A 57,671-nucleotide genomic window follows, 5' to 3' on the forward strand; every position below is an offset into this window, starting at 1 on the left:
GGAGAAGGGCGTGCTGACCGATCTCAGTCATCTGATCAAAGAGATCGCCAAGTCGGAAAAACTGAATGAGACGGTGCTGAACACCTATAAAAATAAGGACGGTATCTTTGCGGTCCCAAGCAGATTCCGCATGCCGGCTCTGTTTACGGAAGAGAATTTAGCCGGAGATCTCACCGGGCTGGAAGCCCTTGCCGCGCTTGCGGAGAGTCATCCCGACAAACCGCTGATAGGCGACAAATCTCCGGGAAATCTGATGAATATCCTTTTCGCTTCCTGTGCGCCGGCCTGGATCTCCGATGGACAGATCGACGAAGACGGGCTGAGGGAATTTCTGGAGACCGTCAAAAAGATCGCAGACACGCCTGCAAAGTCCTACGGGACAGAAAATGAAGGAAAAACAGGACAGTTCAGCGTGGGGTCGGGCGTCAGGGGAGTTTCTGTGGGAAAACAGAATAACAACGAGGATCTGCTGCACTGGGCTTTCGGCAGAGCGCTGGCCTACAGCAGAGAACTGCGGGGATACGGGTCGCTGTCAGCATCCGTACTGGCACTGCGTCATGTTGAGAACAGCACGGTCATACATATGCCCGGCCAGGCGGAGAACGTATACATTCCCTGCGGGATACTGGGAGTGAACGCGAAGAGCGAAATGAAGGACAGCGCAGAAGATTTCGTGAAACTTTTGCTCTCGGAGCCAATGCAGACTGCGGAAGACGGGGAAGGTTTTCCGGTCAGCATGGCCGCACAGAAGGCCCTGGTGGATTCCGTGGACGAAGACGTCTATATCGGCATGGGAGGAAGCGGGACCGAGACCGAGAATGAGAGTTTGGAAGGGGGCATGCCCGAACCGAAAGAGAAAGAGATATTCATGAAGCTGTGCAATAGTGTAAAAACACCATATACGGCGGATGAGACGTTGGCGGAGATGATTATGAATGAGGCGAAGGGTTATTTTACAGGGGAAAAAGATCTGGAAAAAACTGTGGCTGACATCACGGAAGCTACAAAGCTGTATCTCTCAGAGTAAAGAGGGAAAACAGCGGCTGGAGGCGATGACATTCATCGCTCCCAGCCTGATAGGGGTAGGGATATTCGTTCTGCTGCCGTTTCTGGACGTGGCGAGACGCTCTTTTATGGACTCCTTCGGCAGGCGGTTCACCGGACTGGAAAACTACGCGAAGGTATGGGAAAACGACGCCTTTCGTCTGGCTGCGGGAAACACAGTAAAATTTGCCGTCGTCTGCATCCCGGCGCTGGTGATCAGCGCTCTGCTGCTGGCGGCTGCGGTGCAGGGGCTGCCAAGGGGAAGGGATGGATTCAAGACCTGCTTTCTCCTGCCTCTGGCCGTGCCCGCGGCCTCCGTGGTGCTGATCTGGAAGATACTGTTTCACGAAAACGGGCTGATCGGCAATATTCTGCTGGATCTGGGCTGGGCTCCGGTGGACTTTATGGGGTCCAACGCCGCATTCTGGATTCTGGTGGTCAGCTACTTGTGGAAAAATCTAGGATACGACATGATCCTATGGATGGCAGGATTGTCGGGGATCTCCCGGGACCTGTACGAGGCGGCGTCTCTGGACGGCGCCGGTCCGGTGAAGCGATTTTTTTACATCACGCTGCCGAATCTGGCGGGAATCACCTTTACCATCTGCGTGCTGTCGCTGCTGAACTCCTTCAAGGTATTTCGGGAGGCTTATCTGGTGGCGGGCGAGCACCCTCACACCAGCATGTACATGCTGCAGCACCTGTTCAATAACTGGTTTACGGACATGGATATGGAAAAGCTCTGTGCGGGAGCCGTGCTGATGGCGGCGGTGATCTTCGGGCTGATCCTGCTCCTGCAGAAGGCATGGGGGGAAGAAGAGTGACGCTGGAAAGGCGCGGACTGCGGAATCGGGATGGCGGCGGGCCGGCGGGGGACCGGAATCGCCGCCGTGATATACAGAATGGGAGAAAATGAGGGAAGGAGACGGAGATGAGCGGAGGAAAAGGGCGGATCAGGACCGGAATATTGCTTGTGATCGCCGCCGTGGTGTGCATGCCTCTCGTCATGCTGATCGGCGGCTCTTTTATGGGCGGGGACGAGATCGCGGAGAAGATAGGGCCGGTGCTGGCGGAACGGGAAGGACGGGCGGAATTTTTTCTCTTTCCCCAGTATCCGACCCTGCAGGGATTTGTGGAGCTTTTGCTGGATTCGCCGGAATTTTTCGCTATGTTCTGGAATACATGCCGCATTGTGTTTCCCATCCTTGCGGGACAACTGCTGATAGCCGCGCCGGCGGCATGGGGGTTTGCCAAGTACCGATTCAGGGGCAAAAAGGCGCTGTTCACCCTGTATATCGCGCTGATGCTCATGCCCTTTCAGGTGACGATGGTGTCCAATTATCTGGTGCTTTCCGGCCTGCATCTGCTGGACACCAGACTGTCGGTCATTCTGCCGGCTATCTTTTCCACCTTTCCGGTGTTTATCATCTGCCGTTTTTTTCAGGGCGTGCCCGACGCGCTGCTGGAGGCGGCGTCGCTGGACGGGGCTGGACCCTGGCAGACCTTTTTTTACATCGGACTGCCCATGGGAGCGCCGGGGATCGCATCGGCGCTGCTGCTCTCCTTTCTGGAATACTGGAACGTGCTGGAGCAGCCGCTGACCTTTTTGAAGGACAGATCGCTGTGGCCCCTTTCTCTGTACCTGCCCAACATCGTATCGGAGAAAGCCGCCGTTTCGCTGGCGGCGTCGCTGATCATGCTGATCCCGCCGCTGCTGGTGTTTCTGATGGGACAAAAATACCTGGAGAGCGGGATAAGGGCCGCCGGACTGAAAGAATAGCGGGGAACGAAAAAACGACGATGGGGGAGAGACAGGCGTATGGAAATTAGAGAAAACAGATATTTCAGGCTGCTGACCGGCTTTTTCGCCGTCATGCTGGCGCTTACGGCCATATCCAGAGCCGCGGATTCCGTCACCGTGGCCAGGGTAAACACCGAGGCTGCCAGACAGGCCACGCTGGCCCACCGCACCACGGCTGCGGGAAAGATCCTGGCCTCCGATCAGATGTATATCAGAGGGGAAGAAGGGACCTTTATCGACAAGGTCAACGCAGCGCCGGGGCAGAGGGTGGAAGCGGGGGACGTGCTGTTTACGCTGGATCTGAAAAGCCTGCAGGATCAGCTGCTCACCGCGGAGACAGAACTGTCGGAACTGAAGCTGGGGCTGAAGCGGGCTCAGATGGACAGCGGGGGCACGGCAGCTGAGCGGGAGGCGGTGGAAACGGCCAGAAGGGATCTGGAGCGGGCCAGGGCAGACAGCGAACTCAACACGGAACTCAACGGCGGCGTTCAGCTTCTGGCGGACAAGAGAGCGGTGGAGAACGCGGAGGCGGCGCTGAGGACAGCGGAAAAACAGCTGGCGGAAGCGGGAGAACGAAACGGAGTAGATCTGGATCTGACGGAGCTTAAGATCCGTCAGAAAGAACGGGAAGTAGATGATCTGCGCCGGATCAGCCGCAGCGGCGGACAGGTCAAGGCGGAAATAGCGGGGACGGTGGGAGAAGTGAACGCCCGGGCAGGGGCTGCAGCCACGAAGGAAACGCTGTGCACGCTCATTCCTGACGGAGCGGAATATATCTTTGAAGCGGAGCTGACCGATGAGGACGCTAAATATATGAAAGCCGGCGATCCGGTGTCCGTATTGCCGGAGGGAAAAAACGTTCCGATCAGCGGACTGCAGATCTGGTCCATAGGCAGCAGTGGTGATAAAACGAAAGTTACGGTCAGGATGACGGCAGACGCGCAGGTATCCCACGGTATGGCCGCTTCGCTGAATCATACGGGAATCTCGCAGTCTTATCCCCGAACGATCCCGCTCAGCGCGCTGCGGGGCAGCGAGAGGAATTATTATGTCCTGACGCTGCGTGAGGCCAATACGGTGCTGGGACAGGAGCTGAAGGCAGAGAAAGTGGAGGTCACGCTGATCGATAAGGACGGAAAGCGGGCGGCCGTGGAGGAAATGCTGGACGGAAAAGTGATCAGCGGCAGCAGCAAACCGGTGGAGGCGGGAGACCGGGTCCGGGAGGTTCAGGATGGGGATCAGTAAGACGGGATTCAGCAAGACGGGATTCAGCAAGATAAGATTCAGCAAGATGAGATTCAGCAGGCAGAAGATAGGCAAGCGGAGGGAATTCTGTCTTTCCGCCGCCGCGCTGGCGCTGTTTTTCCTTCTGTATTATGGCGGACTGCTCCAACTTTCAGAGCTGGCCGGCGGCTGCGGCGGCACGATCCGCGTGATGCTGGACAGTTCTCCCATAGAGGCGGCTGCAGCGGAAGCGCTGATCGAAGAGCGGATCCAGCTGGAGAGCGACAACGCCGATGAGACGGCGGGAGCAGGCGGCGGGGCGGCGGACGGGGACGCGGTGACTGCAGGGGGAAGGAAGCCCCGCGCACTTTATATGGCCTGGACGCGGGAGCGGGACGTGCCTGTGAGCAACCCCGATCTGCAGCGCAGTCTCTTCGCGCCGGTCATCTACTTTGCGGGCGATTCGGGATTCATTTTCGATCCCGTATCGGAGAACGGCTGCGCCGTGCCTGAGGAGACGGCCCGGCGGCTCTGGAGAACCGCCAGCCAGGAAGAGATCATGGGCGCCGTCGTCCGCATCGGCGGTACAGATTACACGGTGGAAAAAGTATTGCCGGCCGGAAGTTTCGCCTCCCGGTGGGGAGGGGAGGCGATCATCGCAAGAGCGGACGTCGGGGCAAGGGGCCGGACGGACTCATCGTCCGGAGACGGCGGTTCTCTGGAACCTCTGCGTTTCAGCGTTCTGGATATCATCACCCAGGATCCGAAACACTTCTCCGTGGACGAACTGCTGGCGGCCGGAGGCCTGAAAAGCGATATGGTGATCCGGTACGACGAATTGGCGGAGATGATCGCCGCGCTGCGGCTGCTTCCCCTGTGGGGCGCAGTCCTGTATACGGCGGCGGAGCTGATGCTCAGCGGGAGAAGACAGGGGCGCTGCAGAAAAAAGGAAAGCCTGCGGGAACGGCGGCGCTTATTTTTCGGCAGAGTCAGCATACCTTTGCCGGCCGCCGGAGTCATCGCCCGCATCGCGCCTCCGGCAGCCGCAGCGGGGCTCGTGGTCCTCACTGCATGGCTGGCCGGTCCGCCCTTTGCGGTGCCCGGGAGCTTTCTGCCCACCAGATGGTCGGATTTTTCTTTCTGGAGCAGGACGGCGGAGGCGACGGCCAACGCGATCCGGACCTATCTGTCGCTGGAGGTCAGCGGCCCTGATTTCCGCTTTCGCATGCTGGCCCTGAGGGCAGTACTCTGTTTTCTGGGGCAGACGGCCCTTCTGATTTTTGTACTGCGCCGCGGGACCGCCCGTCCTTTTAGCGCGCCGGCGGCTCCCGCGCAGGCACCTGATGGGAAACGGGCTGAGACGGCCAGTCCCAGCCCGGAGGACAGAGGACGGCCGCAGGGCCGTCCCGGCGGGAAGGAACAGGTAAATATTTGACGCGGCAGAAAGAATTGTTTATAATTATGATTGCCGGAGGCGGCAGGCGCCGGTGTACGGATCAATTGAGGCAAGGCAGAGCGGGTAATGGGATTAAGAGATCTTCTGCCGGAAAGGAAATAATTATGAACACACAGCTGAGAGGCAAAATGCTGCTGAAAGTGGGAGGCATCATCTACATCGTTTTTTCAGGGTTTTCAATTCTGGCGGGGGTGCTGTCTCTGATCGGGGGAGGACTTTTTCTGGCGGGCGGTCTGAGCGCCGGAGAGGGTGTCAGCACGGGCGTGGGCGGCGTGGCGATGATCCTCGGGGTCGTTTTGATCGCGTCCAGCGCGCTGGGACTGATCACAGGGATCCTGGGCGTCAAGTACTGTGAACGCCCGGATAAGGCGCAGACGTGCTTCGTTTTGGGGATCATACTGCTGGTATTCAGCGTATTGAGTCTGCTGGGGAATCTGGTATCCGGAAACAGTATCGTGAGCAACCTGATCGGATTGGCGCTGCCTGCGCTGTACACCTACGGAGCGTATCTGAACAAGCAGGCTGCGGCTGGATACGACAGCGGAATGTATCACAATCATACATATGGAACCTACGGCCAGTCCGGGAACATGGGCGGCCAGCCGGGAAACTGCGGTCAGGGCGGAAGCGTGAACGGCCGGCCCCAAACTGTGGATCAGGGCGCGGATCTGAACGGGATCCCCGGCCAGGGATCCGGATCCGGGATGGATCAGAACAGCGGTCAGGCTCAGAATTCCGGAGTAAGCCTGAGAAAGCCGCAGGAGGGGACCGCGCCGTTCCCCGATCCCACCATGGATTTTCAGCCGTCGGCGGACAATGAAAATAAACGGACCGTGTATCTGGATAAGGACGATAGGCATTAATAGAGGACTCCGGAGATCCGGGTATTCGCTGCGGGCGGTATAGACGGGATCCCGTTGTATCGGAAGAAATAACAGAAAGGCTGCTGTCTCCAGGCAAATTTGCCGGGACAGCAGCCTTTTTCGCTGTCGTACTGCCCTTTATGCGGGCTTTGGATCAGATAAACAGACCCATAATATGGGATACGGCAAAGCATACCACGATGCCTGTGGCCAGTGGGATCAGGAAGGGATTGATCGGATAACACTCAGTTTTTACGGAGGGCTTCGATAAAAACCTCCGAAAAACGAGAAAAAACGGAATAAAACGCACGGCGTCTTTTATTTATAGGGGATTTTTGTCGAAAACAGTAAAAAAATAGGACATGATAGTAGATTGTATCCAAACGGCTGTTGGAATACCATGAGGGTGGAAGAAAACTTCTCAATTACTTAATCTTATCTTATCTTATTCATTTTATTTAAAGGAGGGAGTTAAATCATGGATGCTATTTATGCTGGATGGCTGTCTATTCTGCCGCCAATCGTAGCGATCGGCCTGGCGCTGGTAACAAAAGAAGTTATTTCATCGCTGACGGTAGGTATTCTTATCGGAGCCTTCACGTATTCATTTACGATAGGCACGGGCGTAATGGGGGCCGTTACGGCGACATTCTCCACCATGGGCTCGGTTCTGGGCGGTAACATTAATATCGTCATCTTCCTATCGCTTTTGGGCGCGCTGGTAGTGCTCGTCACCATGTCGGGAGGCGCGCAGGCGTACGGCGTCTGGGCGTCTACAAAAATCAAATCTCCGGTCATGGCGCAGCTGGCGACCGGTCTTCTGGGAATTATCATTTTTATCGACGATTATTTCAACTGTCTGACCGTAGGCGCTGTAATGAAGCCGATCACGGATAAATACCAGATATCGAGAGCAAAGCTGGCTTATTTTATTGATTCTACGGCCGCTCCGGTCTGCATTATCGCACCCATATCCAGCTGGGCTGCGGCGGTTGGCTCCAATCTGGCCACATCTCGCGCGTTCGACAGTGAAATGCTGGCTTTCATTTCAACCATCCCGTTCAACCTGTACGCGCTGCTGACGATTACCATGGTCATCGTAGTGGCGACCTTACATATCGGCTACGGCCCAATGAAAAAATTCGAAGCCATGGCCAGAGAAGGGAATCTGGACGCCGTCGATTCAAAGGCTGCGGTCGATCTGGAAACCTCCAACGAGGGAAAGGTAAGAGATCTGGTCATTCCCATTTTGGGGCTCATCCTGTTCTCCATTTTGGCTATGCTGTTCACAGGCGGCTTCTTTGATGCCGGCGGCGACTTCAGCATGGATTTCGTCGGGGCCATCGGCAACTGCGATTCCTCGCTGTCGCTGGTATTTGGCGGTTTTGGCGCGCTGATCCTTGCGTTTATCATGTTCATTCCGAGAAAGCTCATCAGCTATACCGATTTCTTCGCGGGAATTACGGAAGGCGTAAAGAACATGGTTCCGGCAAACATTATACTGACGCTGGCATGGACCATCAGCTCCGTCTGCCGCGATATGCTTTCCACCGGACAGTTTGTCGGCGATCAGGTTCAGGCAAGCAATTTCCCCATCGCGTTCCTGCCGGTCGTCATTTTCATCGTTGCGGCGTTCCTTTCGTTCTCCACTGGCACGGCCTGGGGCACGTTCGGAATTCTGATCCCCATCGTAATCGTTATTCTGGAGGGCGGGGTAGACGTAGATTCCAGTCTCATGACCGTTACGCTGGCCGCGACGCTGGGCGGTTCCGTATTTGGAGACCACTGCTCGCCAATATCGGATACGACCATACTATCCTCGACGGGTGCGTCCTGTCCGCATATGGACCACGTTACCAGCCAGATTCCGTATGCGCTTACCGTAGCGGTATGCTGTGTCATCGGCTACTTCGTTTCCGCGCTGACCCATCAGAACCTGATCGCGATTCTGATTTCGGCCTTCGGTTCCCTGGCGATTGCTCTGTTTGTTCTGAATAAGTTCTATCCGAACCACGAGAACAAAGCGCACGCACAGAAAATGGCGGCAAAGAGCTGATCGTACAGAAAAGTGGACCAAGTAAAAATTATTATAAAAGATGCGGATGGCTCAGGCTGTCCGTTTCTTTTATATCTGTGAAATACAATAATCGCCGGCTGTGCATTACAGCCGGCGATCTCTTTTTCCGCGTTCGCAGAGAACGTTGAGCGATCCTTTCTTCAGGCACGTTTTTGAGCGTCCTTTTTATCAGACATGATTTCAAGGAAGCCGCCCCTTTGTCAGGCTGCGTTCTCAAGAGATTCGCAAGAAGTTCTCTGGATAGGCGCGGATCAGATAAACAGCCCCATGATATGGGATACGGCAAAGCATACCACGATGCCCGTGACCAGTGGGATCAGGAAGGCCAGCGCCGTCCATTTCCAGCTCTGTGTCTCCTTTTTGATGGTCCAGCACGTCGTGCCGCACGGGAAGTGAAGGAGGGAAAAGAGCATAGTGCAGAGGGCTGTGGTGGCGGTCCATCCGTGATCTACCAGCAATGTGTGGAGCGCGGCGGTACTCTGCAGCTCCAGCATACTGCCTGTGGCCATATACGTCATGATGATAATGGGAATGACGATCTCATTGGCCGGGAAACCCAGGATAAAGGCCATAAGTATGACGCCGTCCAGACCGATCTGCCGGGCAAATGGGTCAAGAAAATCGGTGCAGTGTGCCAGAATGCTCCGGTCCCCTGCGTATACATTGGCCAGAAGCCAGATGATCAGCCCGGCGGGAGCCGCGATCACTACGGCTCTTCCCAGGACGAAAAGCGTGCGGTCCAGTATGGAGCGGATGATGACCTGACCGAACTGGGGACGGCGGTAGGGCGGCAGCTCCAGGGCGAAGGAAGAGGGGATCCCCTTCAGCAATGTCTTCGACAGAAGGCCGGATATCAGCAGCGTCATGAAGACGCCAAGCAGGATCAGTCCCGTCAGCAGGACGGCGGACAGGACTCCGCTCAGGGGACCTGCGGCCGCACCGGCGAAGAACATGCTGATGATGACGATCAGAGTGGGAAACCGTCCGTTGCACGGAACGAAGTTGTTCGTAAGTATGGCGATCAGGCGTTCCCGGGGCGAGTCGATAATACGGCAGCCCGTAACGCCGCAGGCGTTGCAGCCGAAGCCCATGCACATGGTCAGGCTCTGCTTTCCATGAGCGCAGGCCCGCTGGAAACACCGATCCATGTTAAACGCCACCCGGGGCAGATACCCGGCGTCCTCCAGCAGCGTGAACAGCGGGAAGAAGATCGCCATGGGGGGCAGCATGACGGAGACCACCCAGGCCAGCGTTTTGTAAATACCCATGACCAGCACTTGCTGCAGCCATTCCGGCGCGCCGGCGGAAGCAAGACCGCGCAGCATGGGCGCCTGAAGAGAGGTGAAGAAATCCGACAGCATGGCGGAGGGGACGTTTGCGCCGGCGATGGTGATCCAGAAGATGAACGCCAGGAGCAGGATCATGAGAGGATAGCCGAATTTCCGGGAAGTCAGGATGCGGTCCAGCCGGCGGTCCAGACTGTGGGGATCGGTGCTCTCCTCCTGAACGCAGGCGTTGTAGATCCGCCCGCTCTGTTCCACGATCCTGCGCACGGCTTCGTCGGCCTGGGCGTCCGTGTCGCCGGTCTGCGCGCCGATACCGTCGGCCGTTTTCGCCGGTTTATCCGGGCGGTCCGCCGTTTCTGCCAGAGCAGAGGGAACGGCCTTCGGGGGGATGGTGCCCTCATGGGTCCGGGCCATGAGGTCGACGGCCTGCATGAGCTCGCCGAGCCCCTTATTGGAACGCGCTGTGGTCCCAACAACGGGTAAGCCGAGCTCTTCTGACAGTTTTTCCAGATCCACGCGGATCTTTTTCTTTTTTGCTTCATCCAGCAGATTGACGCAGACGATGATACGGTCTGTGATCTCACGGATCTGCAGCACCAGATTGAGATTGCGTTTCAGACAGGTGGCGTCGGTGACGCAGATCACCAGATTCGGTTCGCCGCCGCACAGATAATCCCGGGCGATCTCCTCTTCCACAGAGCTGGCAAACAGGGAATAAGTACCGGGCAGATCGACCAGCGTGACCTCGGCGCCGTTGTATTCGTAGGTGCCGCGGGCGTTGGAAACGGTTTTTCCGGGCCAGTTTCCAGTGTGTTGATGCATGCCGGTCAGAGAGTTGAAGACTGTACTCTTACCCACGTTAGGGTTTCCGGCCAGCGCTACAGTTACTTTTTCCATACGCTTCACCTTTCGCAGTTGCTTTCCAACAAGATTTTTCTCGCATCGTCTCTGCGAAGAGCGATCACTGCGCCCATGACGGAATAAGCCGTGGGGTCGCCGGAGGGACTCTGATGCAGGGCCGCCACTTCCGCGCCCTCCACAAGTCCCAGATCCAGCATTCTGCGGCGCTGTACGCCGTTTGCCGTCAGGGAGCTGACTACGCCGCGTGTGCCCAGCGGCAGACTGTCAAGCGACTGATTTGAATTTGTAAATTGCTGCTTCATAGATTGCCTCCAATAGTTTAAATAGACGGCCGCGGCTGAATCATGACGCCGGAAGAAAGTCCCGGACAGCCGGTGAAATCAGCGGGCCGGAGACGTTTTTCGTCTCTGTGCCAGTGTATGAGTTAAAACCTGTCTGTGTGAAAGAGGCCCCACGCATAATTTTGCGATGGCACTGGTGCGGTACGGGAGGATATGGTATGATAAGGGCGTCCGGAAAATGCCGCGGAGGGCGGCAGAGGGGCGGCTGAGAGACCGGGAACGGTTCTGGAGGGCGCGGATATTTCAATTGAGCTATGGAGAAAATCAATGAAAGTCGGGAAAAAATTAATTATTGCGATGGTGCTGATCTCGATCGTCCCCAGTCTTGCCGTCGCTTTTACAGTCAATATACAGATGAAGAATACGGTGCATGATCTTCAGGAGAAATCTCTTGCCAGTCTGGCTAACGTGGTGTCCGCGCATATTTATGATTTCTGTAACGGGCAGGAAATGGACAGCCGTTTTTTCGGCCAGGTGACTGCGTACAGAGAATGTCTGCAGGCGCATGAGCAGGGCGCCGGACCGGGCGAGACGGAATACTGGGATGCGGAGGTGGAAAGCCTCTTTGAGCGGACGACCACGATCAATGATAATATAGACGGCGGCGCGCTGATCGACGCCACAGGCAAAACCATACTGGCCTACAACAAAAATGAAGAAGGACATTCTGTTGCAAACACGGAAATGTATAAGTCCATCATGGGCGGAACCGAGCTGTATCGAAATACGGTGATCAATGCGGACGGTTCACGAAATATAAACATCGTAGTTCCCGTGAAGGATGAGTCCGGCGCGGTCATCGGACTGCTGAAACGGGTGGTCAATCTGAGCAATCTGAACCTTTATATCGACGAAGTGGAGATCGGTGAAACAGGATACGTCTACGTCATAGACGAGAACGCCACGCTGATCTATCACGGTTCGCAGGAGAAAATGGATCTGGCCGTGGGAGAATTTCAGGACCGGGAAGAACTTGACGAACTGCTGCGCCAGGTCTCCGCGGGCACGCTGGAAAAACCTTCGGGGATCATCCGCTATAATAATCGGGGCGTGGACACTGTTGCGGCCTACAATCAGATGGAGGAACTGGACTGGGTCGTTCTGGTGGCGATGGACAATGAGGAGATACTGGGACCGGCGGTAAAGGCAACGAGAACGCTGGGTATCGTCAGCATTCTGATCGCCGTGGCCACGGTAGCCGCATGTTATTTTATCGTCCAGTCGCTGCTCTTTCCGCTGACCCAGCTCAGACAGCGTCTGAAGCGCATTGCGGAGGGAGACTGCTCCGCGCGGTGCGAATACGCTCAGGGCGATGAACTGGCATCTATTATGGAGAGCGTCAACGACGTGGCCATTCGCCTGGATAAACAGGAACAGGAGCTGGAGCGGGCGAAGACAAGAGACGTTTTGACCGGAATGTATAATCGCATGGGCGTGCTTGAACTCATGGGAAAACGTCTGCATTCGGAGGAAGATCAGGCGATCCTCCTGTTTGACTTCGACGATTTCGGCCTGCTGAACGAAATCCTGGGGCAGGAGACATGCAATGAAATACTGAAAGAGCTTTCGGAGAAATTCTGCGCTCTGCCGGAATCCGTCCGCTGTGCGGGCCGCTACAGCGGAGACAGTTTCGTTTTAATGGCTGAATCCTGGAACGAGGAAGAGAGACCCGAGGCCCTGGCCGAGTGGGTGCGCAAAGCGGTGGAAGAGATCCGCTTCGTCTCAGGAAAGCCGGTGCACGCCACAGTCAGCGGCGGCGTGGCATACATCGACGATTCGGACGGCGATCTGAATACCTATTTAAAACGGGCCGCCACTGCCATGCATAAAGCAAAAAAATCCGGAAAGAATACATTTATGGTCTTTTCCGATGAGCTCTGATCTGCTATAATAGAAAGGCAGTGAAAAAAGGAAGATACAGGAACACATATTTTAAGGGCTGTCGGGAGATCAATAAAAAAGTAAAAATAAGTTGAAAAAAATCCCTTGACAGATAGTCAAAAACTGTGGTAATATCTTTCTTGCAGCGCGTTCCGATGCGCTAATGTGGCGGTGTAGCTTAGTTGGCTAGAGCGTCCGGTTCATACCCGGAAGGTCGGTGGTTCGACTCCACTCGCCGCTACCATTTACGATTGGGGCGCTTAGCTCAGCTGGGAGAGCATCTGCCTTACAAGCAGAGGGTCATAGGTTCGAGCCCTATAGCGCCCACCAATTGCGGCCTGGTAGTTCAGTTGGTTAGAATGCCAGCCTGTCACGCTGGAGGTCGTCGGTTCGAGCCCGATCCAGGTCGCCAATTTTTAATGTTTTCTTTCGGTCAGAGGAAGGAAAGCATGCTCGGAAAGAAGACGTCAGACTCTGCGCCCAGCAGTCCGCTGACACTATGGTGGGTATCGTCAAGTGGTCAAGACCCAGGGTTGTGGCTCCTGTATGCGTGGGTTCGAATCCCACTACCCACCCCATAAAATTTAATACGTTATTTGATGTTGGGGTATCGCCAAGCGGTAAGGCAATGGATTCTGATTCCATCATGCGCAGGTTCGAATCCTGCTACCCTAGCCAACAAAAGAGATTCGGCAGAGCAGGCGTTTGCTTTGCCGAATTTATCGAAACGGGATATGAAAAAATCCTTGTAACCCAGAAGAAAAAACGTTATAATAATAAAGCAGAAAAGAGTAACATACAGCGGTCTGACTGCATATACTGATCTTGCAGCTGAGACCGGCGATATGGCGACATAGCCAAGTGGTAAGGCAGAGGTCTGCAAAACCTTTATTCCCCAGTTCAAATCTGGGTGTCGCCTCCAAAAGAAAACCATGGAATTTTAATAGTTCCATGGTTTTTCTTTGCTTTTTGGAAAGGTTGTTTGATGTTATTACCTATTTCACAGGAAATAATGTGAGATAATCGCTGACTTTCATATCATTATCAGTGATCTTCTATTTTTTTACTGTTTTCGCCTATTCCGCAGACCGTCACCCGCCGGTCCAGAAATCTATTCATCGCCGCCGTATTTCTCAACGACGATGATATGGATCCCCGCGCCTTTTACAGCGGAACTGATATGCAGTTTATCATCCGCGTGTTCGATATTCACCTGTGCCTGAGGCTCCGTGTTCAGCATGTGGATCCAGGCTTCCGGCAGAGGAAAGTCTTCCGGAAAGCCCAGATGGGACATATGCGCGAATATGGAATTGAAATTTGACAATGCGTATTTTGCGATCACATATTGGCCGGGTTCCACTGGAATGCTGAAGTCAACATTGAGTTCATCCTTGAAAGAAGTGATGATGTCGTTGGCTTCGTAGACGGTGGCGTTGCGCATGTACAGGTGTTCGATGTCGTCGTTATAATTGATCGCAACAAGGGTGTACGAATCTTTTTCAGGCATGTCGTTTTTGATCACGCAGTAGTATTTTCCCCAGTAGAGAAGGCTTCCTTTTATATTCCTGAGAAACCGGTAGGCGTAATAGGACGGTTTGGGGACGAGGCAGGAAGTCAGGCAGGAGGGGAGCCCCTTTAAGATCCTGGATGGTTCGCCCTGATCCCGCAGTCTGCAGTGCAGTATATTTTCCTTCGAAATAAAACAGGTCCGGAACATTTGTATGGCTGCGGCGATTGAGTCGTACCCTGCGGAGGAACCGCAGCATAAGCTGTTGTCGCATACTGTGGACACCTCATAACCGATGAAAGTGAGCCTGTTTGTGATCAGCGCTGTGGTCGCCTCGCTGTCGCCCTGCCGGAAAGCCAGAATGACTCTGGAAGCGTTAAGCTCATGGAGCCGGCTGAACAGCCCTTCGCCCATGATGTGATAATCTTCCTGAGTGATAACCACTTCAAGACTGAGCCGGATCTGCGTGACAGGCGTTATCTGAGGATCCACATCAAGGGAGAGATGGAGACGGTCTATGACGGAAGCGCTTTTTTCCTGATCGCTTACGGCGGACATACACCGTCTGATGAGGGTCACCGCCTGATTGGCGGAAAGCCGTTTAAGCCGCGCAGGCCTTGCAGCGCTGAGAATGTGCGGCATGTACAGTTCCCGGTATTCCTGGGGGGCGTGTCCAAACCATTTACTGAAAAATTTCTCGTAATACGATGTGGTTGAGAAACCCACATCTCTAGCGATCGCACTGATCTTTCGGTCCGTTTCCAGCAGGAGGATCTCGGACATCTCCACTCTGGCGAAACACAGAAATTCCTGAAAGTTTATACCCATGTAATCACGGATCAGATGAGACAGATAGAAGGTGCTTAAGTGCTCTCTTTCTGCCAGTTCTTCCAGCGTGATCCGGCTGGAATGGTTCTCGTATACATAGTTTATGATCCGGCTGATCCGCTCCACCGCGATGGAATTATCATTTTGAAAATCTACCACCACTTGATCATCGAAGGCGAACAGGTTGAAATACTGGTTCAGATAGTTTATGACTTCGATCATCTGATCGACGCAGGCGTTTTTATAATTAAAACTCTTCCTGGAATAATCCAGAAGTATGTGAAGAAGCATTTTGCGGAAAGTATCCATCTTAAGATATTTATCATTGTTTACATATGACATGAAACAGGCCTTGCCCAGGGTGGGAAAATACTGCGTGAAAAAACGGTTGCTGACCTGAATGATCGCCACCACATTCTCTTTTCCTGTGGCGGTCAAACCGTGGATTTCATGGCCGCTGTTGGTAAAAATATCTCCTTCTTTCAGAAGATAATGATGACATACGTTTTTCAGACGGATCTCGCCCTTGAGAACATAGATAAATTCAACATCCTGATGATAGTGATAAGGATATTCCGTAACGTTTGCGATAGTTATGTTGATCGGATAGTTATCTGGATATGCTGTTTTTTCAAATAACACGCCGGATACCTCCTTTGAAAATGGAATGCCTGGCTGAAATGCAGATCGCGATCTATGTACACATTATATAGCAGATCAGAAAACGTGGAAAAGATTTTTGCTGATTTTTTTCGCAAGATAATCAGGGTTTACAGCAAAGTAATCATCGGAAACCTGAATCTGTCGATCCGTGATCCATTGGGGAAAACAGTTCCCGATCAGCTTAAAATCGTTTATTACAAGCAGAAGGACCGACAATTAAAATGTTTGGGAAATCAGCGTTATGGCTTTTCTTGATCCGACTGCCCAGCCCGGCAGCCATACCGAATATCTGTAAATATTTTTTGTAATTTTAGATTATATTTCCTATTTGCTTTGAAAGCAACCCGATCAGAAAAGTAGGCAATCCAGTTGTTGTCTTGGACTTTTTCATCTTACATAATATTTGTAAAGGTTGAGAAACGGGAGGAGGATACGATGTTAACACCGAGAGTGAATAGAATGAGGGAAAAGCTTTTCAGCACGATCCCAACGATCACGGCAGAGAGGCTGGTTCTGGCGACGGAGGCATATCAGAAATTTGCCGGAGATGCAGTTCCTGTTTTTCGGGCCAGGGTGGTCAACTACATCATGGAGAACATGACGACGCTCATCATGGATGATGAACTGGTCGTGGGAACAGCGACAAACGCATACAGGGGCGCCAACCTGCATCCGGAATTTCAGTCCAGTTCGTGGTATATCAGCGATATTGACGAGATCACGACAAGAAGCAATGATCCGTACCGCATTTCGCCGGAAGACAGGGAGACGATCCTTGAAACCCTGAAATACTGGGAGGGAAAGTCCATGGAAGATCTGGCTCAGTCCGTACTTCCAGAGCATACCCGCCAGCTTGAAAAGGACGACATTATCTGCGTGGGTCTTGAGAACGGCGTCTCCGGAGAAACTCTGTGCGATCACGAAAAGATCCTGACCGTAGGGATCAGAGGGTACATGGAAGAGTGCCGGAAAAACATAGACAGCATGCTTCCGCAGAGTATGGAGGAACAGGCCAGGGTGGATTTCTGGCAGGCCTGCATCATTCAGTGCGAAGGGCTGATCACATATGCGCACAGAATGGCGGACGAAGCGGAGCGGATGGCTTCGGAATGTACGGACGAGAAGAGAAAGCGGGAACTTTTCGCCATTGCGGAGAACTGCAGAGTCGTTCCGGAAAATCCGCCCCGGACTTTCTGGCAGGCGCTGCAGTCGATCTGGTTCGTACACGTTTACTTCCACATTGAAGTTTGCACCACCGCATGCGGTTTCGGCAGATTTGACCAGTACATGTGGCCGTTTTACAAAAAGGACGTGATCGACGAGAAGAACATCACAAGGGAAGAAGCGCTGGAAATGCTGGAATGTTTCTATCTCAAGGCATGTGAGGTATATGAAGTGCGGGACAACTGGTATGCCACGTCCTTCGCCGGTTATCCCATGTGGCAGATACTGGTCGTGGGAGGGCAGACGCGGGACGGCAGAGATGCCACTAACGACTTGTCCTTTCTCTGTCTGGAAGCGGCGGATGAACTTCAGACCACACAGCCCACAATGGCGGTAAGAGTTTGGGAAGAAACGCCGGAAGAACTGATCAAGTTGGGATGCAGGATGATACAGGAAGGACAGGCGAATCCAGGCTTCTTCAATGACAGCGCGGCGATGAAGATGTGTCTTGGCAAGGCCGGATGCACCATAGAAGAGGCGAGGGACTGGACGATCGTCGGTTGTATTCAGCCGGGCCCAGGCGGCGGCGGAACGGACGGTTCGCCTGATGCGGGATACGTAAACATGGGAAAGATGGTCGAATTCGTTCTGCACAACGGCGTCGACCCCGCCACGGGCAGACTTATGGGACTTCAAACGGGGGATCCGAGAGAGTTCAGGAATATTGAAGACTTTAAAGATGCTCTCAAAAAACAGATCATCCATCATTACGACATCATCAGAGAAAGTTACAACCTGATGCAGAGCATACACATGAATCGTTACCCCGTCATCTTCGCGTCCATGGTGACCAGAGGATGCGTGGAAAGCGGAAAGTCCGTACAGCACGGCGGCGCACAGTACACGACATCGGGGATGTACATTTCAGGGGCGGCTAATCTGGCGGATTCCATCGCCGCGGTGGAGAAATGCGTATTCGAGGATAAGGACGTGACCATGGATGAGCTGATCCGGGCATGCGACGCGAACTTCAAAGGACAGGAACGGCTTCGCCAGCTTTTGCTGAACAAGCCTGAGAAATACGGCAACAACCTGGAGCATGTGGACAGTATCTGCAAAGAGATGATACACTACGTTGCAAATACGGTCCAGGGCTGGAAGGACGCCAGGGGAGGCGGCTACGCCTTTGGCATAGACACGCAGACCCTGAACCTTTCCCACGGTCTGGTTACGGGAGCCCTTCCCGACGGAAGGCTGGCGGGCGAGCCCTTCTGCGACAGCGCGTCGCCGATGATGGGCAGAGATATCAACGGGCCCACGGCTACCGTCAAGTCGGTGGCCGCCATGGGACAGGAGGTACTGCATGAAGGCGCGCTGTTCAACCTTCGGTTCGACCCGAAGGGAGTGCAGGGAGAAGAGGGCCTGAATATTATTGAAGGCGTGATCAAGACATTCTTCCAGGACGGCGGCGAACATATCCAGATCAATGTAGTCGATAATGAGACCCTGCGGAAAGCTCAGGAAAAGCCTGAGAATTACAAGGGGCTCATGGTCCGCGTAGCGGGCTATATGGCATACTTCACAGAGCTGGATAAAAGAGCGCAGGATATCATTATCTACAGAACAGCGCACTTATCACAGAATCGGCATGAATCATGATCGGAGGATGGATCGTTTAATGAGTCACACACAAAATAGTATTCTTGTAGGAAGCATTCAGAAATTTTCTATAGAAGACGGACCGGGAATCAGAACGACTGTGTTTCTTAAGGGGTGTCCTCTCCGCTGTAGATGGTGCCACAATCCTGAACTGATCGACCCGCGGCAGCAGCTGATCCAGCTGCCAAACAGCTGTATCGGCTGCGGCTGCTGCGTGAGGGCATGTCCCCGGGGCGCGGTGTCGATGGATCCGGAAGAAGGGGTGGTGATCGACAGAGACAAATGCGATGTGTGCCTTGTCTGCGCGGATCAGTGCTACGCCCAGTCTCTGAGACCCGTAGCCAAGCCGATGACCATAGAAGAAATACTTCGCATTGCGGAGCAGGATAAGGGCTTTTACGACAACACGAAAGGAGGGATCACAGTCAGCGGGGGAGAACTTCTTCTGCACGCGGAATTTGTAAGCGGACTTATCGATGAAGCGGGGAAACGGGGGATCAGCGTGTGCCTGGATACCTGCGGCTTCGGAGATCCGGAGGCGCTCATGGAACTCTCGCGGAAAGAAAACGTCACGGATATTCTATACGATATGAAGTCCATTGACGACGAGGTACACAGAAAGTACACGGGAGTCAGCAATCGACTGATCATCGACAACCTGAGAATGCTGGCGGCCGATGGGAAAACTGCGGACAAGCTGATCATGAGAATGCCGCTCATCGGGGGAGTGAACGACAGCGACGATATCATAAGGCGCACGGGAGCGCTCTGTGCAGAGATCGGAGTGAAACGGGTGAATCTGCTCCCTTATCACAGTCTGGGGATCAGCAAGAAAAGAAACGTGGGCGGTACACAGGAGGAATTTGAACAGCCGTCGGAAGAACGCATATCAGAAATTGAAATTTATTTGAAACATGAAATAAATTTACAGGTAGGGGTCCTGGGAAGAGCGTAACAATTATTTCTGATCAACTGAAGGTAATTTAAGAGAAAGGAAAATAACTATGGACGGGACTAATTTAGGCATCATCTCTTTAATTCCGGCGCTGACTTTTTTCGTACTGGCGCTGACAACGAAGAAGTGCATCACCAGCGTCATGATATCCGGAACGGTCGGGTACATATTGTACTATAAGGCTGATTTCTTCATGCCCATGATGGATGCGGTCCAATCGGCGGCAAGCAATGCGGACAACAACTATATCGTGATCATCTGCCTGCTGTTCGGATGCTTCGTTCAGCTGCTCAGAGAGGCGAAGGGCGCTCTGGCGGTGGGTGAATTGGCCAGGCGGTATGTGAAATCGGAAAAGCAGGTGCTGTTCCTCACCTGGTTATGCGGAATTATCATCTTTATCGACGATTACCTCAGTATACTGGTAACGGCTAACTGCGTGCTCAGTCTTTCCGATGAGCACAAGACGCCCAGAGAAATGCTCTGCTATATTATCAACACAACGTCGGCTCCGGTCTGTCTCATCATACCGATCTCCGCATGGGTCGTATTCTTCTCTGGAATCTTTGAACAACAGCCGGAGGCCGCCGTGGCAGGCAACAGCGCCATGGACATTTACTACCACATCATGCCGTATTTCTTCTATCCCTTCCTCTGCGTCATCTTTGTTCTTCTGGTCATTTCGGGGATCATTCCCAAGATGGGCGGGATGAAGAAAGCCTATCAGAGAGTCGCGGAAACCGGACAGCTCTGGCCGGAATCAAGCAGCATGCTCAATCAGGGGATCGAGACCGGTGAAGAAAAGAACGCTGCCGGAGATAAAGGAGAAGACGGAAAAGAAGTAAAATCACACCTCTGGGCCTTCATCGTGCCCATGGCGGTGGTGATCATAACGGCTTTATGGCTGGACGATATCCTTTACGGAGTGGTCTTCGGCATCGTATCCTGTTTTGTCCTGTTCGTTCCGACTAGAATACTGAAGTACAGTGAATTCTGCAACGCCTGCTACAAGGGACTTGAAGATATGCTGTTTATCGCAGTAGTACTTGTCACGTCGTTATTTTACAGGCAGGCGATCACCCTTGTGGGCCTGTCCGATTTCCTGATCGAAGCCGCAGGCCCCTATATGAGCGCAGCATGGCTTCCGGCGATCACATTCGTACTCATCGGTCTGGTGTGCTTTGCAACGGGCAGTATCTGGAGCATTCCCGCCATATGCACGCCGATCATTCTGCCGCTGGCCGCATCCACCGGGGCGAATATACCCCTGACGCTGGGCGCGATCATTTCAGCCGCATGCTTCGGCGCACAGGCCTGCTTCTATTCGGATGTCACGCTGCTTTCGTCTTCCGCCTGCAGGATCAATAACGTAGATTACGCGGTGGCGCAGCTGCCCTACATAGGAATCGTTACGGCGATCACATTCGTCGGATATATCATCGCCGGCTTTGTGTTGTAGGAAGCGGCTGAGCGAACAATCAGCGGAATGAACGTTCAGCAAAATGAACGCTTATGGGAGGAACATCATGACATATGAACAGATGAAGGAACGGATCATTGCAGAGGTCGGAAAATACGGTCCGGAATTGGCCGTGGTCAACGACGATATAGCCGATCATCCGGAGGTGTCCGGGCAGGAGTACGAGACCTCGCGAAAATTGGTTGAATTATTAAAGGCCCACGGCTATAGGACGGAATACCCCTACCGGCCTGATTGCGGAAAACCAACGGCATTTCGGGGAATATACGGAGAAAATGATCATAAATATAAGATAGCGCTGCTGGTGGAGTACGATGCGCTTCCGGAGCTTGGACATGCATGCGGACACTGCCTGAGCGGGGCTATGAGTATTCTGGCGGGCCTTGCAACGAGGGATCTGCAGGATGAACTGAACGCGGACATCCATCTGATCGGAACGCCCGACGAAGAAGACGACGGCGCCAAAAGCATCATGGCCGAAAAGGGAGCGTTCGATGAATATGATATGGCTATGATGGTGCATCTGTATAACAGGAACATCGTAATGCCTAAATTCCAGGCGCTGGCAGAATACTTCTATGAGTTCCACGGGAAATCAGCCCATGCATCCGCAGCGCCTTGGGAAGGGAAAAACGCTCTGAACGCTGTACAGCTTATGTGCCATGCGGTGGATATGCTGCGTCAGCATACGAAAGGAGACGCGCAGTTTCACAGTATTATAAAAGAGGGCGGCGTGGCTCCGAATATCGTTCCGGAAAAAGCGGTCCTGCAAATGTTCATAAGGGCTGCAGACAAGAAATATCTTGAAGAACTCATACGGTTAGTGGATGACTGTGCAAAGGGCGCCGCCATCGCCACCCAGACCACGTGGGAAAAATGCCCTCAGGAGCAGCTGTATTATGTGGATCTCAGAGAGAACAAAACGGGAGAAAGATCCATCAGAGAACGGTTCGAAGAACTGGGGATCCCTGAAAACGGTCCCGGAGATCTGCTCTTTGGTTCTTCCGACATAGGTAATGTAAGCTATGCCTGCCCGGCGTTCCACCCCTGTCTGCAGGTGGTGGATGAAGCCGCGACGCATACAAGAGAGTTTGCGCAGGCCATGAAGACAGACAGAGCTCATAAGCTGCTGGAAACAGGCGCGGAGCTGATCGGTCTGCAGATCGCCAATATCTTCAGCGATGAAGAAAAAATTGCGGGGATGAAGGCGGATTTCGAGAACAATAAGTAACACAGTGGAGCAGGCCTGAACAGTTGAAACGGCCGCCTGAGATCCATGGGATCAGGCGGCCGTTTTGGTATCGTGCAGGAAATATCCCGAAGGAATATTGATGAAATAATAGAGAATTCTGCTTTGCCGGTGAGCCCGCGGAGCGGGGGATGATGCGGAATAGAACCTATCTATTCCTCCATAAAAAACTCCATGGCCAGACGGTTGAGGGAGTCCTGATCCCCGGCGGCCATCAGTTCTCTGGCCGAGTGCATGGCCAGGACCGGGACGCCCACGTCGGCGGTGAGCATGGGAAGCCACGCGGAGGAGAGGGAGCCCAGCGTGCTGCCCCCCGGAATGTCGGAGCGGTTCACATATTTCTGGTATGGAATGCGGTGGGCGGCGCACAGCTGCTGGATGACGCCCAGAGCGGCGCTGTCTGTGGCGTAGCGCTGACTTGTGTTGATCTTCAGAGCAAAGCCTCCGCCTGCCTGTGGAAAATTGGTGAGATCGTTTTTGTCCGGACGATTGGGATGGTATCCGTGGGCCACGTCCATGCTGATCATGAGGCCGGCGAGCAGGTTGTCATACATTCTTGCTTCGCTGATCCCCAGGGCGGCGTACAGTTTTTTGAGCAGGATCGTCGTGATCATGGAGTCGGCGCCCTGCTTTGTCTGGCTGCCTACCTCCTCATTGTCATAGAGCGCGATGAGACTGACGCTTTTTCCGTTTACGTCTCCGTTTCCGGCGGCAGTGATCCCCTTGAGGCAGGCCATCACGGAGGTGAGATTATCCAGTCTGGGTGCGGACAGGAATTCGTTTCGCAGTCCCAGCAGACAGCCGTCTTCAGCGTTATAGACATAGAGATCGAAGTCCAGAATATCTTCTGGGGGGACGCCCAGCTCATCAGCCAGAAAGTCGTAGAAGAAGGTATCCTGATTGAGATCGTCTTCCAGAAGGCCGGCGATCGGGAGCATGTCGTTCTGCGGATTCAGCTCCTGTCCGCTGTTGATCTCGCGGTTGACGTGGATGGCCAGATTGGGGATCGTCAGCAGAGGGCGGCTTATTTCCACAAGACGGGTGCGCGGAGCGAAGACAGAATCGCCCTTCAGGGTGACACGGCCGGCCACGGAAAGGGGACGGTCCATCCAGGTATTTCGGATCAGCCCGCCGTAGCATTCCACGTTCACTTTTAGAAAGCTTTTGGAGGTCATTTCCGGAGCGGGTTTGATCCGCAGACAGGGATGGTCCGTATGGGCGGATAGGATCCGCAGGGAATGGGAGGTCTCCAGCTTTTCGCCGATGTGAAACGCAAAGAGACTTGTCCCGTACACCGTCACATAGTAACGGCCGCCTCGCTGAAGGTTCCAGTCTCTGCATAGATCCAGAGACTGAAATCCCGCCGCGTCCAGTATTTTCGCACTCTCCGCCGCGACGTGGAAGGGGGAGGTGCCTTTCTTTATAAACGATAGTAACTCATTTGCTGCATTCATGAAGAACTTCCTTTCTGCTGTTTTCCCACTGTGTTCCTGTAGTTTTTCTGTGCTTTTTCCCGTTATCTTCCGGCCTGCAAAAGGCCCATTATTCGCTCTCGGCACCGTCCTCGGGTACGTTTGCCCTGTCTTTTCCACGATCGAGACAGTACATGGAATTTTCATATATGTATATTCCGGCGCTTGCAAGGAAATTGGCGTACTCGGTATCGTCGAGCCTCTCGATGGATTCTGCGATCTGCCGGCGGATCTCCTCCGGCCTGAAAGGCGAGCGCACACCGCGGACGATGAGAAATACCACGGTCAGCGCCGTGCCGCAGAGCACCATCAGCCAGCCGTGGCCCTGATTCCAGAATAGCTCAAGAATAAAGTAAGCGAATACCAGACACATAGCCCAGACCGCCAGCATAACGCGGAGCATATCCAGTAAGACCGTTACGCGGAAGGCGAACGGGGTCTTCAGGGCGGGCTCCTTTATGGCGGGATCAATGAGGGTCTGTCCGCACTCGGTACAAATTTTGATCGGGCATCCATAGCCCCCATAGATGGTCTTGTTGCGTTCCAGTTTTGTATCGCAGTGGGGACAGTTCAGCGAACGATTGCTCATGTGTTGTTCCTCCTTAAAACGCAGACTGCCGGCTTTTTCCGACGCGCTGCAGCTATGGCATTAAGTATAGCACAATCTTCCGTAGATTTCCATTCCTCCTTCCAACTCAGAGAACCGTTCCGTCCGGACAGGCGGATCGTCTGCGGGGCGGCAGGGCTGAATGTCTGGGTGTGTGCGGTTATTCAGGTCGGCCGGACGGAATGTTTGGGTGCGTATGGTTATCCGGCGCGGCCGGACGGCGCCTGAGTGTGAAATCTGCCGTACGTTTGGACGGGCGTTTGGGTGGGTGAAGTTTGAGGCCGGAGGGGGGATTGGATGTGCGCAAGTCAAGGCACGCCGGTAACAGGCCGCTGATAAAAGCAAAAATTTGCTAAATAATATAAAATATGATATACTGTTGATGCAGGGTGGTCCGGTGACAGCCGCTGAGACGTCAGGAACCGGCGAAAAAGCCGGGACGACCAGAGCGGCCAGGGTTACAGGGGAGGTCATGGCTGCCGGGGGTGGCTAGTACTGCCGGATCGGTCCGGGCGGCTGAAGGGTCGGCGCAGGGCGCAGAGCAGGTCTTTTCAGGTGCGTCTCCGATCCTGCAGGCCAGCCGCCTGTGCTGGGAAATAGAAGGACATGGGAAAAAATGGGGTCAAAAAAGCAAATGGGCATGGAAAAGGAAATGAGAATGGGAATGGGAATGGAAGGGGAAAGGACAGGGGGATAGACGAATGGATGATCGGACAATGAGGGCGGGATTTTTCATGGGACCGCCTCAGCGGCGGCCGCTGACCGTTGGGACCCTGGGGTTCGCACTGGGTATTTTTCTGCAGTTTTTCGCGGGATACCGGTTTTGCGTCGGCCTGCCGGGACTTGCGGCTCTGGCCGCCGCCGCTGCCTTCGTCCCGGGGAGCAGAGGAAAAAGGCGGAGGTCTCCGCCGGTCTCGGAGGCGGGACTGCTGCTGCGCTCCGCTTTGATGCTCATTCTGGCCGCGTGCTGCTGCGGCAGTCTGCTGATGTATATGGAGATGGGACGGACAGGAGCAGATACAGTGGAGGGCTTGACAGCGGAGGAAAAACAGGCTGTCAGGCTTTCGGGAGAGATCGAGAGCGTGCGCCCCCATGAGAGACGCGGGGAGGGCGGAGACAACGCTCTGGAAGCGGATTACTGCAAGGTGACGCTGCGGACGGGTTTTCGGGAAAAGGCGTTGGTGTCGGTGCGGGGAACGCCGGAGCAGCTGGGCGTTTCTTCCTTTGCGGATCTGGTGGGCAGGAGGGCGGAGGCTTTCGGTTCATTGAGTCTGCCGCCCGGGCGCAGAAACCCGGGATGTTTTGACTACCGATCATATCTGCGCAGCCGGGATGTGTTTTTTCTGCTGGATGCGGGCCGGGGCGGCCTGAAGGCGGATCGGCGGGTGAGCAGTCCGTTTTTCCACCAACTGGCGCTGATGCGGGAAGCCTTTGCGCAGCGGGTGCTGGAAGGCGGGGACGGTGAGACGGGCGGACTTTTGCTGAGCATGCTATTTGGCGATAAGTCCTATCTGGACGAGACGGTGTATGAGGAATTTCAGCAGAACGGCACAGCCCATCTGCTGGCGGTGTCGGGCATACACGTCAATGTGATCTATCTTTACATGAGGAAGCTCATGGGGAGCAGGCGTGATCTGGTCCCCTCGGCGGCAGTGCTGGCGTTTCTGGCGGTCTACGCGGCGCTGTCGGGATTTGCGCCCTCGGCGGTGAGGGCTTCGCTGATGATCGCCATGAGCGCGTCGGCGGTGCTGCTGCGGAGGGATTATGATATGTGCACGGCAGTCTCTGCGTCGGCTCTGCTGCTGCTGGTCCTGCAGCCCTACCGGCTTTTCGACGCGGGGTTTCAGCTTTCATTTCTGGCTGCAGGGACGCTGGCAGTGATCCTGCCGTGGGCGGAGGCCAAGGCGCTGGGCATGGCGGACCGGCTGCGGTGTAAGTGGATCGGAAGGCTGTTTGACGCGGCGGGCCCGCTGGTCGTACTGCAGATCACCATGGCTCCGGCCACCGCGTATTTATTTCAGTATTTTTCATGGTCTTCTTTCCTTCTAAATCCCCTGCTGATCCCGCTTGCGGGAGTTGTGGTCCCTCTGGGGATGCTGGCCTTTCCGGTCAGTTTTCTGCCAAAGCTGCTGTCCGGGATGCTTCCGGTCTCCCTGTTGGGATCATTTCCGGAGCAGGCGGGACAGGGGATCTTTGCGCTGTGTCTGAATGGGGCGCTGCTTCCGGCCAGGATCATGATCCTGACCGGTCGTATCTTTGCGGAACGGGACTGGGGGTTCTTCCGGACGGTCAGTCCGCCTATGGGAGTGATGATGCTTTTTTACGGAGGTATATTTTTTGCCTGCTGTGAGAGCCGGTATCTTTTCATGCGAAGGGGCGGCCGAAGGATAGCAGGGGGAGTTTTGGCGGGGATTCTGACGTTCAGTTCCGTATTCCCCTGGGCGGCGGGCGCTGCGGATCTGCCGCTGCCTTTTTCCAGAAGAACGTATCCCATGGTATTTGTAGACGTGGGCCAGGGCGATTGTCTGCACATCCGCACGCCGGGAGGCAGGAATGTGCTGGTGGACGGAGGCGGAAACCGGAACTACAATATAGGAAAGAAGACGCTGGCGCCCTATCTGCTGAAGAATGGCGTGAAGAAGATCGACCTGGCGCTGGCAACGCATCTGCACGCGGATCATTACCGGGGAATAGAGGAACTGGCCGCGATCATGCCCGTGGAAAAAATCGGATTATACGAAGGAAACAGGCTTCGCGAAGAGGAGATCAGAGCTGGGCTGCAGAGGGAAAGCGGGAAACAGGAAACGGAGATGCTGTATTTGAAGAAGGGAGACCGGATCCGTCTGGATCAGGACGTGTGGGTGGAAGTGCTGGCTCCGGAGAGGAAAAGCGAGGCGGAATACCGGCGGCTGATCGCCGACGATGCGGATGAGAACGCGTCCTGCCTGATATTTCGCATTCACTGGAAGAAACTCACGGTACTCATGACGGGGGATATGGGATTTGAGGGAGAGACTGATCTGCTGGCCCGGGGCGGAGGGGCGGAGGCTCACATCCTGAAGACTGGACACCACGGCAGCCGGTATTCCACCTCGGAGGAATTTTTGAAGGCGGTGTCTCCGGACGCGGCGGTCATTCAGGTGGGAAAAAATAATTTTGGCCATCCCTCCGGCCGGGTATTGGAATTATTTCGGGATTACGATATAATAACATATAGGACCGACCAGGACGGCGCGATCTTCGTCCGGAATATCTCAGAAAATGAGGCGGTCCTCAGCGATATTTGCGAGGAGAAATTATGGCGTATCAGTCTGCAAAAGCGCAGGAGCACGCGTATCAGACCTTTCAGAAGGACCTGAAAGGGGAGAGCCTGCCCAACGCGCTGTTTTTTTACGGAAGAGAAGGCTTTCTGGCCGAGTGGGCTGTGGGAGCGCTGATCAAAAAATATGTAAATCCGGCCGTGATGGCCATGGAATATTCCCACATGGACGGAAAGACCGTTACGATCGACGAGCTGAAGAACTGCTGCGAGACGCTGCCCATGCTCTCGGAGCGAAAAGTGGTGCTGGTGACGGATTTCCCGCCGCTGGCCGGTGAGAAATCCAAGAATTTCAGCGAGGCGGATGAGAAAGAACTGGCAGAATACATTAAAAAACTGCCGGACACTACACTTCTGCTGTTCACAGCGGAAACGGCCGACCGTCGCAGGAAGCTGTTTAAGGCTCTCACGGAGAGCGGGAAGGTGTACGATTTCTGCCAGCTGCCGGAAAAACAGCTGGTGAATTTTATTATGAAGCGTCTGAAGCTGGCGGGAAAGAGTGCGAGGGCTTCAGCCATCTCCGCGTTTATCGGTCAGACGGGCTACTATGACAAGGAGACGGACTACACCCTGTACAATGTGGAAAACGACGTGAAGAAAGCGGTTTCTCACAGCTCGGGAGAGGAAGTCACGGCGGAGGATTTCGGCGCAACGGTGGCCGGAAATATCGACACCAATGTATTTGCCATGCTGGACGCCGTGAGCAGGGACCGGAAGGAAGAAGCGTTTTTATTCCTTCACAATATCCTGGATTCCGGAGAAAATACGTATAAACTGCTGGCGCTGGTATGCAGCCAGTTTGAGCTGATGCTCTCCGCCAAGGAGATGAAGGAGGAGGGCCTGCCTTTCTCCGACATCCAGAAGCAGCTGAACGTTCATGAATTTCGGATAAAAAAGGCGCTGCAGTTTGCCCAGGGGTACTCCGTGCAGAAGCTGCGCCGGGTCCTGCGGAGCGCCTATGAGGTGGATAAGAACATAAAGACGGGCATACTGGAGCAGAGACTGGCGCTGGAGATGTTCGTGGCGGAGATATAGCGGAAGAAAGGGCCGGACGCCGCGGCAGGATGGAGACCGCAGACCGCAGGCGGAAGACCGCAGACATTCGCGGATGGTTTGATATTTTTTATAGTTGGTCCCGACCGGCGGGAGTAAGTTCTCCCGCCGGCAGCGGGTTTTTGGGAAGGGTTGCTGACAATAATGAAACAACAAGTGAAAGCGGATCTGATGCTGGTATTGGTCACGCTGTTTTGGGGGATCTCTTACATACTTCTGGATCTGAGCCTGGAGCAGATTCAGCCGTTTACGCTGAATGCCATGCGCTTTCTCTTCGCATTTTTTGTCGCGGGGATCATCAGCTTCAATCAACTTAAAAGTGTAAATAAGACCACGCTCCTGTACAGTGCGCTGGTGGGATTTTCTCTGCTGTTTGTCTATATAGGAGCGACATTCGGCGTTCTCTATACCAGTCTGTCCAACGCGGGGTTTTTGTGTGCGCTGACCGTGGTGTTGACGCCAATATTAGCGTTTATATTCTTTAAACAGAAACCAAATCCCAAGCTGACCGTCGTGGTGGCCATGGCTCTGGCGGGGATCGCGCTGCTCACCCTGAGCGGGGGTATGCGGCCGGCGCTGGGGGATATACTCTGTATCATGTGCGCCGTAGCCTACGCCTTCGACCTGCTGATCACGGAGATCGCGGTGAGCAGGGAGGAAGTGGACGCCTATCAGCTTGGCGTGTTTCAGCTGGGATTTACAGGGCTGTTTATGCTGATCCTGTGTCTGATCTTTGAGACGCCCACATTGCCCCGTACCCCTGCGGTGTGGGGAGCAGTGCTGACGCTGTCCATATTCTGCACAGGGCTTGCCTTTATCGTGCAGGCCGTGGCGCAGCAGTACACCAGCGCTTCCCACGTGGGAGTCATCTTTACGCTGGAACCGGTCTTCGCCGGCATCGCGGCCTACTTCGTAGCCCATGAGGTACTGACGCCTCAGGCGTACCTGGGCGCGGTGCTGTTGGTATCCAGCCTGTTTGTCATGGAGATCGACTTCGGAAAACTGTTTCGCCGTAAGACGGAGGAACTATCGGAAGGTTTGCCGGCGGGATCGCCGGAAGGGGCGCCGGGTGAAATGGCGGCGGGATCGTCGGAAGGATCGCTGGATGAAATGCCGGAGGGATCGCCGGAGGGGGCGCTGGATGAAATGTCGGCGGGATCGCCGGAAGGGGCGTTGGATGAAATGCCGGCGGATAGGCTGGAAGAGACCGTGGTGAAAACAGCCGGCAGGTAAAGACAAAAGAGTCCCGAGAGGATGATCCGGGTACAAAAGTTTTCGAGATCCGAGGTCAGGAGGCTGTTGCAGAGCAAAATCTGTGGCAGGCTCCTTTTTTGCATTATTAGTAAAGCCACATGCTTGTCAGACTCGCAGATGTTTTTTCTGCCATATCGTCCATCGTTTTATTATTCTGTCTGATCGGTTCTGTCTCGGGCTGAGAATGTACAGTTCTGCCAGCTACTAACTGCGGCTGCAGTGTCACCGTACTCATTTTTTGGCTTGTGTTAAGCTGTGCCGTGGTGCGGGACCGTTGAACCGCAGTAAATCAGGGTTTCGGAGGCGTCATGCCGCGGGGTCTCCACGCGGCGGAATGGCAGGGACCCGGGTAGTATTGTGCTGCGGGACAGCAGAGCTGTTAGTGAGTTGGGGTAGGTTGAGGTTAGCTGAAGTCAGTTGTGGGATAGTCGGCCACGGAATAGGTGAAAAGAGCAAAAAAAAATGAATATCACCGAAAAACACGTAAGAAACAGCAATAATATTCCAAAATTTACTTGGAAATAGGCGAACACTCAATAAAAAATGGAGTTTCACCTATTTAACAGCCACATTGCGGCGAGATCGGGAAAAAAATCTAAATTTGACCTACTTACTCTAAAGATCCGCCGCCGATGGGCTATTTAAAGACCGCCGGGAACAATACTTCACTGTGGATCGACGACCTGCCGGAAGCGGACTCCCGGATGTGGATCGTTGATCTGCCGGGAGCGGATACTCTGCCGCGGCAGTCTCGGAACAAGCAGGCGGGGCGGCAGTAATGCCGCCCCGCCTGGGAATCTGCGCTCCCGCCGAATAAAAACTGACGATCAGATGGTCAATTGGGGAAAACTGGCCGTCTGTTGGAGCAGGTTTGCGCCGGCGTCTTTTATTTCACCGCCGCGGTCACAAAGTGTTCCAGCATGACTGCGACCTGTGCGCGGGTGGCAAGACCTGCGGGATCCAGAGTGCCGTCGGTGTTGCCGCGGAGGATGCCCGCGCTGCAGGCCCATTCCAGGGCCGGAACGGCCCACTGGCTGGCCTCCTGAATGTCGGGGTAGGAGAGAATGCTGGTGTCCTCGCCCGCAGAGACGTCCATCCCTTCGTACTTGGCGTAGTTTTGGAGCATGACCGCCAGTTCCTGTCTGGTGACGGCCCGGTCCGCGTCAAATATCCCGTGGCCGGTCCCGGCGGCGATCCCATTTTTTGCCGCCCAGGCCACACCGTTGGCATACCACGTCTCATTAGCCACATCGCGGAAGCCAGCGTCGCCAGCGTCGGGCGTTCCGGCCATGTGGCAGAGCACTGTGACCAGCATGGCGCGGGTCATGGGCTGCTCCGGGGAAAAGGTGCGGGGCGCGGTGCCCTTGAACAGTCCCCGAGCTCCGGTGAAATCGGCGTATTCCTTCGCCCAGTGACTGTTCATATCGTCAAAGAGCCCCCTGCGGGTCTCCACCCGCAGCCTGGCATCGCCGTCCAGCCGGACGTAAACTTTTCCGTCTGCTACCAGCGAATAGACTATCGGTTCCGCTGTACCGTCCGACAGGACCTGCAGGGCCACCGTACCGTCGATCACCGGAAAAGAGACCGTCGCAGGCGCGGACACACCGCGGGGAAGGTCTACAGTGGCTGCTGCTTCGCCGCTTTTGGGAATGTCGGCACTGATTTTGGTACCGTCCGCCCGCCGTTCAGTATAAGTCTTGTCTCCCTGAGCGGTGGTGGCTGTTTCGGTTTTTGTGCCGTCAGGAGTGGTGACGGTCTCCTTTTTGGAGCCGTCTTTTTTCGTCTCCACTACGATCTGGGTGCCGTCCTTGAACTTGGTGGTCTCAGTGACGGTGCCGGTGATCTTGTCCGTGATCGTGGTGGTGATGGAGCCGTCCGGATTGGTAGTGGTGCCTGCAGAGCTGCCGCCGCCCGAACCGCCTCCGCTGCCGGGATTGCCGGAGCCGCTGCCTGTGTACTCCCAGTGGGCGAAGAAATCGGCGTCTGCATAAAAAGCAGTATCTGTAGTCACCGCGGTGCCGCCGGCAGCTTCGGTGAACCAGCCCTCGAAACGATAACTGCCGCTGCGGGTGGGCGTGGGCAGAGAGGACAGCATGAAATTGTCGTCCGGGCCGATGGTGATGCTGGCGGGCGTCACCGTGCCGCCGTTGGGATGAAAGGTGATGACGGCGGGCGGCTCAGGGTTGTCTGGTCCATCGGCCAGGACGATGGTATGATCTGCATCTCTATATATCGCTTTCAGGTTTGGCTCGCCGGTGTGGATGTACCGCGCGTCACCTTCGTCTGCGCCTGTGGCGAGGATGTTGGCATCCCCGGCCGTTTTGCGGTCAAAGGGCAGGACCACGTGGACGCTGGAGCCGTGGATCAGGTGCCCGGCGCTGTCGATGGAAAAGCTGGCCACGCCGTTGGTAACGGAGCTTCCGGTGAGGACGACGCCATAGTGTGCACCGCCGGCGGTACCGCCGATCCTGGCCGCGCCGGTCACGGTGACGCTTTTCCCGCCGTCGACTGCAGCGTTGTTAGTGCTTCCGCCGCCATAGACGTTCTGGATCACTGTGCCGCCTACGGTGACGGCGGCGCTGCCCTTGACCTGGCTGCCGCCGTTGCCGCCGCCATAGATGTTTGTGCTGACCGTGCCGCCTTCTTTGACGATGACTTCTGTATCTCCTTCAACGGAAGATCCTCGGGCAGAGGCTCCGCCGTAGACGCTTCCGCTCACCTCTGCGCCGCTTTCGATGGTGACTCTGGTATTCCTGCCGATGACCGCACTGCCCATGCCAGGAACACCAGCTCCGCCGCCGTAGACGCTGCCTGCTATCTCGCCGCCCACCGTCACGGCGGTATCCCTGACTATCGTGCCGCGGTAGTCGTTGCCGCCGTAGACGTCTCCAGCCACCTGCGCGCTGTTTTTGACGGTGACCATGGCGCTTCCGCTGACCGTACCGCTGTAGTTGCCGCCGTAGACGTTTCCAGCCACCTGCGCGCCGTTTTCGACGGTGACCATGGAGCTGCCGCCGACCTTGCCGCTGCTGCGGCCGCCTCCGTAGACATTCTGGGTCACTACGCCGCCATTTTCGACAATGACCACGCTGTCTCCGCCGATCTCAGCGTTATCGTTGCCGCCGCAAACTTCGCTGCCCACAGTGCCGCCGATATGGACGGTGGATTTGCCGCTGATCTTGTCGATACCCCCGAACACGCTTCCGTCTACCTGAGCGCCGTTTCTGACGGTGACCTCCGTATCGCCGTAGACAACACCACCACCCATGCCGTGAGTGCCGCCGTAGACCGATCCGCCGACCCCCCCTCCGGATGTGATGGTCACTTTCACCGTATTGTTCTTGCCCGCAGTGCCAACGCTGCCGCCCTGACCGCCGCCGTAGACGTTGGTGGTCACCGTACCGCTGATGACGGTCTCGGTATTACCGACTACTGTGCTGCTGCTGGTGCCGCCGCCGTAGACGTAGCCTATCGTACTTCCGGCTGCGACGGTGACTTTTGTATTTCCTTCGACTTTGCTGTCTGAACCCCCGTTGCCGCCGTGGACGCCAAGAGACACCGTGCTGCCGGCGACGGTGACTTCCGTATTGCCGGCGACTCTGCCGTTGCCGCCCCCGTAGACACTGCCTGTCACGGCGCTGCCGGTGATCGATACCATGGTGCTGCCGCCGACTCCGGCTTGGGCGGTCCCAGAGCTGTAGCCTCCGCCGCAGACGCCGTCTGTTACAGTACTGTCGCTGATGGTGACGCTGGTGCTGCCGCTGACATTGGCGTCGGCGGAATCGCCGTAGCCGCCGCCGTAGATCTCCTTGACCCGGCCGCCCTTCATGGTGACGCTGGTGCCGCCCCCCACGTTGCTGCTGTTGCTGCCGCCGTAAATCTCCCAGCTTGAGAGGTTGTAGCCCGTGTCGGCGGCGCCGGCCGGGGCGCCGGGGCCCTCGATGGTCAGGGGCGTATATCCGCCGGCAGATCCCATCGTGCGGTATTCCACAATGGTGTAAGTGGTCTCGCCTGCCGTGCCGCCCGCTCTCAGCCGGAGATCAAGGCCGTTGGCGAAGATCCGGGAATTGGCCGCGTCAGCCGTGGGCGCCAGCGCGTTGGCCGCCAGAGCCGGAGCGGGGATCAGGGCCGCCAGAAGCAGGCAGGCAAGAGCCGCGGCCAGAGTGCTGCGGACGGGCCTGGGGTCCGTCTGCCGTGGCCGCCTGCTCTGCCGGATAATCCGGGATAATTTCTTCATCGTTGATTTCATTCGTTTCTTCCTCCTTTTACTTTACAGATACCGCTGTGCCGTCTTCTTTTCGAGGATACTGGCAGATGCCCACCTCCAGAGCTTTGACCCGCTCCAGATGGAAGTCCGCAAAGGCGCAGCACCAGCATTCGTGGTCGGGATCGGCCAGAAGAGTGTACCGCCGCGCCGTCCAGCAGGGACAGCCCTGGTGGGGCCATACGCTTTCGCCGGGCTTTGGCGCGGGAAACAGCTCGTATTCCGGCCGGTCACTGAAAATCGTGCGCAGCTCCATCTTATCCGCCCTGTGGTCTCCGCGGTATTCCGTGAAAGGGGCTTTTCTAGCTGGCCCGGGCCGCGTCTTCGTCATTTTTGCTGTTTCGCACCTCCCCTCTGATAGTGGGTATACATTTTGTCAAAGCATAAAATCCCCATTGAGAGCCCCGTAAAGGGCTCTTTTTTGTGCGCAAAAAGCCGCTCCCACTGTTTGACAAAAACTATGGTTTTCGTTAAAATGAATAAAACATTCTGCCAGTATTGTAGCGTAATTTTCGCAAAAAAGAGCGCGTTACACGTACTTGGTAGCTGAAAACACGTAGATTGCATTTTCGGCGGAGAAAAGGAGGGGGAGCAAGGTGCGGTTTGCCCTGTGCGACGACAATATTGAGGAACTGGAGCGTATCGGAGGACAGGTCGCGGACTATTTGGCCGGGCGGCCGGAACTGGACGGCTCCCTGCGGTGCTTTCAGTCCGCCTATGATCTGATCGACTGTATCCGCGGCCGGGGCGAGTTTGACGCTTATCTTCTGGACGTGATGATGCCTCACATGAACGGGATCGAGCTGGGGCGGGCCATCCGGGAGGCGGGCGGCAAGGCGCCCATCGTCTATCTTACCTCGTCCCCGGATTACGCGGTGGAATCTTACCGGGTGCGGGCCTATGACTACCTTTTAAAGCCGGTGGACGGGGACGCGCTGGCGGCCCTGATGGACAAGCTGACGGCGGAGCTTCAGGCGGGCCGGGAGACGCCGCTGCTGGTGCGCACCAGAGAGCAGGTGACGCCCGTCTATCCCGGCGAGCTGTGCTACGTCCGGGTGCGGGATCACGTGCTGGAGTATCACATGGCAGACGGCAGGGTGGTGGAGAGCGGGACTCTGAGGGAGTCTTTCGCCCAGACCGCCGCGCCGCTGCTGGGGGACGGACGCTTTGTGAAGATCAGCGTCAGCCACATCGTGAATATGAGCTTTGTACAAAAGCTGACGGGCAGCAGTTTTACCATGCGGGACGGCGCGGTGCTGCGCATCTCCCGCGCTCTGGCGTCCTCGGTCAGGGAAACTTATGTGGAGTATATACTGGAACGGGGCAAGCCGTCCCAGACCGGCATATAGAAAGGTGGACGCCATGCAGTATGAAAAAAACAGGTCTGTGCCGGGAGAGGCTCCGGGACGCATGTGGGGGTGGGTGATGGCGCTGGGGTATCTGGTTCTGGCATTAGCGGCGCTGGCGCTGTTCCATTCCTACACCGTGACGGATGCGGAGCAGCTGTACCTGACTCCCACGTTTGCCGACGGCAGGGGCTGGGATATCTGTAGGCCCGACGGAGCGGGCGGGTACGAGGAACTCACTCCCAAAGAGGCCGCGGAGACGGCGGGAACGGTCTATCTCTCCCGGGTGCTGGATCCCGCCTATGAAGCTGCGGGCTATACAACGCTGGAATTGGATGGACCGGTCAGCGTCTTTCTGGACGGGAGACTGCTCTACACCACGGCCCCCGGGTCCGGAGAGAAAGCGGAGGACGTGAAGATGCCCCCGGGCTACGAAGTGCCGGCCGCAGGAGAGATCCCACGGCTTACGCTGCCTCCGGGCTGGGGAGGCAGGACGCTGACGCTGGTCTTTGAACGGACGGAGAATTCTTTTGGGACGCCCGGGGTGATCCTGTCCAGCCGGGCGGTGGAAGACGCCCTCGCCGCCGTTCAGGCGAACCGGACCGGGATGCCTGCGGCGGCCTACATGACCGCCGCCTTTCTGCTTCTGGGGCTGTTTCTCTACAGCGGTTTTCAGGGCCGGTGGGACTGGCCCATGCTGCTGCTCACGCTGGCGGCGTCGTTGCAGGCGTTCTATGGGCTTCGGGAATACGGTCTCCGGCTGCTGTATCATTCGGCGCTGGATATTCGGGCGGCGGCGCTGATCCCGCCCCTCTTTGCGGCGCTGCCTCTGGCGTATCTGCTGTGCCGGATGGAGGGGGGCCGAAGGGGCTGGCGGACGGTTCTTGTTCTGGCGCCCGCCGCCGTCGCTCTGCTGCCGGAGGTCTGCTATCTGATCTCTCTGCCTCTGCCGGGCGGATGGGGGACGGTCTGCAGACAGGCGCTCTGTCTCTCCATCGCCGCCGTGCTGGTGTGCGCCGTGCTGGAGGCGCGGGCCGGAAACCGGACGTTCCGATTCTTTCTGGCGGGGCTGGGGGCGCTGGCTTCGGTGCTGGCGGCGGGCTGCCTGTTTTCCGGCGGCCTTGCGGGCTACACGTTCTCCGTGATCTCGCTGGCGGCCCGCGGCATGCCCACACTGCTCTTTTACTGGTGCGGCGCGGCGCTGTTCGTGCTGTGCGCCGGCATGAGCGTGGGGGATGCGGTCTGGCGCATGGCGGAAAATCGGGTCAGGGCGGACATGCTCTCCATGCAGATATCCGCTCTGCGCCGTCAGGCGGCTACCATCCGGGAAAACGAAACGCGGTTTGCCACCATCCGGCACGATATCCGCTTTTATATGCAGAACATCGGTTCACTGCTGCAGAACGGCAGGCCGGAGGAGGCGCTGCGCTTCGTCCGGCAGTACGACGAAAGCATCCTGTCTACCAGACGGCGGCGCTGGTGTGAGAATACCGTTTTGGACGCGATCCTCAGCACCTGTCTGGAGCCGGCGGAGCAGCATGGCATCGCGGTCAGCGCCCGGCTGGACATACCGGAGGATCTGCCCGTGGACATCGTGGAGCTTGCCACGGTGTTTGCCAACGCCATCGAAAATGCCGTCAACGCCTGCCGAAGCCAGCCGGAGGGGGAGACCCGGCGCATCGAACTGACTGCCGTGACGGAGCCGCAGTTTGCCATTGAGATCGCAAACACCTTTTCCGGGCAGGTGCGCTTCGGGCGGGACGGACTGCCGGTGTCGGACGAACCGGGCCACGGGTTCGGCACCCGAAGCATTGCGGATTATGCCCGCCGACACGGAGCCAGTTTCCATTACAAAGTGAAGGACGGGGTCTTCCGGCTGTATCTGCTGTCCGGTTCGGAGCCGCCCGCCGCCGGCGAAGCCGGGGAACAAAGCGGAGAATGCGGACCGATGCTTTCGTAAAGCCTAGGGGCCCTGCCGGCGGAGTTTTGCGCAGAGGGCGGATAAAACGGCCTTCGGCGGCGTTTCCAAAGGGCGTAATATTCGCCGATATTCCTTGAAACCATCCGGTTTTATTGCTATAATGAGTTTGTTGTGTGGTTTTAGAAACCGGCCGTCCCCGAGGCCTGCCAGATTATGTGTGATCCGGCCGCGGGAGGGGGCCAATCGTTATACCATATCCTTCGATTTTTCGGCTTTGCCGCAGGGTTGGATATGGTGGGGCGGCGCCCGAGGGCTGTCCCAAGTTAAAATTTAGGAGGAGAAGAGTATGACGTGCAAGAAAAGCGAATGCCAGTGCGGCGGGAACGCTGCTCAGGACTTCAGCGAGCTGGCTCCCGTACTTGACAAGTACGCAAAGGTGCCGGGTAGTCTGATCACGATCCTGCAGAAGGCGCAGGATATTTATGGATTCCTGTCCATCGACGTGATCAACCATATTTCGGAGGCCACCGGCATCAAACCGGCGAAGATCTACGGCGTAGCCACATTCTACGCTCAGTTCCGCCTGCAGCCCATCGGCAAGTACCTGATTATGCTCTGCAAGGGCACGGCCTGCCACGTAAACGGCGCGGACATGATCGAGGAAGCGGTCTGCGAGCATCTGAATATCCAGGACGGCGAGACGACGGAAGACGGCCTGTTCACGCTGAACAACGTGGCGTGTCTGGGATGCTGCAGTCTGGCGCCCGTCATGATGATCAAGACAAACGACGGCGAGGAGACCTTCGGCAACCTGACCAAGGATAAGGTAAAGGCGATCCTCGACGATTATAGAGCGAAGGAAGCGTAGGAGGTAGGACTATGAAAGTAATGATAGGACAGGGCAGCTGCGGCGTAGCCACAGGCGCGAAGAAAACCTCCAATGAGTTTGAGAAGCTCGTGGCGGAAAAGGGCCTGAAAAATGTTGTCATAGATAAGACCGGGTGTATCGGTACCTGTTATCTGGAACCTATCGTCGACGTGTACGACGACAACGGCGCGCTGGAGACCAGATACGTGAAGGTCCAGCCGGAGAAGGTGGCCGAGATCGTGGAAAAGCATCTGATCGGCGGCAAGCCGGTGGAAGAGTATGCGATCTCCGACGTAGACAAGACTTTTCTTGAAAAACAGAAGAGGATCGTTCTGAGAAACTGCGGCGTCATCAATCCGGAACACATCGAAGAATACATCGCCAGAGGCGGTTATGAATCCGTGAAAAAGGTCGTGACCTCCATGACCCAGGATGAAGTGATCGACGTCATCAAGGTATCCGGACTGAAAGGCCGCGGCGGCGCGGGCTTCCCCACCTGGTTCAAGTGGAACGAGGCGAAGAAAAATCCGGGCGCCAATAAATATATGGTCTGCAACGCCGACGAGGGCGACCCGGGCGCGTTTATGGACAGAAGCGTTCTGGAGGGCGATCCCCACTCCCTCATCGAGGGCATGACCATCGGCGGTTTTGCCATGGGCGCCACGGAAGGCGTCATCTACGTCCGTGCGGAATATCCGCTGGCCATCGCCAGACTGGAGATCGCCATGGCTCAGGCCAGAGAAAAAGGTTTTCTGGGCAAGAATCTGTTTGGGACGAATTTCAGCTTCGATATCCGCATCAAGGCCGGCGCGGGAGCTTTCGTGTGCGGCGAGGAGACCGCGCTCATCGCGTCCCTGGAAGGCGAGAGAGGAATGCCCCGCCTGAAGCCGCCCTTCCCGGCAGCCAAGGGTTATTGGCAGAAGCCGACCAATATCAACAATGTAGAGACCTTCGCCAACGTGCCGTGGATCCTGGCCAACGGCGGAGAAGCCTTCGCCGCCATGGGCACGGACAACAGCAAGGGCACGAAGGTGTTCGCTCTGGCCGGAAAGATCAAGAAGGGCGGACTGGTGGAAGTTCCCATGGGCCTGCCTCTGAAGGAAGTTATTTTCGGCATCGGCGGAAGGATCAAGCAGGATAAACAGTTCAAGGCCGTGCAGATGGGCGGTCCTTCCGGCGGATGTATCCCCGCGGACCTCATCGACACTCCCGTGAGCTATGAGGATATCACGAAGACGGGAGCCATCGTCGGTTCCGGCGGTATGATCGTCATGGACGAGACCACCTGCATGGTCGACATGGCCAGATACTTCCTGGACTTTACCAGAAAGGAATCCTGCGGCAAGTGCAACTACTGCCGGATCGGAACGAAGAGAATGCTGGAGATCCTGGAACGGATCACCAGAGGCGAGGGAAGAGACGGCGACATCGAGCTGCTGGAAGAACTGGCCAATAAGGTCAAGGACGGTTCCATGTGCGGTCTGGGACAGACGGCCCCCAACCCGGTGCTGACTACCATCCGCTATTTCAGGAACGAATACGAGGATCATATCTACAACCACAAATGTACGGCGAAGTCCTGCAAGGCTCTGATCCGCTTTACGATCAGCGACGCCTGCAAGGGATGTACTCTCTGTGCGAAGAAGTGTCCGGTGGGCGCGATCACAGGCAGCGTAAAACAGCGCCACGTGATCGACCCGGATAAGTGCATCAAGTGCGGCAAGTGCGAGGAGTCCTGCAACTTCGGCGCTGTCGTGAGAGAGTAGGAGGTTAAACTGATGAATAAATTCAGATTAAATATCGACGGAAAAGAGGTGTTTGGCCTTCCCGGTCAGACGATCCTGGAAGTCGCGAGAGAAAACGATATCTTCATTCCCACTCTCTGCTATGACGAAAGGACCGAGATCTACGGATCCTGCGGCATCTGTATGGTAGAGGTGGAGGGAAACCCCAAGATGTGCAAGGCCTGCGCCACCACCATCGGCCCCAACATGGTGATCCGCACCGACACAGACAGGGTCATCGAATCGAGAAAGACCAATCTGGAGCTGCTGCTGTCCAATCACGTGGGAGACTGCAGACCGCCCTGCGTGCTGGCATGTCCGGCGCAGACGGACTGCCAGGGCTATGTGGGTCTGATCGCCAACGGAGAATTCGAGGCGGCCATCGAGCTGATCAAGGAAAAAATTCCCCTTCCCGGCTCCATCGGCAGAGTATGTCCCCATCCCTGCGAGGAGCACTGCCGCAGAAGGCTGATCGATGAACCGATCTCCATCGCGTGGCTGAAGCGCTTTGCGGCTGACACCGACATGTTCGGCGACGATCCCTTCATGCCGGAGATCGCTCCCGAGACTGGCAAGAGCGTGGCGGTCATCGGCGGAGGCCCCTACGGACTGTCCATGGCTTATTTCCTGAGAAGAAAGGGCCACGACGTGACGATCTTCGAGGCTATGCCGAAACTGGGCGGTATGCTGCGCTACGGTATTCCGGAGTATCGTCTGCCCAAAGAAGTGCTGGACGAGGAGATCTTCCTCATCGAGAGAATGGGCGTCGACATGCGTCCCAACACCAGGATCGGAAAGGATATTCCCTTCCAGACCATTCTGGACGATTTTGACGCGGTCTGTCTGGGCATCGGAGCCTGGGTCTCCACGGGCGTGGGCTGCAAGGGCGAGGACGCGGAAGGCGTCATCGGCGGCATCGACTTCCTGAGAAAGGTCGTCAGAAACGAAGAGATCAAGCTGGGCAAAAACGTGGCCATCGTGGGCGGCGGCAACACCGCCATGGACGCCTGCAGAACGGCCGTCAGACTGGGCGCGGAGAAGGTGTACAACATCTACAGACGTACCAAGGACGAGATGCCTGCGGATATGGTGGAGATCGAAGAGGCCGAGGAAGAGGGCGTTATCTTCAAGAATCTGACCAACCCCATCGAGGTGAAAAAAGATAAGAACGGTCATGTGAAGCAGGTAGTTCTGCAGGTCATGGAGCTGGGCGAGCCCGACGCTTCCGGCAGAAGAGCGCCTGTTCCCGTGAAGGGAAAGACGGAGACTCTGGAGATCGACACTATGATCCTGGCCATCGGTCAGGCGGTCAATCCGGAAGGCTTTGACGGACTGGAACTGACCAGAAAGAAGGGCATCGTATACGATAAGGAGACCTTCATGACCAGTATCCCGGGCGTATTCGCCGGCGGAGACTGCGGAAACGACAAGATCTCCATCGCTGTAGAGTCCATCGCCGACGCCAAGAAGGGCTGCGAAGTAGTAGACGCTTATCTGAACGGAGAGGACGTAGCCTACAGAAAGCCCTATACGGTGGAGAGAGACGATATAACCGAGAAGACCTTTGAAGACAGAGAACGTCAGTGCCGTCCGGCCATGGATCAGCTGACGGCTGAGCAGAGAAAGGATAACTTCACAGAGGTCGTCTTCGGCTACGACGAGGATCAGGCCATGGAGGACGCCTCCAGATGTCTGGAATGCGGCTGCCACGACTACTTCGAGTGCAAGCTCATCGACTTTGCGAACCAGTACGACGTAAAACCGGACCGTCTGGCGGGGGATAAGAACCGCATCGAGTTTGAGGACGATCATCCGTTTATCATGAGAGATCCCAACAAGTGCATCCTGTGCGGTCTGTGCGTTCGCGTCTGCGACGAGGTCATGGGCATCGGCGCGCTGGGTCTGGTCAACAGAGGATTTGACACGGTAGTCAAGCCCTGTCTGGAAATGCCGCTGGCAGAATCCGGCTGTATCTCCTGCGGACAGTGCGTGAGCGTCTGCCCCACGGGCGCGCTGGGCGAGCGTCTGACCATCGACAAGGCGGTTCCGCTGGCTACAGAGTGCACGGACACCACCTGTTCCTTCTGCTCCGTGGGATGCAGCCTGCATCTGGAGACCTACGGCGATCTGCTGATCAAGTCCGTTCCGGATAAGGAAGGTGCTGTGAATAAGGGCCTGCTCTGCGGAAAGGGCAAGTTCGGATTCGACTGCGCCGAACTGGAAGGCAAGCTGCTGGATCCCATGATCAAAGAGGACGGCGAGTTCGAGCCCACCGATTACCATGAAGCTCTGGTGATGACGGCCAAGAAGGCGCAGTCCATCGGCGCGAAATACGGAAAGGACGCCGTTGCGGTATCTATTTCCGACAGATATACCAACGAGGAGGCGTACGCCATCAAGAAGTTTGCCGGCGCGATCGGAGCCAGAACGCTGTGCTTCAATCACAGAGAGAGCGGGATCGCCAAGGTCCTGAACACCGGTTACGACGCTTCCCCCAACACCATCGACGAGCTGCTGTCCACGGAAGTGATCCTGGTGGCGGGCTTTGAGACTACAAAGAACCCCATCATCGAGCTGAAGATCCGCCAGGCGGCGAAGAACGGAGCTAAGGTGGTCCTCATCAATCCTGAGGAGTACAATCAGGATAAATACTTCAGCTACGCGGCGAAGGTGGTTTATACCAAGAACGACGTGACCTTCCTGCAGGGCGTTGCCAAGGCTCTGATCGACATGGGAAAGGGAGCCAGTGTGGAAGGCTTTGAAGCCTTCGCCAAGAGCGTGGAGAAGACCAAGGTGAGCAAGGACGCCGCCGAGGTCGCTGGACTGTACGCCGGAGCGAAGAAGGCTATGATCGTGTTCCAGCAGAATCTGGTCACTGTGGAAGCGGCGACGCTGCTGGCAGACATCGCTGTGATCTCCGGCCATATCGGAACGCCGAGAGACGGAATTCTGCAGGTGAAGGTGAAGAACAACAGCCAGGGTCTGATCGATCTGGGCGTGCGCGCGGGCAAGGAAGCCATGGAAGGCGTCAAAGCCCTGCTGTGCTTCGGAGAAGACCCGGATCCCGCAGACCTGCCCGAGCTGGAGTTCCTCATGGTGTCCGACACCCATATGACAGGAACCGCGGAGAAAGCAGACGTCATCCTGCCGGGTACGGGCTTTGCATCCGCCGACGGCACCTTTACCAACACGGAGAGAAGACTCCAGGCGGTGGAGAGAGCCGTGTTTGAAGACGTTGTCTTCAGCAACTGGGAACTGGCTGCAGAGCTGGCCCACGTCTTTGAAGTGGAGATGGAGTTCGAGGATGAGGCCGACATTTCCGAGGAGATGGACGACATGCTGATCTCCTACAAATACGCGGAGATCGGAGAGATCCTGGGCGGCGTGCTGCCCTGTGAAGATCCGGTCCTCATGCCGGTGAAGAAGGCTGCTTTCGTGGAAGAGATGAAGAATACAGATAATCTGATGAACGTCATCGACGAGAGATTGCCGAAGCCTGCGGTGTAGGAACAGATAACGTGCAGAACTGATCTGCCCGCGTCCGCCTGACGGCGCAGGGACTGCCGCCGGGCCGTGAACGATCACGGTTCGGGGCGGCGGTCCGGCGCCCCTTTCCGGCGACGATCACGGTTCGGGGCGGCGGTCCGGCGCCCCTTTCCGGCGGCGCGGGCAATGATGATCGGATCGGAGGTATGCCATGCTTTGCGGTGTAAAATTCTGCGGCGGCTGCAACCCCAGATACAACAGAGAAAAGGCATATGAACGGATAAAGCTGTGCTTTGCGCAGGGAGGCTCCGGCGCAGTTTCGCCGGGCGGCGCGGACGATGAAGCGGATCGGACCGGAGAGTTCCTCCTGTTCGATTTTGCAAGGGAAGGCGTTCCCTGCGATATTCTTCTGGTCATCGGCGGCTGTCCCGCCTGCTGCGCTTCCTGTTCGCAGTACGACGTGAAGGGCGGCGTGCTGAAGATGTGGGAAGAGGAGCAGGTGGAAGAAATCATCGAAAAATTAAATCAGGAATATACAAAGAGAGCGGTTTCCATATGAGACCGCTTTTTTGTATGCTTCCCGTGGGCTGAACAAAGGAAGGAGCCCGGAGGATAATGGGTTGCGAAATTAATAATTATGCATTATAATAATTAAATATAAAAAAATAAAGACGGCCGCGGCAAAAAGCGGCCCCTTATAATTGAATCCCGATTGTCTTTCAAACCGCAGTGTGGTACAATGTTGAAAAATGAGATAAAACGATTTATCTTGCGAAATGAAGAAGTTTTGCTCTCGTGGGTATGTGGGAGAAGAACCCACGGCCAAACCCCGGGCAAGGCGGAAAAGTTGTATGGAGGAGGAGCAACGAATGGATAAGATGCGGATCGGTATCGTGGGATGCGGCGACATCAGCGGGATCTACCTGAAAAATCTGACCGAGCTGTACCGTGAAGTGGAAGTGACTCACGTCTGCGACGTGATGGCGGAGAGAGCCAGAGGGGCTGCCGAAGAGCACGGGATCAGGAGATTCAGCACGGATATGAACGAGCTGGTGAACGATCCTCAGGTGGACATCGTTCTGAATCTGGGGCGGACCTTCGATCATTTCGGGATCTCCGCCGCGGCTCTGAACGCGGGGAAGCACGTGTACTCGGAAAAGCCTCTGGGCATTACCTTTGAAGAGGGCAAAGCTCTGGTGGATCTGGCGGAGGAAAAGGGGCTGCTTCTGGGCTGCGCGCCGGATACGTTTCTGGGCGGAGCCTTCCAGACCTGCAGGAAGATCATTGAGAGCGGCATGATCGGAGATCTGATCGGCGCGTCGGCTTTCATGGTCTGCCGCGGCCACGAATCCTGGCATCCCAATCCGGACTTTTATTATAAGCCGGGCGGCGGCCCCATGCTGGATATGGGTCCCTACTACATAACGACGCTGGTCAATCTCATGGGCGGCATCAAGAGCGTTTCGGGCATGGCGAAAAAGTCTTTCCCCGTGCGCACCATCACCAGCGAACCGCGCTTCGGCGAGACCATCGAAGTGGAGGTGGAAACCCATGTCAACGGTCTCATGGAGTTTGAGAACGGCGCCGTGGGAAACATTCTGACCACTTTTGACGTCTATCATTCCAAGGCTCCTTCCATCGAGATCTACGGCTCCGAGGGGACGCTTCAGGTGCCGGATCCCGACTGGTTTGGCGGGGAGATTAAACTTTACCGTCCGGAGACGGAAGACTATTCGGTCATTCCCTCCATGTTCCCCTACGACGGAAACTGCCGGGGACTGGGCCTTGCCGACATGGCCAAGGCTGTTCAGACGGGACGTGAGATGCGGGTCAGCGGCCGGCGGGCCCTCCACGTGCTTGAGGTCATGTGCGGCTTTATCAAGAGCAGCGAGGAAAGGCGGACTGTGGATATCGGGACGGGCTACACGAAGCCGGCGCTGATGAAGAGCACAGGGCTTGCGGGGATCCTGGATTAGTGCCGGCGGCGGACGGCGGACAACAGGAAGGCTGCGGCGAGGACGCCGACTGCCCGGGGACGGGGCGGCGGAGAGCACAGACAGAACCGCAGACGGATCAGAAGAAGATGGATCAGAAGCAGACTGATCAAAAGCAGACGGATCAGAAACAGAAGACTGATGGAGTAGAGACCGATAGAATGGAGGCGGTTGGAAGATGGAAAAAGTTATCAGGATAGGCGCGGTGGGCTGCGGGCAGATCGCTCAGATCATGCACCTGCCTTATCTGCAGGATTCGGAGCACTTTCAGATACAGGCCCTCTCGGATATGTCGCCGGCGCTGCTGGAAAAGGTGGGCCGCAAGTACGGAGTGCCGGAAGAGCGCAGATACACGGATTACGACAGGATGATCCAGTCGGAGGACGTGGACGCCGTGCTGATCTGCAATAAAGATCATTACGGGCCGGCCATGAAGGCGGCCAGATGCGGAAAGCACATCTTTGTGGAAAAGCCTCTGGCTTTCAGCACCAGAGAGGCCGGGGAGATCGCCCAAGCGGCCAGGAAAAACGGCGTGAAGGTCCTGGTGGGCTATATGAAGTGCTACGATCCGGGTTTTACCTATGCGGCGGAAAAGATCAGGAAGATGGACAACATCTACCTGGCCAGATTTCACGATTTCTCCGGATCCTTCGATTATGTGGACAAGATCTACGACCTGTACGGCCGCGGCGACGTTCCAGCGGAGCTGTTCAAAGAGGGAAAAGACAGGGAGCGCCGGGGCATGATGGAAGAACTGGGCGAGGGCAGAGAAGCGCTGCTGCCGGCGTATTTCAATTTCATCTACGGGATCGTCCACGACACGGTGCTGCTGCGCCGTCTGTTCGGAAACGAGGGCAAAGTGCTGTACGCCGACGTTTTTAAGGAAGACAACATGTCGGTGCTGATGCAGTACGGCGACGTGAGGGTCAGTCTGGAGATCGGTTTCTCCGGCAGCATGCCCATCTGGGATGAGGACATCCACGTCTATTCGCCGGAGTGCAACGTTTCGGTGAAGTTCCCATTCCCGTATCTGAAGAACGCGCCCACAGTGGTCGGCGTGACGGAAAATGAACCCGGAACGGGGGCCAACCAGATCAAGTCCACGGTCAATTCCTTCGACGAGGCCTATCGCCTGGAGTGGCAGCATTTTTACGACTGTATCGTCAACGATAAAGAACCTATGACCAACGCGGAAGACGCGCTGCTGGATATCCGGCTGGCGGGGGACATCATGAGGGCGGTCAGGCTGTAGGGGCCTGAGACCGGGCCAATAACCTGCGATTGAACCGCTGCGGCTGTTGTCGGATGATGAGGCGCGGACCTTGTGGGATGAAAGTTTTTCACAATTCAGTCTATTGACTTTGATCGGGCGCGGCGGTATAATCGAAATAAGTAAAACGTTTTATCTCAAACGAATCAAGAGAAGGAGGATGTGCGAAATGTTAAAGAAGAAGATGGCATTGCTGCTCAGCGCCGCATTGGTGGCGGGAGCCGCGATGACCGGCTGCGGCGGCGGAGATTCATCCGGCGGCGATGCTGCGGGAGACAAAGAGCTCACCATTATGGCGGCAAGCATGCGTCTTGAATCCATGATCGACGGCTGGAATCAGATGATCACCAATTTCGAGGACGCCAACGAGGGCGTTAAGGTGAATCTGACCATGCAGGGCGAGTGGAGCGAGATCCCGCAGTATCTGGCGCAGGCCCGTATGGCGGGTCAGACCGTAGACTTTGTGAGAACATCCGGCGGCGTGATCCGTTCCACGCTGGCTCCCTCCGGCGCGCTGATGGACATCACGGACACCATGGCGCCCTACGCGGACCGCTTCGTGGAAGGTACGCTGGACAATTACACGGTAGGCGGCCATCTGTGGGGCATTCCCTACGGCGAGACCACGACCAGCTGCGTCTACTACAACAAGACCATGTTCGACGAGCTGGGACTGCAGGAGCCCAAGACGCTGGACGAGCTGGTCCACTGCGCCGATGTGATCAAGGAAAAGAAAGGCATCAAAAATGCATGGATCCACCAGGGCGCTATCGTGGATTACTGGCAGATGTGGTTTGAGGAGGCTTACGGCCAGACTTCCGGTCATGAATCCATCGCCAAAGCGGAGGACTGGCTGTCCGGCAACAGCAGCTTTGTGAACGACGAGACCGTGACCGCTTTCGCGAAGATCCGCGAGCTGTTTGACAGAGGCGTTCTGACCTCCGACAGTCTGGACACGGACGACACCGCCATGAAGGCTCTGTTCGCACAGCAGCAGGCGGCCATGTTCTACGGCGGTACCTGGGAGTATGCTCCCACGCTGGAGATCGTGGACGGCGCATTTGAGATCGGCGTGTTCCTGTGGCCGTCCCTGGGAGAGGGAATGTCCGCCCAGGCCTGCGGCGCAGCGGACGACGGCTTTGCCGTGGCGTCCAACTGCAACAAGGATAACTGGGATCTCATCGCCAAATTCCTGGATCACATGACTAACGAAGAGAGCGCCAACCTGACGCTGGGACCCATCCAGCCCATCATTCCGGTCATCAAGACCGTGCCTCCGGTGGATCTCCCCTGCGCGCAGGAGATGGTGAGCTTCATGCCCGATACCATCATGTTCCTGGATTGGCTGTGGCCCTCCGAGATCAACAACACCCTGGGCAACCAGATCGCCGGCGTAACAGCGGGACACATCACTCCGGAAGCGGCGGCTCAGGCTGTTCAGGACACCTACGAGAAGCTGGTCCGCGAGAACGATTACAGCTACAACTGGTATGACAAATGGACAGAGGATCAGTGGGCGGAGGTCACCCCTCCCGCAAAATAGCTTCGGCTGTTTGCAGTACGGATCCGCAGAATTTCAGACAGTGACTGCATCGCGCCGGCTTCCGGCGGGCGCGGTGCAAAACGGCAGGATGCGCGCGGACAGGAAACCGCGCGCATCCGAAATGAACTGCCGGGGAGCCGGCCCAAAGGCCGCCGGCAATTTCAGAGAAACAGAAAGGAAACGCTAGCCGTGCTTACAAAGAAAAGTAACAGTGTGACCCTGAATAACAAGCGGCTGAAGGACAAGATCTTTCCTTACGCTATGGTGGCGCCCAGCGTCATCATTTTCACCCTGTTTGCAGTTTATCCTTTTTTAATGGGTATTTATATCAGCTTTTTCCGGTGGGACGGACTTTCCGCAATGCAGTACGTCGGCACCCAGAATTATTCCAATGTTTTTATCGACAGCGATTACTGGACGGCGCTGAAGCACACATTTTTCTACGCCTTTTTCGTGACGGTGGGCAAGAACGTACTGGGCTTCATTCTGGCCAAACTGATGATGGATCTGGTCTTTGCCAAAGGCTTTTTCCGGACGATCACATACATGCCGGTCACTTTTTCCTATGTGGTGTGCGGCATGCTCTGGGCTTGGATATTCAATCCGACATTCGGACTTTTAAATAATTTCCTCTCTCTGGTGGGAGCCGACTCCCTCATCATGGGCTGGCTCAGCGATCCGAAAGTAGCGATCTATTCCGTCATGTGGGTCGACATCTGGAGATGGGCGGGCTTCCACATGGTGCTTTATCTGGCGGGTCTGCAGGCCATTCCCAAGGACTACTACGAGGCGGCGGAGATCGACGGCGCAGGTCCGGTCAGCAAGTTCTTCAAGATCACCATTCCTCAGCTGAACAGCGTTATCGTGCTGAACATTCTCATGGCGGTGACGGGCGCGCTGGTGAGCAATTACGACATCGTAAACGTCATGACCGGGGGCGGACCCTTCGGTTCCACGGAAGTGGCGCTGACCTATATTTACAGGAACGCGTTCGAGTTCTACAATCTGGGCAAAGCCAGCGCCATGAGCGTCATCCTGTTCGGACTGACGCTGATCTTCGGAGCCATCCAGATCTTCTCCATGACGCGGGACGAAAATTACGACAGCTAGGAGGGGCGTAGAAAAATGAACATGAATAAAGCGCTGAAAATCGTGGGAACGGTGCTGAAGGTCGTCGCTCTCGCCATCATCATCCTGCTGACCATCTATCCGCTGATCTGGATGATCTCCGGATCGCTGAAAGGTACGCAGGAATTTTACACCAATATCTGGGGCATTCCCGACGCGTGGAAGTTTGCCAACTACTCGGCGGCCTGGAGCCGTGCCGGTCTGGGCGTGAAATACATGAATTCCCTGATCGTTCTGGCAGTGACGCTGCTGGTGATCATCCCGGCGGTGGGCTGCGCGGCCTATGCCATTGCCAGGACTAATTTCAGATTTAAAAAAGCGGTGTATTCCTACCTGCTTCTGGGGCTGTGCATTCCCACCGGAGTGCTGGCGATCCCCATCTTTTCCGCGGCCCTGAATTTCGGGCTGGTGGACAAACTGTCGGGCATGATCCTGTTCGGGGCGGCCCAGTGCATGGCGTTTGGAACTTTTCTGCTGCGATCCTTCTTCATCTCGCTGCCGAAGAGTCTGGAGGAAGCGGCCATGATCGACGGCTGCACCCGATTCCAGAGCTTCCTGCGGGTGATCCTGCCCCTGGCAAAGCCCGGCGTTATGACGCTGGTGGTGCTGGACGGCATCACCGTCTGGAACGAATATCTGCTGGCCAGCGTGCTCCTTCGTACCGACGCGAAGATGACGCTGCCGCTGGGCATGAAGTCCTTCGCCGACAAGTATGTGACAGATTATCCGCAGCTTTTCGCGGGTCTGGTCATCGTGACGGTGCCCATGCTGATCATTTATGTATTCGCACAGCGCTCCTTCATCGAAGGAATGACCGCGGGCTCGGTCAAGCAGTAGAGACCGGCAGGACAGAAAAAATCACTGTGAAATTTAGAGGACGGTTGGAGACAGAGACGTTATGATTGAAGTCAGAGATTTGACAAAGGAATATCCGGGAAAGACCGCCGTGGATGGGGTGAGCTTTACCATCAGCCGCGGGGAGACCGCGGGGCTCCTGGGAGCAAACGGCGCGGGAAAGTCCACGATCATGAACATGATCGCAGGATATACCGCCATGACGGCCGGGACGGTGCGCGTGGACGGACTGGACATTCTGGAGGAGCCGACGGCAGTCAGGAAAAAGATCGGCTATCTGCCGGAGCTGCCGCCGCTTTACATGGATATGACAGTAGAGGAGTATCTGAGCTTCGTCTATGATCTGAAAAAGTGCAGGACCAACAGGGCGGAAGATATCCGTCAGGCCTGCGGGGCGCTTTCCATCGCAGACGTGCGGCGGCGCATGATCCGTCATCTCTCGAAAGGATACCGGCAGCGGGTGGGCTTCGCTCAGGCGCTGATCGGAAATCCGGACGTTCTGATCTTCGACGAACCTACCGTGGGACTGGACCCTAAGCAGATCATCGAGATCCGCAGGGTCATCCGGTCTCTGGCGAAGAAACATACGATCATTTTATCCAGCCACATTCTCAGCGAGGTCCAGTCTGTCTGCGACAGGATCCTGGTCATGGACCAGGGGAGACTGGTGGCGGACGACAGCGCGGAAAATCTTTCCGGGCGCGTGGGCGGAGCGAAAAAGATCTGTCTGCGGGTCTCGGGAAGGGCGGAGGAGATCCGCAGGACGCTCCTTGGCGTAAACGGCGTCGCCGCCGTGAAGGCGGAGGGGTCCCGGGAGCCGGAGATCTCTGATTTTATCGTCACCGTGGAAAATGGGCAGAGCGACGGGGCCGTCCGCATGCTGATGACAAAAAGCCTGGCGGAGCAGGGCATGTACGTGGTGGAAATGCGGTCGGAGAGTATGAATCTGGAGGATGTGTTCCTGAAGCTGACCTCCGGAAAGGGAAAAAAGGCCGGGGGAAGGACGGAGAAAATCGCAGGAAAAGCGGAGGAGGGAAAATGAAAGCGGTCTGGAAACGGGATTTAACTGCATATTTCAATTCGCCGGTGGGCTGCGTGTTTCTCTTTGCCTTCGCCACGATCATGAATCTGTGTTTCTATGTTTTTAACGTGCTGGGGGCTTCCAGCCAGATATCCAATCTGTTTTCGATCATGCTGTTTCTGCTGATCCTGATCACTCCTTTTTTGACCATGCGTCTCTTCTCAGAGGAATACAAGCTGCGCACGGACCAGCTGCTTCTCACGTCCCCCACCGATGTGTGGGAGATCGTGCTGGGGAAGTTTCTGGCCGCTTTTTGCGTGTTTGCGCTGGCGCTGGCGCTGACGCTGGTCTGGGTGATCGTCATCGGGCTGTTCGGCGTGCTTTCGCCGGGCGCCGTGGCCGGAAACTACGCGGCCATCCTGTGCGCCGCGGCTGCGTTTATTTCCGTGGGAATGCTGGTCTCCTCACTGACGGAGAATCAGATCATCGCCGCTGTGGGGACGCTGGCTGTTTTTCTGGGGCTGTTCGCTCTCTCGGCCGCGGCGGAATCTTCCCTGTCGCCGGTGATGGGGACCGTGCTCTCGTGGTTCTCCCTGTTCGCCAGACATCAGAGATTTCTGCTGGGGATCTTTTCTCTGTCGGATATTCTGTATTATATCTCATTTACAGGCGTCATGCTCTTCCTGACCTCCCGGGTCCTGGAAAAGAAGCGCTGGGCGTAAAGGAGGGCATGGGATGAAGACCACGGGAAAACAGAAACATTATGCCGCCGTGTCAGCGGCCTTTACAGCGGTGGTGATCGCGGCTGTGCTGGTTCTCAATCTGCTGGCGGGGGCGGCGGAGAAGCGCTTTTCTCTCACGCTGGATATGACCGGCGACAGTCTCTATGCGCTCTCCGATGAGACGAAGGAATTTCTATCGAATATGACAGAGGATTTTACCATCACCGTTCTGGGAGATGAAGTGAAGTTCAGTCAGGGCGTGCGCACCGGCGTGATCAATGAGATCCTGAAGCGCTACCGCAGCGCTTCAGGAGGCCGCATCGCGCTGCAGTACGTGGACACGTACACAAATCCGGGGATCCTCTCAAAATATCCCGATGAGACCATAGAAGAAAACGGACTGCTCATAGAAGGGGGAGAGGGTCACCGTACGGTCTCCATGTCGGAGCTGTTCGGGACCCAGACCAGCCAGGCGACGCTGAAGGCGCAGATCACCGACTGCAGAGCGGAACAGGTGCTGACGTCGGCGCTGCTCAAACTGTCCGCCGGCACGCAGCCGGAGGTCTATCTGGTGGAAGGCCACGGGGAGACGTACTACGACGGTATGGTGAGCCGCATCCAGTCGGGCAGCTGCAGACTCTCGCGCCTGTCCCTGCTGACGGAGGAGATCCCGCAGACGGCGGCGCTGCTGATCATCTCGGCGCCGAAGGCGGATTTCTCTGGGGAGGAGCTGCAGCGGCTGGACGCTTATCTGAGAAGTTTCGGCAATTTGATCCTGCTCTACGGCTCAGACTCGCCGGATCTGCCCAATCTGGACCGCTATCTGACAGAGTGGGGCGTGCGCTTTGAAAAGAATATCATTGTAGATCCCGCCCGTTACGTGGGCAACGCCGTGCAGATATCTCCGATGCTCACCAAAGCCCAGATCAATGAGAACTGCGCGGCTCTGTCGGACCGGTTTCTGCTGACTCCGGGGGCCAGGGCCATTGAAGTGCTGTGGGAGTCCCAGGGCAAGCGGGAGACAGAGCCCGTGCTGATCACCGGCGATCAGGCCTATGCGAAGTCCTACGCCGGCGACAGCGGCCTGATCTCCACGGTGGATAAGGAGCCGGGGGATCAGGCGGGCGTCATGAATACCGGCGTGCTCGCCAGGAGCTACGATGTGAGCGGAACGGATCTCTCCGTGGGTTCCATCCTGTTTCTGTCGTCGCCCTCCATGTTCTCCGACAGTCTCATGGACACGGCCAATCTGCTGAATGATTATTATTTCAGCAATGCGTTGTCGTATATGACGGGAGGGGCGGCGGACTTCGTCACCATTCCCGCCCGCAATATGAAGGACGGTGCGCTGAACACAGTGGGAGCCGGAAACGGTCTGCTGTTTTTCGCCGTGGTGGTCCTGCCCTCCGGGGCGGTGCTGCTGTTCGGTCTCTGGCGCTGGCTGTCCAGGAGAAAGCTGTAATGAAGAAAAAACGCAATCTCATGATCGCGGTGGGCGTGCTGGTCCTTCTCTGCGCCGCTTACGGCGCGGTCCGGCTGACAGGCGGGACGGATCCCGCTCTTGAGGAGCAGGACAGCATCGCGGTCAATACGAAGACGGATGTGGTCTCCCTGCGGATGGAGCCGGCGGGGGCTCAGGCGTACACGCTGCTGGTGAAAGAGGAAGAAGGGGGAGGGCGTTACCTCTGGCTCTCCGAAAGCGACAAGCGTCTGGCCATGGATGTAAACGCGGCCGGAACGCTGCTGTCGTCTCTGGAACGCCTGAAGGCCTACGAACAGGTGGAGGGAGATCCCGGGCAGTTTGGGATCACAGACAAGTCCTCCAGAGCGGTGCTGGAGTTTTCCGATGGGACCGCACTGAATCTGGTGTTCGGCGGCGGTACGCCCGTGGCCGGCAGGGCTTATGTGCTGGCGGAGGAGCAGGATCAGATCTACGTGATACGAAAGGATATCGCCGATCGCTGCGCCCGTCCGGTGTATGCGCTGAGAAAGGCACAGCTCTTTGCGGACTGCTTTGGAACAGGCGGGGATCTGGCGGTAAACGCTGTGGAGATCAGAGGCGGAGATACGCTGCTCATCCGGCCTCAGAGCGCGGAGGAAACAGAGAACAGTTTCTCGGACGCGCCTTCTTATTATAGAATGGACAGGCCGGTCAGCCGGGAATGTTCCGACGGCAAAGTGGACGCGGACGTGCTGACGCCGCTTCTGGCCCTGGACGGCCGGGCAGAGGTGGCGGAAGACCATCCCGGGGACACGGCCCAATATGGGCTGGCGGAGGGGCAGAATTTCCGCACCGTGCGGATCAATGCCGGGGACGTGGACTGTCAGGTCCGCTTTTCTCAGGCGGCTGGAGACGGGTATGTATACGCCATGCGTATGGATCTGCCCTCTGTGGTGCGGATCCCGGCGGACGCGGAGGAACTGGCGGTGCTTGATCTGCAGTGGTACGATCTGGTGAACACCAGTCTGTGGATGCGTTCTCTTGATAAAGTGAAAACCGTGCAGGTGGAGACGCCGGCAGGCAGCTTCCAGCTGACTCCGGTGAGAAGTGAAAGCGGAGAGATCCGGAGCGGAACGCTGTCCGGAGAGCCCATAGACGAAGAAAGGCTGCGGGAGCTTTACATGAAGGTCCTGAATATACACATAGACGGAAGGCTGTTCCTGAAGGGAGATACCTCGGAGAAGGGGAACGGACCGGAAGCCGTGCGCTGGAAGGGACCGGACGCGGACGTGGGGGGCCTGACCCCCGACTACAGCGTGACGGTGGGCACCCTTGCGGGAACGGAGGAGACCTTCACTTTTTACGCCGTGGACGCCAGGACCTACGCCATCGCCAGAGACGCCAGACTCACGGGTTTTTACACAGGGATCGCCGCTCTGTCCGATCTGGAAAAGGATCTCACCGCCGGCGGAGATCCTCAAGGAGACAGCAGATAGTCAGCTGTCCGCCGGCAAAGAGGATGAACGCGCCGATGATGACGGTATAGTGCAGATACCAGAAACAGACGAAATAAAGGGCCGGAACCAGAAGCAGCTTCAGGCTCAGCAGGGGGCTGCGAAAGGCCGAGAGAAAAGCCCGGCGCACGTCGCCGGCGGGATCGCTGCACCGGCTGCCCCAGCCGCTCTCCCCGCCGGGATCCACCGTGAAGGCCAGAAAATAGCAGAGGACGGCGGAACAGACGGGGATCAGAAGAACCCCCACGCCTACGCCGAAGCTGGACATGCCGAAGGCGAAGAACCAGAGGCAGAGAGACACCGGAAAGAAGCACAGCAGAAACACGGCCAGAAAACGGCCGAAAAAACAGCGGAAAAACTCCCCGCGGAAATCCTGCCAGGGAGAACAGCTGCCGGTATCGTAGAGGATCATGAGCACCCGGGTCAGGGCGCACAGGGACGCCGGTATGGTGACGATGGGAAGGCAGCAGAGAAGAAACAGCAGGTTCAGGCCCACCAGCCGCGTGAAGTGGTTGGAGAAAATGAACAGCCAGCGTTTCAGCCCGCGCTCCGGTACCGGGTCATTCAGATCGGGTCTCGATCTGTCGTTGTAATCATCATTAAAAAAGTTCATAGATACATTATATGTATTTCATGATAAAAACACAAGGCATTTGTACTTACTCCTCAAAATCTCAGACTGGAGCCGAAACAGAGAGTTCCGAATCAGAAGAGGACTCGGAGCGGACGGACTGAGAACTTAAGTGCAGGTGCGCAGAAAAGGAGGACATCGGCCGCTGCGGTTTGCGGTGCGGCATTGTGGAGACATGCCGTAAGGCCCGCCATTCACAGCAATGGGGGCGAGAGAGTATTTGCGGAGGCATTGCTTTTAAAACCGGGATCTATGATTAAAGTATCGCTGAAGAACATCAAAAAAGTGTACGACAAGAATGTGGTAGCAGTCCACGATTTCAATCTGGACATCCATGACAAGGAGTTTATCGTGCTGGTAGGCCCTTCCGGCTGCGGAAAATCCACCACGCTGCGCATGATCGCAGGGCTGGAGGAGATCAGCGGCGGGGAACTGTACATCAACGATAAGCTGGTCAACGACGTGGCGCCCAAAGACAGAGATATCGCCATGGTCTTTCAGAATTACGCCCTGTATCCTCATATGACCGTATATGAGAACATGGCTTTTGCTCTGAAGCTCCGCAAGGTGAAGAAAGACGTCATCGACAAGAAAGTGAAGGAGGCGGCGGAGATCCTGGGCATTACAGATCTTCTGCAGAGAAAGCCCAAGGCGCTCTCCGGAGGACAGCGTCAGCGGGTGGCCATCGGACGGGCCATCGTGCGGGAACCCCAGGTATTTCTCATGGATGAGCCGCTGTCCAATCTGGACGCCAAACTGAGAAATCAGATGAGAGCGGAACTGATCAAACTGAGAAAGAGGATCGACACTACATTTATATATGTGACCCACGATCAGACGGAGGCCATGACGCTGGGGGACCGTATCGTCATCATGAAGGACGGGCTGGTACAGCAGATCGACACGCCGGTGGAGGTCTACAATCATCCCTACAATCTGTTCGTGGCAGGCTTTATCGGGACGCCTCAGATGAATTTCTTCGAGGGAGAACTGGTGAAGAACGGCGACGTCTACAGCGTGTCGCTGGGGAAGGACTGTCCCGCCGCGGCTCTGCCCGAGTCCATGCAGAAAGCGCTGAAAGGCCGGGACGGAGGCAAAAAGGTGGTGCTGGGCATCCGTCCGGAACATATTCAGCTGGCGGAAAGCGCCGGCCCGGATACGTTCAGCGGAACGATCACCGTCAGCGAGATGATGGGAAATGAGATCTACATCCACATGGATTTCCTGGGAAATGACGCTATCATGCGCGTGCCCACCATCGGCCTGCCGGAGGAGTACCAGCACGGCGTGATCAAAGATAAAAAGCTGCTTTTCCGGATGCCTGCGGAGCTGATCCACATATTCGACGCGGAATCAGGCGTATCCGTGCTCTGCGGTGAAGCGGAGGACAAATAGATAACAAGGATTGCAGGTGACTATATGAAAAGGACGACGATTCGAGATATCGCCAGCGAGACGGGCATGTCCATCACTACTGTATCGCTGGTGCTGAACAACAGACCGTCCAAGATTTCGGAGGCGACGAAAAAAAAGGTGGTCGAGGCTGCGAAGCGGCTGAATTATTCGCCCAATAAGCTGGCGGTGGGTCTCATTACCAAGAAGACGCAGACTCTGGGACTGATCGTCAGCGACATCAGCAATATCTTCTTTTCCATCCTGGCCAAGGGGGTGGAGCAGGCCTGCCAGCGGGAAGGCTGGAGCGTGGTGCTGTGCAATTCCTGGGATCTGCACGAGCGGGACATGAAACTCATCGAGGTCCTGACAGGACGGGGCGTGGACGGCATTATTTACTGCATGAGCTCCGACAGCGATCAGGACAAAGCTCTGGAAAGCTACGCCCTG

The 57,671-nt window shown here is 56.2% G+C and carries 41 protein-coding genes and 6 tRNA genes (2 of these 47 cut by a window edge); 39 read left to right on the forward strand and 8 right to left on the reverse strand.

Going from position 1 to position 57,671, the window contains the following annotated elements; genetic code table 11:
• The 7 genes from E0E37_RS12445 to E0E37_RS12475 form a co-directional block, all read left to right on the forward strand.
• Positions 1-1,027: the 3' portion of an ABC transporter substrate-binding protein gene (locus E0E37_RS12445; RefSeq protein WP_130863353.1), read on the forward strand. Its footprint begins 1,217 nt before the window's first position; 1,027 of the gene's 2,244 nt are visible here — the last part of the coding sequence; its start codon lies off the left edge, out of view; it ends in the stop codon at positions 1,025-1,027.
• A gap of 25 nt (positions 1,028-1,052) precedes the next feature.
• Complete coding sequence (locus E0E37_RS12450) at positions 1,053-1,868, forward strand: carbohydrate ABC transporter permease (RefSeq protein WP_246019724.1); 816 nt, start codon at positions 1,053-1,055, stop codon at positions 1,866-1,868.
• 107 nt (positions 1,869-1,975) lie between these two features.
• Positions 1,976-2,824, forward strand: a complete 849-nt coding sequence (locus E0E37_RS12455; RefSeq protein WP_130863355.1) for a carbohydrate ABC transporter permease — start codon at positions 1,976-1,978, stop codon at positions 2,822-2,824.
• A 39-nt stretch (positions 2,825-2,863) separates the two neighbouring features.
• Positions 2,864-4,090, forward strand: a complete 1,227-nt coding sequence (locus E0E37_RS12460) for an efflux RND transporter periplasmic adaptor subunit (RefSeq protein WP_130863356.1) — start codon at positions 2,864-2,866, stop codon at positions 4,088-4,090.
• Entirely contained in the window at positions 4,077-5,504 is a 1,428-nt protein-coding gene (locus E0E37_RS12465; protein ID WP_130863357.1) for a hypothetical protein, read from the forward strand. The genes E0E37_RS12460 and E0E37_RS12465 overlap by 14 nt, the downstream gene beginning before the upstream one ends.
• 125 nt (positions 5,505-5,629) lie before the next feature.
• Entirely contained in the window at positions 5,630-6,388 is a 759-nt protein-coding gene (locus tag E0E37_RS12470; protein WP_130863358.1) for a hypothetical protein, read from the forward strand.
• A gap of 478 nt (positions 6,389-6,866) precedes the next feature.
• On the forward strand, positions 6,867-8,444 hold the full coding sequence (locus E0E37_RS12475) for a Na+/H+ antiporter NhaC family protein (protein WP_130863359.1): 1,578 nt from the start codon (positions 6,867-6,869) through the stop codon (positions 8,442-8,444).
• A 272-nt stretch (positions 8,445-8,716) separates the two neighbouring features.
• Here E0E37_RS12475 and feoB read toward each other — a convergent pair whose 3' ends face one another.
• The gene (feoB, locus tag E0E37_RS12480; RefSeq protein WP_130863360.1) at positions 8,717-10,648 is read right to left on the reverse strand and encodes a ferrous iron transport protein B; all 1,932 of its coding nucleotides are present in this window, start codon (positions 10,646-10,648) and stop codon (positions 8,717-8,719) included.
• 5 nt (positions 10,649-10,653) lie between these two features.
• On the reverse strand, positions 10,654-10,914 hold the full coding sequence (locus tag E0E37_RS12485; protein ID WP_130863361.1) for a FeoA family protein: 261 nt from the start codon (positions 10,912-10,914) through the stop codon (positions 10,654-10,656).
• A 306-nt stretch (positions 10,915-11,220) separates the two neighbouring features.
• Here E0E37_RS12485 and E0E37_RS12490 point away from each other — a divergent pair, with 306 nt between their 5' ends.
• From E0E37_RS12490 to E0E37_RS12520, 7 genes are all read left to right on the forward strand, one after another.
• Positions 11,221-12,834 (forward strand): sensor domain-containing diguanylate cyclase, encoded by a 1,614-nt coding sequence (locus tag E0E37_RS12490; protein ID WP_130863362.1) that lies wholly within the window; start codon positions 11,221-11,223, stop codon positions 12,832-12,834.
• Between the two features lie 167 nt (positions 12,835-13,001).
• Positions 13,002-13,078: transfer RNA gene (locus E0E37_RS12495), tRNA-Met, on the forward strand.
• 10 nt (positions 13,079-13,088) lie between these two features.
• Positions 13,089-13,164, forward strand: a tRNA-Val gene (locus E0E37_RS12500).
• A 5-nt stretch (positions 13,165-13,169) separates the two neighbouring features.
• Positions 13,170-13,246: transfer RNA gene (locus tag E0E37_RS12505), tRNA-Asp, on the forward strand.
• A 90-nt stretch (positions 13,247-13,336) separates the two neighbouring features.
• Positions 13,337-13,412 (forward strand) — tRNA-His (locus E0E37_RS12510).
• 25 nt (positions 13,413-13,437) lie between these two features.
• Positions 13,438-13,512, forward strand: a tRNA-Gln gene (locus tag E0E37_RS12515).
• A 169-nt stretch (positions 13,513-13,681) separates the two neighbouring features.
• Positions 13,682-13,756 (forward strand) — tRNA-Cys (locus E0E37_RS12520).
• A 189-nt stretch (positions 13,757-13,945) separates the two neighbouring features.
• Here E0E37_RS12520 and E0E37_RS12525 read toward each other — a convergent pair.
• A complete protein-coding gene (locus tag E0E37_RS12525) occupies positions 13,946-15,811 on the reverse strand; it encodes an AraC family transcriptional regulator (protein ID WP_130863363.1) in 1,866 nt (621 codons plus the stop codon).
• A gap of 456 nt (positions 15,812-16,267) precedes the next feature.
• On the opposite strand from E0E37_RS12525, the gene E0E37_RS12530 reads away from it, so the two are divergent.
• The 4 genes from E0E37_RS12530 to E0E37_RS12545 all read left to right on the forward strand — a co-directional run bounded on the left by E0E37_RS12530 (position 16,268) and on the right by E0E37_RS12545 (position 22,318).
• Positions 16,268-18,655, forward strand: a complete 2,388-nt coding sequence (locus E0E37_RS12530; protein WP_130863364.1) for a glycyl radical protein — start codon at positions 16,268-16,270, stop codon at positions 18,653-18,655.
• A gap of 19 nt (positions 18,656-18,674) precedes the next feature.
• Positions 18,675-19,610, forward strand: coding sequence for a glycyl-radical enzyme activating protein (locus tag E0E37_RS12535; protein ID WP_130863365.1), 936 nt, complete (start codon positions 18,675-18,677; stop codon positions 19,608-19,610).
• Between the two features lie 49 nt (positions 19,611-19,659).
• Positions 19,660-21,066, forward strand: coding sequence for a Na+/H+ antiporter NhaC family protein (locus E0E37_RS12540; RefSeq protein WP_130863366.1), 1,407 nt, complete (start codon positions 19,660-19,662; stop codon positions 21,064-21,066).
• 67 nt (positions 21,067-21,133) lie between these two features.
• The gene (locus tag E0E37_RS12545) at positions 21,134-22,318 is read left to right on the forward strand and encodes a M20 family metallopeptidase (RefSeq protein WP_165445341.1); all 1,185 of its coding nucleotides are present in this window, start codon (positions 21,134-21,136) and stop codon (positions 22,316-22,318) included.
• Between the two features lie 170 nt (positions 22,319-22,488).
• Here the strand turns inward: E0E37_RS12545 and E0E37_RS12550 are convergent, their stop codons facing one another.
• Together E0E37_RS12550 and E0E37_RS12555 are read right to left on the reverse strand one after the other, a co-directional pair.
• Positions 22,489-23,790 carry a M18 family aminopeptidase gene (locus E0E37_RS12550; RefSeq protein ID WP_130863368.1) on the reverse strand — a complete coding sequence of 434 codons (1,302 nt, stop codon included), beginning with the start codon at positions 23,788-23,790 and terminating at the stop codon, positions 22,489-22,491.
• A gap of 88 nt (positions 23,791-23,878) precedes the next feature.
• Complete coding sequence (locus tag E0E37_RS12555; protein ID WP_130863369.1) at positions 23,879-24,397, reverse strand: hypothetical protein; 519 nt, start codon at positions 24,395-24,397, stop codon at positions 23,879-23,881.
• A gap of 719 nt (positions 24,398-25,116) precedes the next feature.
• On the opposite strand from E0E37_RS12555, the gene E0E37_RS12560 reads away from it, so the two are divergent.
• From E0E37_RS12560 to E0E37_RS18575, 4 genes are all read left to right on the forward strand, one after another.
• Complete coding sequence (locus tag E0E37_RS12560; RefSeq protein ID WP_130863370.1) at positions 25,117-27,774, forward strand: ComEC/Rec2 family competence protein; 2,658 nt, start codon at positions 25,117-25,119, stop codon at positions 27,772-27,774.
• Positions 27,714-28,769 (forward strand): DNA polymerase III subunit delta, encoded by a 1,056-nt coding sequence (gene holA / locus E0E37_RS12565; protein WP_130863371.1) that lies wholly within the window; start codon positions 27,714-27,716, stop codon positions 28,767-28,769. Before E0E37_RS12560 ends, holA begins: the two co-directional genes overlap by 61 nt.
• Before the next feature lie 162 nt (positions 28,770-28,931).
• Complete coding sequence (locus E0E37_RS12570) at positions 28,932-30,020, forward strand: DMT family transporter (RefSeq protein ID WP_130863372.1); 1,089 nt, start codon at positions 28,932-28,934, stop codon at positions 30,018-30,020.
• A 653-nt stretch (positions 30,021-30,673) separates the two neighbouring features.
• Entirely contained in the window at positions 30,674-30,820 is a 147-nt protein-coding gene (locus tag E0E37_RS18575) for a hypothetical protein (protein ID WP_165445342.1), read from the forward strand.
• Positions 30,821-30,927: 107 nt separating this feature from the next.
• Here the strand turns inward: E0E37_RS18575 and E0E37_RS12575 are convergent, their stop codons facing one another.
• Both E0E37_RS12575 and E0E37_RS12580 read right to left on the reverse strand, forming a co-directional pair.
• Entirely contained in the window at positions 30,928-34,290 is a 3,363-nt protein-coding gene (locus E0E37_RS12575; RefSeq protein WP_130863373.1) for an S-layer homology domain-containing protein, read from the reverse strand.
• Between the two features lie 16 nt (positions 34,291-34,306).
• Positions 34,307-34,561 (reverse strand): hypothetical protein, encoded by a 255-nt coding sequence (locus E0E37_RS12580; RefSeq protein WP_130863374.1) that lies wholly within the window; start codon positions 34,559-34,561, stop codon positions 34,307-34,309.
• 340 nt (positions 34,562-34,901) lie between these two features.
• Here E0E37_RS12580 and E0E37_RS12585 point away from each other — a divergent pair, with 340 nt between their 5' ends.
• The 15 genes from E0E37_RS12585 (at position 34,902) to E0E37_RS12655 (ending at position 55,180) form a co-directional block, all read left to right on the forward strand.
• Complete coding sequence (locus tag E0E37_RS12585; RefSeq protein WP_165445343.1) at positions 34,902-35,654, forward strand: LytR/AlgR family response regulator transcription factor; 753 nt, start codon at positions 34,902-34,904, stop codon at positions 35,652-35,654.
• Positions 35,655-35,667: 13 nt separating this feature from the next.
• A complete protein-coding gene (locus E0E37_RS12590) occupies positions 35,668-37,611 on the forward strand; it encodes an ATP-binding protein (protein ID WP_165445344.1) in 1,944 nt (647 codons plus the stop codon).
• 307 nt (positions 37,612-37,918) lie between these two features.
• The gene (nuoE, locus tag E0E37_RS12595) at positions 37,919-38,440 is read left to right on the forward strand and encodes an NADH-quinone oxidoreductase subunit NuoE (RefSeq protein WP_130863377.1); all 522 of its coding nucleotides are present in this window, start codon (positions 37,919-37,921) and stop codon (positions 38,438-38,440) included.
• An 11-nt stretch (positions 38,441-38,451) separates the two neighbouring features.
• The gene (locus E0E37_RS12600) at positions 38,452-40,206 is read left to right on the forward strand and encodes an NADH-quinone oxidoreductase subunit NuoF (protein ID WP_130863378.1); all 1,755 of its coding nucleotides are present in this window, start codon (positions 38,452-38,454) and stop codon (positions 40,204-40,206) included.
• 12 nt (positions 40,207-40,218) lie between these two features.
• Complete coding sequence (locus tag E0E37_RS12605; protein WP_130863379.1) at positions 40,219-43,731, forward strand: molybdopterin-dependent oxidoreductase; 3,513 nt, start codon at positions 40,219-40,221, stop codon at positions 43,729-43,731.
• A gap of 190 nt (positions 43,732-43,921) precedes the next feature.
• Positions 43,922-44,269: a hypothetical protein gene (locus E0E37_RS12610; RefSeq protein ID WP_130863380.1), complete on the forward strand. Its 348-nt coding sequence runs from the start codon at positions 43,922-43,924 to the stop codon at positions 44,267-44,269.
• A 310-nt stretch (positions 44,270-44,579) separates the two neighbouring features.
• Positions 44,580-45,686 carry a Gfo/Idh/MocA family protein gene (locus E0E37_RS12615; protein ID WP_130863381.1) on the forward strand — a complete coding sequence of 369 codons (1,107 nt, stop codon included), beginning with the start codon at positions 44,580-44,582 and terminating at the stop codon, positions 45,684-45,686.
• A gap of 196 nt (positions 45,687-45,882) precedes the next feature.
• Complete coding sequence (locus E0E37_RS12620; protein WP_130863382.1) at positions 45,883-46,956, forward strand: Gfo/Idh/MocA family protein; 1,074 nt, start codon at positions 45,883-45,885, stop codon at positions 46,954-46,956.
• Positions 46,957-47,143: 187 nt separating this feature from the next.
• Positions 47,144-48,517, forward strand: coding sequence for an ABC transporter substrate-binding protein (locus tag E0E37_RS12625; RefSeq protein ID WP_165445345.1), 1,374 nt, complete (start codon positions 47,144-47,146; stop codon positions 48,515-48,517).
• Positions 48,518-48,706: 189 nt separating this feature from the next.
• The gene (locus tag E0E37_RS12630; protein WP_130863384.1) at positions 48,707-49,627 is read left to right on the forward strand and encodes a carbohydrate ABC transporter permease; all 921 of its coding nucleotides are present in this window, start codon (positions 48,707-48,709) and stop codon (positions 49,625-49,627) included.
• A 15-nt stretch (positions 49,628-49,642) separates the two neighbouring features.
• Positions 49,643-50,482, forward strand: a complete 840-nt coding sequence (locus E0E37_RS12635) for a carbohydrate ABC transporter permease (RefSeq protein WP_130863385.1) — start codon at positions 49,643-49,645, stop codon at positions 50,480-50,482.
• Positions 50,483-50,543: 61 nt separating this feature from the next.
• Entirely contained in the window at positions 50,544-51,542 is a 999-nt protein-coding gene (locus E0E37_RS12640) for an ABC transporter ATP-binding protein (RefSeq protein WP_130863386.1), read from the forward strand.
• Positions 51,539-52,243, forward strand: coding sequence for an ABC transporter permease (locus E0E37_RS12645; protein WP_130863387.1), 705 nt, complete (start codon positions 51,539-51,541; stop codon positions 52,241-52,243). Before E0E37_RS12640 ends, E0E37_RS12645 begins: the two co-directional genes overlap by 4 nt.
• A gap of 13 nt (positions 52,244-52,256) precedes the next feature.
• Positions 52,257-53,705 carry a GldG family protein gene (locus tag E0E37_RS12650; protein ID WP_130863388.1) on the forward strand — a complete coding sequence of 483 codons (1,449 nt, stop codon included), beginning with the start codon at positions 52,257-52,259 and terminating at the stop codon, positions 53,703-53,705.
• Positions 53,705-55,180, forward strand: coding sequence for a DUF4340 domain-containing protein (locus E0E37_RS12655; protein ID WP_130863389.1), 1,476 nt, complete (start codon positions 53,705-53,707; stop codon positions 55,178-55,180). Before E0E37_RS12650 ends, E0E37_RS12655 begins: the two co-directional genes overlap by 1 nt.
• Here the strand turns inward: E0E37_RS12655 and E0E37_RS12660 are convergent.
• Complete coding sequence (locus tag E0E37_RS12660) at positions 55,143-55,811, reverse strand: hypothetical protein (RefSeq protein ID WP_130863390.1); 669 nt, start codon at positions 55,809-55,811, stop codon at positions 55,143-55,145. The two genes, E0E37_RS12655 and E0E37_RS12660, sit on opposite strands and share 38 nt — an antisense overlap.
• Positions 55,812-56,081: 270 nt before the next feature.
• On the opposite strand from E0E37_RS12660, the gene E0E37_RS12665 reads away from it, so the two are divergent.
• Together E0E37_RS12665 and E0E37_RS12670 are read left to right on the forward strand one after the other, a co-directional pair.
• Positions 56,082-57,224 (forward strand): ABC transporter ATP-binding protein, encoded by a 1,143-nt coding sequence (locus E0E37_RS12665; protein ID WP_130863391.1) that lies wholly within the window; start codon positions 56,082-56,084, stop codon positions 57,222-57,224.
• Positions 57,225-57,248: 24 nt separating this feature from the next.
• Positions 57,249-57,671, forward strand: partial view of a LacI family DNA-binding transcriptional regulator gene (locus E0E37_RS12670; protein ID WP_130863392.1) — the 5' portion only. The gene runs 612 nt beyond the window's last position; 423 of the gene's 1,035 nt are visible here — the first part of the coding sequence; the start codon lies at positions 57,249-57,251; its stop codon lies off the right edge, out of view.

The organism is Bacilliculturomica massiliensis, from assembly GCF_900605495.1.
Taxonomy (GTDB): domain Bacteria; phylum Bacillota; class Clostridia; order Peptostreptococcales; family Anaerovoracaceae; genus Bacilliculturomica; species Bacilliculturomica massiliensis.

Bases quoted from the DNA above. Each gene is read 5' to 3' on its own strand.
- E0E37_RS12450 (WP_246019724.1), top strand. From the start codon at position 1,053: ATGACATTCATCGCTCCCAGCCTGATAGGGGTAGGGATATTCGTTCTG.
- E0E37_RS12455 (WP_130863355.1), top strand. From the start codon at position 1,976: ATGAGCGGAGGAAAAGGGCGGATCAGGACCGGAATATTGCTTGTGATC.
- E0E37_RS12460 (WP_130863356.1), top strand. From the start codon at position 2,864: ATGGAAATTAGAGAAAACAGATATTTCAGGCTGCTGACCGGCTTTTTC.
- E0E37_RS12465 (WP_130863357.1), top strand. From the start codon at position 4,077: ATGGGGATCAGTAAGACGGGATTCAGCAAGACGGGATTCAGCAAGATA.
- E0E37_RS12470 (WP_130863358.1), top strand. From the start codon at position 5,630: ATGAACACACAGCTGAGAGGCAAAATGCTGCTGAAAGTGGGAGGCATC.
- E0E37_RS12475 (WP_130863359.1), top strand. From the start codon at position 6,867: ATGGATGCTATTTATGCTGGATGGCTGTCTATTCTGCCGCCAATCGTA.
- feoB (WP_130863360.1), bottom strand. From the start codon at position 10,648: ATGGAAAAAGTAACTGTAGCGCTGGCCGGAAACCCTAACGTGGGTAAG.
- E0E37_RS12485 (WP_130863361.1), bottom strand. From the start codon at position 10,914: ATGAAGCAGCAATTTACAAATTCAAATCAGTCGCTTGACAGTCTGCCG.
- E0E37_RS12490 (WP_130863362.1), top strand. From the start codon at position 11,221: ATGAAAGTCGGGAAAAAATTAATTATTGCGATGGTGCTGATCTCGATC.
- E0E37_RS12530 (WP_130863364.1), top strand. From the start codon at position 16,268: ATGTTAACACCGAGAGTGAATAGAATGAGGGAAAAGCTTTTCAGCACG.
- E0E37_RS12535 (WP_130863365.1), top strand. From the start codon at position 18,675: ATGAGTCACACACAAAATAGTATTCTTGTAGGAAGCATTCAGAAATTT.
- E0E37_RS12540 (WP_130863366.1), top strand. From the start codon at position 19,660: ATGGACGGGACTAATTTAGGCATCATCTCTTTAATTCCGGCGCTGACT.
- E0E37_RS12545 (WP_165445341.1), top strand. From the start codon at position 21,134: ATGACATATGAACAGATGAAGGAACGGATCATTGCAGAGGTCGGAAAA.
- E0E37_RS12550 (WP_130863368.1), bottom strand. From the start codon at position 23,790: ATGAATGCAGCAAATGAGTTACTATCGTTTATAAAGAAAGGCACCTCC.
- E0E37_RS12555 (WP_130863369.1), bottom strand. From the start codon at position 24,397: ATGAGCAATCGTTCGCTGAACTGTCCCCACTGCGATACAAAACTGGAA.
- E0E37_RS12560 (WP_130863370.1), top strand. From the start codon at position 25,117: ATGGATGATCGGACAATGAGGGCGGGATTTTTCATGGGACCGCCTCAG.
- holA (WP_130863371.1), top strand. From the start codon at position 27,714: ATGGCGTATCAGTCTGCAAAAGCGCAGGAGCACGCGTATCAGACCTTT.
- E0E37_RS12570 (WP_130863372.1), top strand. From the start codon at position 28,932: ATGAAACAACAAGTGAAAGCGGATCTGATGCTGGTATTGGTCACGCTG.
- E0E37_RS18575 (WP_165445342.1), top strand. From the start codon at position 30,674: ATGGGCTATTTAAAGACCGCCGGGAACAATACTTCACTGTGGATCGAC.
- E0E37_RS12575 (WP_130863373.1), bottom strand. From the start codon at position 34,290: ATGAAATCAACGATGAAGAAATTATCCCGGATTATCCGGCAGAGCAGG.
- E0E37_RS12580 (WP_130863374.1), bottom strand. From the start codon at position 34,561: ATGGAGCTGCGCACGATTTTCAGTGACCGGCCGGAATACGAGCTGTTT.
- E0E37_RS12590 (WP_165445344.1), top strand. From the start codon at position 35,668: ATGCAGTATGAAAAAAACAGGTCTGTGCCGGGAGAGGCTCCGGGACGC.
- nuoE (WP_130863377.1), top strand. From the start codon at position 37,919: ATGACGTGCAAGAAAAGCGAATGCCAGTGCGGCGGGAACGCTGCTCAG.
- E0E37_RS12600 (WP_130863378.1), top strand. From the start codon at position 38,452: ATGAAAGTAATGATAGGACAGGGCAGCTGCGGCGTAGCCACAGGCGCG.
- E0E37_RS12605 (WP_130863379.1), top strand. From the start codon at position 40,219: ATGAATAAATTCAGATTAAATATCGACGGAAAAGAGGTGTTTGGCCTT.
- E0E37_RS12610 (WP_130863380.1), top strand. From the start codon at position 43,922: ATGCTTTGCGGTGTAAAATTCTGCGGCGGCTGCAACCCCAGATACAAC.
- E0E37_RS12615 (WP_130863381.1), top strand. From the start codon at position 44,580: ATGGATAAGATGCGGATCGGTATCGTGGGATGCGGCGACATCAGCGGG.
- E0E37_RS12620 (WP_130863382.1), top strand. From the start codon at position 45,883: ATGGAAAAAGTTATCAGGATAGGCGCGGTGGGCTGCGGGCAGATCGCT.
- E0E37_RS12625 (WP_165445345.1), top strand. From the start codon at position 47,144: ATGTTAAAGAAGAAGATGGCATTGCTGCTCAGCGCCGCATTGGTGGCG.
- E0E37_RS12635 (WP_130863385.1), top strand. From the start codon at position 49,643: ATGAACATGAATAAAGCGCTGAAAATCGTGGGAACGGTGCTGAAGGTC.
- E0E37_RS12640 (WP_130863386.1), top strand. From the start codon at position 50,544: ATGATTGAAGTCAGAGATTTGACAAAGGAATATCCGGGAAAGACCGCC.
- E0E37_RS12645 (WP_130863387.1), top strand. From the start codon at position 51,539: ATGAAAGCGGTCTGGAAACGGGATTTAACTGCATATTTCAATTCGCCG.
- E0E37_RS12650 (WP_130863388.1), top strand. From the start codon at position 52,257: ATGAAGACCACGGGAAAACAGAAACATTATGCCGCCGTGTCAGCGGCC.
- E0E37_RS12655 (WP_130863389.1), top strand. From the start codon at position 53,705: ATGAAGAAAAAACGCAATCTCATGATCGCGGTGGGCGTGCTGGTCCTT.
- E0E37_RS12660 (WP_130863390.1), bottom strand. From the start codon at position 55,811: ATGAACTTTTTTAATGATGATTACAACGACAGATCGAGACCCGATCTG.
- E0E37_RS12665 (WP_130863391.1), top strand. From the start codon at position 56,082: ATGATTAAAGTATCGCTGAAGAACATCAAAAAAGTGTACGACAAGAAT.